Here is a 57,671-nt window from a genome sequence, read left to right as displayed (position 1 = left end):
CCTGGCCATGATCGCGGTGCGATGAACCGGGCCGTAGGGGTCCATGTTGCCGTTGGTGACAATGATCAATTCGGCACCCAATTGCGCCAGCGCCCGCGCCGTTTCCGGCAGCTCGATGTCGTAGCAGATCAGCAGGCCGACACGCACGCCGTTCCACAGCGTGGTGACAAAGCGATCGCCGGGTGTGATGTCTGCGCGTTCGGAAGGCCACAAATGAGTTTTGCGATACTGCAAGGCAATACCCTCGGGTGTGATCAATACCGAGGTGTTGTAATAGGCGCCCGCATCACGTTCGACCAAGCCAATCACAACCGACACATTGCGTTGGCGCACCGCCTGTTGCACGGCTCGCAGTGTCGGACCGTCCAGGGGTTCGGCGACCTTGGCCAGTTGTTCACCTCCGACGAAGCCCATCAAATGGGTTTCCGGGAATACCAGCAGGTCGGTGTCCGCGTTGCAGTTGGCGATGGCCTCCAAGGTGCGTCTCAGGTTATAAGCGGTATCACCGTCGCGGCCGGCTAACTGCAAGAGTTCGATGTTCATGGCAGGTCCTTGGGCAAAGTGGAAACCCGAATTTAGCCGGGCCTTCAAATGAGTATGGGGTGCAGCGCAATGGGAAAAAATCACTTCAATGGGGTACCCCGCAATGGGTAGTGGAACCAATCTGACCTTGCAGGACGTGGCCTGGCATGACGCGGTCGGGCGGCTGATCGAAAACCTCGACCAACCGCACTTCTGGGTATCCATGACGCGTTTGCTCGGGCGCTATGTGCCGGTGGACAGCTGGGTGGTACTGATCTTCAACCCTGGCAGGCCACTGGTACTGGCTGAGTCGCCTACGGAGGAAGGCGGCACCGACTCGCTGTTCCAGGACTACCTCAAGGGGCTTTACCTGCTCGATCCCTTTTACCTGGCTAATCGCGAATCACCGCGAAGTGGGCTGTTTCAACTGGACGACGTTGCCCCTGAGTGTTTTGAGCAGACCGATTATTACCAGCGCTACTTTCGCCTGAACGTGGTTGCCGATGAGATACATCTGAATGTGCAACTCGATCCCCAGCGCACCCTGAGCCTGTCGTTGGGCAGCCGTTGCCGCTTCAGCCAGGAGCAACTGGCACTGCTGCGATTGATCCAGCCCTGGGTGGCCGGCCTGATGCGTCAGCGTTGCGTGTTTGAACAGGCTTCGAACAGCGTACCGGCAGCTGAGCCGTCAACGGACTGGCAAGAGCGCCTGCTGTCGCCGACGCTGCAGATCAGCACGGCGTTGTCGACCCGTGAGGCCGAGGTGGCGCAAATGATGCTCAGTGGCTGCTCGAACAAAGAGATCGCCCGCAAGCTGGCGATCTCTGCCGAAACGGTCAAGGTGCACCGCAAGCACATGTACAACAAACTGGGGATCAAATCCCAGTCCGAACTGTTCCTGTTGTTCCTTCAGGCACAGGAGTGAACCGGGGCCGTCCAGCCCACTTTTGCCATCGCCGCCAGCAGTTGCTCAGGCTTGAGCGCCAGTGCTTGCCGGCCACGGCCCTGCAGGTCGTTGGCGGCCAACAAAGCATTAAGGATTGCCTCTTCGACGGCGTCCGCCGCGGCCACAAACAACGCGGAGATGTAGTCATTATTGACCATCTGCAAGGCCGTGGTCGGCGGGCCGGGTTGCCCGAGATTGGCAACCGGCAAGCCGGTATTGCCTACAGAGAACGCGATGAAGATGTCGCCGCTGTCGTCTTCGGTGCCGCCACCGACCCGCGCCAAACCGATACTCGCACGCTGTGCCAGGCGTGTGCATTGATGGGGCAGCAAGGGCGCGTCGGTGGCGATGGTGATCACGATAGACCCCATGCCAGGCACGCCGACATTAACCAGCCCGTCATAAGGTGAAGGCGTGTCCTGCAATACGCTGCCCACCGGGTAACCCGCCACGCGCAAGGCGCTGCGTACGCCGTAGTTGGCCTGCACCAATACGCCCACGGTCCAGCCGCCCTCTTCTACGCTCAGCACGCGAGACGACGTACCAATCCCACCTTTGAATTCATGGCAGATCATGCCGTTACCGCCGCCCACGCAGCCTTCCTGCACCGGGCTGCTGTGTGCATCCGCCAATGCGGCGTGCACATGCTCGGCAGTGACGTGCTGGTCCCAGATATCGCTCAAAATGCCATCGTAGGTTTCCAGTACCACCGGCATGCACCAATAGGTGTGTTGCTTACCCATCTCGCGCTCGGCGGCCACCAGTGCATCACGCACCACACCAACGCTATGGGTGTTGGTGTAGGCAATGGGCGTGGTCAGTAAACCGGCTTCGCGAATCCACTCCAGACCGGTGGCGTCACCGTTGCCGTTGAGTACGTGAACGCCAGCGAAACACGGGGCCAGATGGGCCGCGACCGGGCGCGGCTCGATGATGGTCACGCCGGTATGCGTTGAACCCTCCAAGCTTTCGGCATTGAGGGTGTGATGGCCGACGCGTACGCCAGGCACGTCGGTGATGGCGTTGAACGCCCCGGGTGTGCCCGTGCCAATGGTGATGCCCAGGTCTCGTAAGCGCATGTTTTTACTCTCGATAAGCCCGTGAAGAATTGGCTCAAGTCTAGGTAGTCGGCCAGCCGTTGACGATAACCCACAGTTGTTACCCCCGATGAGTTAGGTCGGCCCCGCTTTGGACGATGGCAAATGAAGCCTGGGGTTTCGGGCATGGTGCCAATCGCCCCGGCCCGTATCATTTGCCAATGGGCACAGCCCTCTAAACCGCATTCACATCCCGCTTGCAAACATTCACTCGGCAAAAGCCCTGAGCGCTGGGCTGGGAGACTCATGTCCGTCGATATCAATAAACACGGCTCAAAAGGCTTGATGTTTTTTCTCGCGCTGTCACTGACCGCAGCGCTCATGAACAGCAGCGCACCCACGCCGCTGTACCCTTTTTACCAAGAACACCTGCAGATCAACGCTGTGGACCTGACGTTTATATTCGGCGCCTACGGTGCCGGTGTTTTGCTGGCTTTGATGACCCTGGCGCGCATCGCCGGCCATGTCAAAGACCAGCGTTTTTTGCTGCTCCCAGCCATTGCACTGGTGCTGATCGGCGCCTGGTTGTGCGCCGAATGCGATTCGTTGTGGGCCCTATGTGCGGCCCGCGCCATCTCGGGGCTTGGCGCAGGGATCATGACCACCGCGGTGAACGTGACGCTGGTGCGGTTCGGTCCGCTCGACAACGGCAAGTTGGCGGCGACGCTGGCCACCTTGGCAATGATCCTGGGGTTGGCTTTCGGCCCAGTGCTCAGCGGCGTGGCACTGCAACTGAACCTGTACCCGGCCAGCCTGCCCTTCTGGTCGATCATGGCCCTGGTCGCTGTCGCCGCCCTCGGCGTACTGGCGCTCTGGCCCCGCCACGCCCTCCAGGCCCACACCGCCGCTCACACTGCACAAGCGTCGTTACGTGAAGGCCTGCGGGGTATTGGTCGGCCCTTCCACTTGTGCGCGTGGTCGGTGTTTTTCAGCTGGTCGTTCACGGCCTGCGTCTTCGTGATTGGCCCCGGCGCTGCCGAACAGCAACTGGGCTTGAGTGACCGTGGGATGTTTGGCTACAGCATGGCGGTGTACCTGTTGATCGCCGGGGCCAGCCAGCTGTATTGCAAACGCCTGGATGCAGCGCGTGCATTGCGTTCTGGATTGCTCGCCCAGTGTGCCGCCTTCCTGCTCCTGCTGACGGCCTTCTCGGTCCATTCGCTGACGCTCGCGGCGCTGGCCCTGGTAATCGGCGGCTACGCTTATGGCGCCATTTTTGTCGGCAGTGCGCGGCTGATCAATCAGCTGGCTCCCGCCAACTGCCACGCCAAGTTGGTGGCGTATTTCTATATGACCATCTACCTGTTCAACGCTGTGCCCATTCCACTTGGGCTGCTGGTGGACGCGATGGGGCTTGCCCCCAGCGTGCTCGCCGCCTTGGTCTTTTTTCTGGGGCTCGGTGCCGTGCTGGCGATTCTCGCTGCACGGGTCCGACTCCCTCATGCGCATCAACAGTCCAGTTGAGCGCTCGTCACCGTTGAGCCATCAGGGCTCTTAATTTTTTGCCTTACGTCAGTACCGGAATCATGCATAAAAAACTTAAAGTGTGCGTCACGATTGCTGCGGTGCTCGCCATTGGCGGCGCCGTCGGCTTGTACCGGCAGTCCACCTCTGCGCAACCTACCCAAACGACGGCCGGAACGGCTGCGCCGGCCATCCAGGTAGCCGTCGCCACCGCCACGCAAGCCGATATGCCTAACACGTTGGCGGGTATCGGTGAACTGGAAGCCACCCACCAAGTCATGGTCACCGCCGAAAGCGGTGGCCTGGTACGTGCCATTGCATTCCAACCCGGCGAGCGGGTGAAAGCCGGGCAAACTCTGGTGCGACTCAACGATGCGCCGGAGCAAGGCGAACTGGCCAGGCTTCAGGCCCAGGCCGCCAACGCCAAGGCCAAGTTGCAACGAACCCAACGCTTGCTGCCCCAACAGGCGGCGACGCAAGAGGAACTGGATCAGGTGCAGTCCGCCTACTCCCAGGCGCTGGCCGATATCGTGCGGATCAAGGCGCTGATCGATCAGAAACGCATCAAGGCCCCTTTCACCGGCGTGCTGGGTGTACGCAAGGTCAACCTGGGCCAGTTCGTGCAAGCCGGCGATGCCATGGTGTCGCTGACCGACGCACAGACGCTGTACGCCAACATCACCCTGCCCGAACGTGCCCTGGCACAGCTCAAAACGGGCCAGGCGATGAGCATCAGCGTAGACACGTACCCCCAGCGCTTGTTCAAGGGCCACGTCAGTACCCTCGAACCGCGTATCGACCCGGGCACCCGCACGGTGCTGGTCCAGGCCACGGTTCCGAATCCGGACAACCTGCTGTCACCCGGCATGTACGCCAATGGCGAAGTCCATCTGCCAGCCAAAAAAGACGTGATCAGCGTGCCTGAAACAGCCGTGAGCTACAGCGCCTACGGTGACTTTGTCTACGTCGTCGAGGGCGCTGATACCCAACTGACCAACACGGTACGCCAAGTCTACGTGAAGACCGGCGAACGCTCGGATGGCCGGGTCGTGCTGCTTGACGGCGTAAAGGCCGGTGATCGCGTGGTCACCTCCGGTCAGTTGCGCTTGAGCAGCGGCGCCCTGGTACGCATTGCGCTCAAGGACACCGTAGGGCTCGACCAAGCCGCAAGCCGCTGATACACCAAGGATCTGAAAATGAAATTCACCGACTTGTTCGTGCGGCGCCCGGTGTTGGCGCTGGTGGTCAGCACCCTGATTTTATTGATGGGGCTGCTGGCCATAAACAACCTGCCGATTCGTCAGTACCCCCTAACGGAAGCCTCCACGCTGACAATCACCACCCAGTACCCCGGTGCTTCGCCGCAACTGATGCAGGGCTTCGTCACCCAGGCCATCGCGCAATCGGTCGCCACCGTGGAAGACGTCGACTACATGAGCTCGACGTCGACCCAGGGCAAAAGCGTGATCACCGTGCGCATGAAGCTCAACGCCGACTCCAACAAGGCCATGACCCAGGTGATGGCCAAGGTCAATGAGGTCAAATACCGCTTGCCGGAGCAGGCTTACGATCCGGTGATTGTGAAGTCCTCCGGTGAGGCCACAGCCGTGGCCTATGTGGGTTTTTCCAGCCCGACCCTGTCCACCGCCGCACTCTCGGACTACTTGCAGCGCGTGGTGCAACCGCAACTGTCTTCCATCGAAGGGGTCGGCAGCATCAACCTCAGCGGCGGGCAGACAATGGCCATGCGTATCTGGCTGGATGCCAATCGCATGGCCGCCCATGGCATTTCCGGCAGCGATGTGGCCCAGGCCCTGTTGAATAACAACGTGCAGGCTGCGCCCGGCCAGGCCAAGGGTTTGTATGTGGTGTCGGATATCCAGATCAACACCGACCTGGTCGATGTCGCCGAGTTTCGACAGTTGGTGGTCAAGTCCAGCGCTGCCGGTGTGGTGCACCTGAATGATATCGCTACCGTGGAACTGGGCGCCGCGTCCACCGACACCAGCGCCACCATGGACGGAGTTCAAGCAGTGTTTTTCGGCCTGAATGCCGCGCCCAATGCCAACCCGCTGGTGATCGTCAAGAAGGTAAATGAATTGCTGCCGGGGATCCGCGCCAACCTGCCGCCGGACGTGAAAGTCGCTGTGCCGTTTGAGCTGGCACGTTTTATCAGCGCATCGATTGATGAAGTACTCGGTACGCTGGGCGAAGCCATTGCCATCGTGGTACTGGTGATTTTCTTAAGCCTCGGCTCGGCGCGGGCAGTGATCATCCCGGTGGTCACCATTCCCTTGTCGATGTTGGGTGCGGCCGCATTCATGTCGATGTTCGGGTTCAGCATTAACTTGCTGACCTTGCTGGCGATGGTATTGGCCATCGGCCTGGTGGTGGATGACGCGATCATTGTGGTGGAGAACGTTCACCGTCATATCGAAGAAGGCAAGTCTCCCACATATGCAGCCCTGCTGGGCGCACGTGAGGTGGCAGCGCCGGTGATTGCGATGACCCTGACGCTGGCGGCCGTGTATGCGCCCATAGGCCTCATGGGCGGGCTGACCGGCTCGCTGTTCAAGGAGTTCGCCTTCACCTTGGCCGGCTCGGTGGTGGTCTCAGGCATTATCGCGCTTACGCTGTCGCCGGTCATGAGCTCACTGCTGCTCAACAGCCAGATGAACGAAGGCTGGATGGCGCGCAAGGCCGAGAGATTCTTTCACCGTCTCGGCAGCGCGTATGGCCGGGTGCTGGATCTGTCGCTACACCACCGTTGGGTCACGTTTACGATTGCGGTCATCGTGCTGATCAGCGTGCCCTGGCTATACAGCCGTGCCCAGACCGAACTGGCGCCCACCGAGGACCAGTCGACGGTGCTGACGGCAATCAAGTCTCCACAAAACGCCAACATCGACTACGTCGAGAAGTTCGGCAAACAGTGGAACGAAGCCATGGTGACTTTGCCGGAGCAGAGCAACCTGTGGCTGGTCAACGGCAGCAACGGCGTATCCAACAGCATCGGCGGGGTCAACTTCGTCGATTGGGAAAAACGCGAGCGCAACGCCGACCAGATTCAGGGCGATATGCAGAACCGCGCCAACACCATCGAGGGCAGCAACGTCTTTGCCTTCCAGTTGCCTTCACTGCCGGGCTCGACCGGTGGCCTGCCGGTACAGATGGTGATCAAGAGCGCCGGTGACTACAGCGTGGTCTATGAGGCGATGGAAGGACTCAAGTACGCTGCACGTGAAAGCGGCTTGTTCATGGTGGTCGACAGCGACCTGGACTACAACAACTCGGTGATCAAGATCAAAGTCGACCGCACCAAGGCCAACAGCCTGGGCGTAACCATGAAGGACCTGGGTGACACCCTGGCGGTGCTGGTGGGCGAAAACTACGTCAACCGCTTCGCCATGGACGGTCGCTCCTATGATGTGATCCCGCAGAGCCTGCGTGGTGAACGGCTTACGCCCGAAGCACTGTCGCGCTTTTATGTGACCAGCGCCAGCGGTGGCCAAGTACCGCTGTCCAACCTGGTCAGCGTCTCGACCGGCGTCGAGCCCAATCAACTGACCCAGTTCGACCAGCTCAATTCCGCGATCTTCCAGGCGATCCCCAACCCGGGCGTGGCCATGGGCGACGCGGTGAAGTTCCTCGAGGCGCGAGCCAAACTGCTGCCGCCGGGTTTCACCTACGACTGGCTTTCGGATGCACGCCAATACCATCAGGAAAGCGGCGCGCTGGTCATGGCGTTCCTGTTCGCAATCATCGTGATCTACCTGGTACTCGCTGCGCAGTATGAAAGCCTGCGTGACCCGTTGATCATTCTGATCAGCGTGCCGATGTCGATATGCGGTGCATTGATTCCACTGGCCTTGGGCATGGCGACCATCAATATCTACACACAGATCGGCCTGGTGACCCTGATCGGCCTGATCAGCAAACACGGCATCCTGATGGTGGAGTTCGCCAATGAGATGCAGGTCAAGCAGGGCCTGGATCGTCGTGAGGCGATTCTGCACTCGGCGAAGATGCGCCTGCGGCCGATCCTGATGACCACGGCGGCGATGGTGGCGGGCTTGATTCCCCTGCTGTTCGCCTCCGGTGCCGGTGCCCATAGCCGTTATGACCTTGGCCTGGTGATCGTGGTGGGCATGTTGGTGGGTACGCTGTTCACTTTGCTGGTTTTGCCGACCATGTATTCGTTCATTGCCGTCGACCATCGTATCGCGGCCACCACACCCCGCGCCCGTGCGCTGGCCGCTGCCGATGCAGCCGACGCCGCCACGACCCAGACGGTGTAAGGAGACATATATGCACCCCTTTAATACCTTCGTGATTCGCCCGCTCGCGCTGCTGGTCTGCTCGGCCTGGATGACGGGCTGTACCGTCGGCCCGGACTACCGGGCCAGTAACGAGCCCGCAGTAGAGCTGACTCAAAGCCCCGATACCGCGCTGTATAGCAGCACCCGCGTGCAACAGGATTGGTGGCGACAATTCCAGGACCCACAACTGGATGCGCTGATCGATCAAGCGCTGGCGCGTAACCATGACCTGCGCATCGCCCAGGCCCGGCTGCTGGAGGCACGTGCGGTGCTGGATCAGCGTCAGTTGGACCAACTGCCAACGGTGACCGCCAGCGGGGCTTATTCCCGTAGCCTGTCCCAGGCCAACCCCGGCCCGAGCGGTGAGCGCAACCTGGCCAAGACCTATCAGGCCGGCTTGGATGCGCAGTGGGAGCTGGACCTGTTCGGCCGGCTGCAGCGCCTGTCGCAGGCGTCTTCGGCACGCGCTGAGGCCGTCGCGGCGGACCTTGCGCAAACCCGTATCGTAGTGACCGCCGACGTGGCGCGTCACTACTTTGAACTGCGCGGCGCGCAACGGCAGTTAGCGGTGGCCCAGGCCAACCTGAGTAATCAGGAAAAAACCGTGGCGCTGGTCCAGGGCCGCGTGGATGCCGGGCGCGGCACCGCCGACGAACTGGCCAGCGCCCTGGCCGAGCGCGCACGGGTGCAAGCCACACTGCCGAGTTTGGAAACCCGTCAAGCGCTCAGCCGTTATCGGCTCGCCGTACTCACGGGCTCGCGGCCCAATGAGCTGCAAGCGCTGACCGACCTGAAAGCGCTTCCGGCATTGGTCACGCGCTTGCCGATTGGCCAGGTCAGCGATTTGCTGCGCCAGCGTCCCGATGTCGCCAGCGCCGAACGCGCTTTGGCGGCCTCGAATGCGGACATTGGTGCCGTGACAGCCGAGCTTTACCCAAGGATTGACCTGGGCGGCTTCCTCGGCTTCGTGGCCTTGCGCGGTGGGGATTTGGGCGACAGCGGCAGCCGCGCGTTCAGCGTGATGCCCTCGGTCAGTTGGCCGGCGCTGCACCTGGCCAGTGTCAAGGCAAGGCAGCGCGAGGCGCAGGCGCGAGAGGTGGGCACCCGAGCGCGTTACGAGCAAGTGGTGCTGAATGCGATTGAGGAAACCGAGAGCGCGCTGACGACCTATAGCTTGTCGCAGCAACGGGTACGTAGCCTGGCTGAAGCAGCAGCGCAAAGTGAGCGTGCGGCTCGACTGGCACATGCGCGTTATGAAGCAGGTAGTGCGGCGTATCTGGTAGAGCTGGACGCGCAGCGTACGCAACTGAATGCTCAGGACGCGCTGACGCAGGCAGAGACCGCGTCGTATCTCAATGTGGTGCAACTCTATAAAGCGTTGGGTGGTGGCTGGCGTGCGCCGGAGCCGCTCAGTTCGTATGCGGTTACCGGACAAGGCCCTCGCGGGTAAGCCTAACTCCCAAGGTAATCGGCCACGCCCGTGGCCGATCCTGAGCCGGCCAGCACGGCATTGATGCGCAATGAATAGGTGCCTGGACGCAGCAAGGAACTGGAACATGGCTGCCGAGGCGGCGCCGAGTACATGCCAGTGCAGGTCGGACAAGTGAAGGGGTAGTTTGCGGCGAATTTAACCACGTACAATCGTTGAAATCATGAAGGGGCAAGTCATGCGCGCACCCTACGGCTGCGCGCAGATCCCCGTTGAATTACACGCCTGCAAACCAGGGCAGTGGTGCACGCGCCTGCATTGTGATCGTCTTTATCTGTGTATAAGCATTGAGCGTCTCCCGACAAAACTCACGCCCAATCCCACTGTTCTTATACCCTCCAAACGCAGTGCCATCGGTAATGTTCGAGTAACGATTGATCCACACCGAACCTGCCTCCAGCCGTGCTGCAGTCTCCATAGCGTGCTGCAAATTGCTGGTGTAGATCCCGGAGGCCAACCCATATTCAGTGTCATTGGCTTGGGCGATCATCGTTTCATAGTCGTCCCACACGATCAGCGATAGCACCGGGCCAAAAATCTCTTCCTGGCAGATGCTCATGTCGTTACGTGCAAGTAACAACGTTGGCTGAATGAAGTAGCCATTTTCACAACCTGGGACTGCAGCCCGGCCGCCACCTGCGAGCAACTCGGCGCCCTCTTCCAGGCCCATGGTGATGTAACTCAACACGCGCTCACCTTGTTGGGCGTTGACCACACAACTGACCCGTGAATCCTCTGCCAAGGGTGCTCCTACTCTCACACGCTTGAACGCGGCTATCAGCTTTTCCTGAAACGCCTCTGCGATCGAGGCATGCACAAACAAACGAGTGCCAGCCAGGCACGACTGCCCATTGTTATGAATGGCCGCAAAAGTGGCGTTGTCGACCACCGCATCGATGTCGTCGATGTCAGGGAATACGATATTGGCACTCTTGCCGCCCAGCTCCAGTGTTGAAGGCACGAGGCGCCGGGCTGCAACACCGGCTACTGTGCGGCCGACTTCGGTACTGCCGGTAAATGACAGTTTCCTGACCAGAGGATGCTCGCTCAATGCTGCACCGACTATCTCTCCCAACCCAGTGACCATGTTCACCACCCCGGCGGGAAAGATCTTGTTGATCAACTTGCCCAGTTCCAGCGTCGACACCGAAGCATTTTCATCAGGTTTGAGCACGACGGTATTGCCGGCTACCAGCGCGGGGGCGAGCTTGAACGCGGCCATGATCGCCGGCGCGTTCCAGGGAATGATCTGCCCGCAAACGCCAAGTGGTTCACGCTTGGCAATGGCATAACCGCCTTCAATTTCACGGCCGGTGTCTTCATGGGCCATGATCACCGAGGCGAAATAGCGGTAGTGCCGGACAGCAGTCAGGTAGTCCTTGCGTACTTCGCTGATGCAGCGCCCCACGTCATGGGCATCGATCATGGCCAGACGTTCGCTGTGCTCTTCGATCTCGTCCGCCAAGAGGTTCACCAGGCGTGCGCGCATCTGCTGACCCAGGGTACGCCAGGCTGGAAACGCTGCATGCGCGGCCTTCACAGCGCGATCAACATCTTTGGCGTCACAATAATGAATGTAAGCTAGGTGTCTGCCCGTGGCAGGGTCGACCGCAGCAAACGAGCGCGACTTATCCTCAGTTTCAAACACGCCATCGATCAGCGGGCCATAAGACTTATCGAAATTGATTTGCATGGAGAACCTCACATTTAAAGATGAAATCTGGATTAGCTCTGATATAAAATCGCGATTACTTTATTATTCGTCCAACCAGGTGATGCATGGATCCTCTGTCCGACGTTCTTTCACTGTTGAGAATCCGTAATTACCACTCCGCCACGCTTTCCCTGGGCGGTGATTGGGCTTTCACCTTTCCCGAGCGCGAAGGCATCAAGTTCACGGCGGTGATCAAGGGCAGTTGCTGGCTGCACGTAGAGGGCGAACAGCAGCCGCAGCGCCTGCACCAAGGCGATTGCTTTCTGATGACTCGGGGCATGCCTTTTTCGCTCTACAGCGATATGTCCCAGCCGCTGATGAATTCCGATGGTCACTTTCAAACCCTCGCAACGGACGAACTGGCCCTGCATTACGGCGGCAACGACACGCAATTGGTCGGTGGCCGGTTTGACTTCAGCGGTGTTCCTACCCAGTTATTACTCAGCAGCCTGCCCTCAATGGTTCACGTGCAGGCCAATGAACCGCAGGCATCGCTCCTGCGCTGGGCGCTGGAACGGTTCACGTCGGAGCTACAGCAGAAGCGCCCCGGCCGCTCGCTGATGAATGAGCACTTGGCGCACCTGATGCTGGTCGAAGTACTACGCACCCACCTGGCAACGCTGGAGAACAACGGCACTGGTTGGTTTTACGGCTTGGCTGACCGTCACCTCAGTGTCGCTCTGAGTGCCATGCACGCTGACCCTTCCCATCGCTGGAGCGTCCAGGAGTTGGCGCAACGGGCTACCATGTCGCGCTCGGCGTTCGCGTTGCGCTTCAAGCAAGTGGTGGGCGCAGCACCGATGGAATACCTGACGTACTGGCGGATGTTGCTGGCAAGCGACCGACTGAAAAACTCCGATGACTCGGTCTCCACCATCGCGTTCTCATTGGGTTATGAGTCCGAAAGCGCATTCAGTACCGCATTCAAGCGCGTGATGTCACAGTCGCCCCGCCACTATGTGCGCGAGCACGCCACCCAGGCTTAGTGCAGGCCACCGCCGATTATCAGGGTTTCACCGGTGATCCAGCTTGCATCGGACGACGCCAGGAAGGCGACGGCGGGTGCGATGTCTTCGGGCTGACCGATGCGGCCCAGCGGCGTGATCGCTTCGATTTTCTGACGGAACGCATCTTCGAAGAAGCCACTGGCGTGCACGCCCTCGGTGACGACCAACCCTGGGTTGACCGAGTTGACCCGGATATTTCTCGGCCCCAGTTCATTGGCCAGCGTGCGGGTGATCGCGTCAACCGCAGCCTTGGACGCGGTGTACACCGTTGAGTTGGCCGGCGTGAACGAAGTCACGCTTGAGCTGACATTGACGATGCTGCCCCCCAGCACGTTGAACACTTCAACGGCAGCTTGTGTGCATTGGATCAGCCCTAGAACGTTGAGGTTGAATTGACGGTGAAACTCCTGTTCGGTGATATCGGCCAGGGGACTGGTCGAATAGACACCGGCATTGTTGACCAGAATGTCGAGATGGCCATGCTCATGCACGATGGTCTTGAACAACGCCTTGAGGTCAGTGCTGTTGGACACGTCCGCCTGCACCGCGTAGGCCCTGGCGCCGGTTTGCAAAATCTGCTCAACCACTCGCTCGGCGTCTAAGCGACTGCTGGCATAGTTGACGATCACAGTGGCGCCATCCTGGGCCAATTGCTTGGCAATCGCTGCGCCGATGCCCTTGGAGGCACCAGTCACCAGCGCGACTTTCTTATGCAACCTTTTCATGTTCACTTCCTACTTGTTGCTGGCTGAAAATCAGTCAAGCCAGCTTAAGAGGATGGCGGGAACCGGTTAATAGCCAGTGCTCCAGAAAAGCTTTGTGATCGTCCAGATGGCAGACGGTCATAGTGATCAGTCAAGGAGAAGTTGAAACTGACCATGAGGAGGCAGACGTATCGCCGACGTTATAGCTATCTGCAGCATCGTTCTCCAAGAAACGACTCGGGGTCGGCTTTGTAGCCTTATGCGGTGGGGATCTGCCTGAACGGGGCGGCATTCCAAGCTTATAAATCTCAATAGCGCATTCGACGCGCTGGATAAACGCTGCAACATCTGCATGGGTGTGGGCCAGCCCATCCCGTGCGACAGCGATCTCCAGCTCGCGACACAACTGGATCAGGCTCTTGGCTTTGCCGACCGCCAGCGCGCCCCGAATCCGATGCAGTAAACGGACCACCTCATCACTGCTCTGCCCCACGCTCAGCGCTTTAAGCTCACCCAAATCCTGGGCGATGGTTCTGAAGAAGAGTTCAAGCTGCGCTCCGTTCGGCCCTGCCCTTCAAATAGAAATGGTACCTGTCCATAACCCTGACAACGAAGATTTCACAACGATTCAGGAGCACGCTCATAAAACAAATGATCACGACTTTACGGCTGTAGAAACATCATCTGACTACACAGAACTGGATCAACTATCGGGGTTGGCAGAGGGTTCAGAAAATTGAGTCACCGAATTTTACTCACCCCGGACACATCGAATTTTAATTGATTTCAGTGTCATTTAAGGCCAGACCGAACCAATGATGGGGTGAACAGCTCGTCTCACGACCTGAGAGTATCCAGCAACAATGCGGGTTCGAGCCTGGCCATGAGACAGCACCTGGAACGGTACCTAGATTTACCGATCACCCTGGATTTCAGTGGTTTTCTCAAGAAACGAAAAACGACGCCAAAGCGTCTATTCCACAAATCGCAGGCAAAAAAAAGCCACTCGTTAGAGTGGCTTTTTCATTAATGCTTGGAGCGGGAAACGAGACTCGAACTCGCGACCCCGACCTTGGCAAGGTCGTGCTCTACCAACTGAGCTATTCCCGCTTGGTGATGCGCATTCTATAGAATCCTCAGCACCCGTCAACCCCTTGATTCAAAAAAGTTTTATTTCTTTTCAACGGTGGTTCGCAGATGAGGCCAGGCCGCACGCAGATATTGCAGCATGGACCACAGGGTCAGGCCAGCGGCAACCAGCAGCAAGGCGTAGCCGGTAAGCACCCAGAATGAGAAGTCCGACGGGTTGGCCAGCAGGATGACCAGCGCGAGCATCTGCGCGGCGGTTTTCCATTTGCCCATGTTCGATACGGCGACGTGGGCGCGGGCGCCGATTTCGGCCATCCATTCGCGTAGGGCCGAGACGACGATCTCGCGGCCGATGATGACGGCGGCCGGCAGGGTCAGCCACAGGTTGCCGTGTTCCTGCACCAGCAGGACCAGGGCGACGGCGACCATGAGTTTGTCGGCCACGGGGTCGAGGAACGCGCCGAACGGCGTGCTCTGTTCCAGGCGGCGGGCCAGGTAGCCGTCGAGCCAGTCGGTGGCGGCTGCGAAGGCAAATACCGAACTGGACGCGACGTAGCTCCATTCATACGGCAAATAGAACAACAAAATGAAAATCGGGATAAGCAGGACGCGTAGTACGGTGATCAGATTAGGGATATTCATCGGCACAACTGGCTACGAGGTGAGAAGGCATTCTATTCGCTGTGCAGATTGGCATAAATCAATTCAGCGAGTTTTTTACTGATACCGGGTGCTTTGGCTATTTCGTCAATGCTGGCACGGGAGAGCTCCTGCAAGCCACCAAAATGTTTAAGCAAGTCGCGACGCCGCGTCGGGCCAACCCCTGCCACCCCTTCCAGGGTTGAGGTTCGCCGGGTTTTGCCACGGCGCGCGCGGTGGCCGGTAATGGCGAAACGGTGGGCTTCGTCACGGATTTGTTGAATCAGGTGCAGCGCAGGCGAGTCGCCCTTCAACGTGAACTCATGGGCGGCATCATTCAAGTACAACGTCTCGAAACCGGCCTTGCGCGTGGTGCCCTTGGCGACGCCGAGCAGGATCAGGTCGGGCACCGCCAGTTCGTTGAGCACGTCTCGCGCCATGGACAACTGGCCCTTGCCGCCGTCTACCAGCAGGATATCGGGCAACTTGCCCTCCCCGTCCTTCAACTTGCTGAAACGCCGCGTGAGCGCCTGGTGCATCGCGGCGTAGTCATCGCCGGCGGTAACGCCTTCGATGTTGTAGCGCCGGTAGTCGGACTTGATCGGCCCTTCCGGCCCGAATACCACGCAGGAAGCAACCGTGGCCTCACCGCTGGAGTGGCTGATGTCGTAGCACTCCAGGCGCTGGGGCGGCTCGTCCAGGTTGAGGACCTCGGCCAGGGCGTCGAAGCGTGCAGCGACGTGCTGTCGGTTCGCCAGCCGCGCGCCCAGGGCCTGTTCGGCGTTGGTCACGGCCAGTTGCTGCCAGCGGGCACGGGTGCCGCGTACGCGGTGGCTGATGTCCAACTCGCGACCGCGCAGCTCGTGGATCGCTTCGATCAAGGTGGGGAAGTCTTCGTGTACCACATTAACGATCAGCTCCGAGGGCAGGTCACGCTCTGGGCTGCTCACGTAGTACTGACCAAGGAATGCGGCCATCACCTCGGCAACGTCTTCGTCGATACCGGTCTGCGGGAAGAAGTTCTTGCTGCCCAGCACCCGCCCGCCACGCACGCTGATCAGGTGCACACAGGCGCCGCCCGGATTGACGAACGCGGCGATCACGTCGACGTCACCGGTGCCGCCTTCCATGCTTTGCTGGTCCTGGACGCGACGCAGCAGGGAGATCTGGTCACGTAGCTCGGCAGCCTTTTCGAAATCCAGGGTGCTGGCCGCCTGCTCCATGGCCCCGGACAGCTCATCGGTGAGCGCATTGCTGCGCCCTTCGAGGAACATCACCGAGTGGCGCACATCCTCAGCGTACTCTGCCGGCTCAACCAGGCCCACACAGGGCGCCTTGCAGCGCTTGATCTGGTATTGCAGGCACGGCCGCGTGCGGTTCTTGTAAAAGCTGTCTTCGCACTGGCGCACAAAAAAGGTTTTTTGCAGCAAGCTCAGGCTTTCACGGATCGCACCTGCGCTGGGATAAGGCCCGAAGTACTTGCCCTTGAGCTTTTTAGCCCCGCGATGAATGCTCAGGCGCGGGAAGTTGCCATCCGATAAAAACACGTAAGGGTAGGATTTATCGTCACGCAGCAGGATGTTGTAGGGCGGCCGCCATTCCTTGATCAGCGTCTGCTCAAGCAGCAGCGCCTCGGTTTCATTGGCGGTGATGGTGGTTTCGACCTGGGCGATACGCGCCACCAGGGCGGCGGTTTTCGGCGCAAGGCCGGACTTGCGAAAATAACTCGCCAGCCGGTTCTTGAGGTTCTTGGCTTTGCCCACATACAGCAGGCGTGCCTCGCTGTCGAACATGCGGTACACGCCGGGGCGGCCACTGCAGGTCGAGAGAAAGGCACTTGGATCAAACGGCGTAGTCATGTCAGGCGCTGGCGTCCACCATGCCGTGGCGCACCGCGAGCAGGGTCAATTCAACATCACTGCTGATGGCGAGCTTCTCGAAGATGCGATAGCGGTAGGTATTGACGGTCTTGGGCGACAGGCACAGCTTGTCGGAGATCGACTGCACTTTCTGGCAACCGACGATCATCAAGGCGATCTGGATTTCCCGCTCCGACAGCGTATCAAACGGCGAATCGCTGGTGGGCTGGAAGGATTTGATCGCCAACTGTTGGGCGATCTGCGGGCTGATGTAACGCTGGCCGGCAAAGACCAGGCGAATGGCCTGCACCATCTCCGCCAGGCCCGCGCCTTTGGTCAGGTAGCCCGCAGCACCGGCCTGCAGGAGCCGCGTCGGAAACGGGTCTTCCTCGCACACCGTCACTACCACGACCTTGATGTCCGGGTGGCTGCGCAACAGCTTGGTCGTGGCACCAAGACCGCCGATCCCGGGCATCTTGACGTCCATCAACACCACATCGGGTTTCAATTCCCGAGCCTTGATCAGAGACTCCTCCCCTGACTCAGCCTGGCCGACTACTTGCAGGCCGTCGATGTCAGCCAGCATTCGTGTAATGCCTGTACGAACGAGATCATGATCATCGACTACTAGCACCCTAATCAAGCAGACACCTCGCGATATGGTCTTATAGATTGCTGAACACCTTAGCAAAAAAGCTGGGCGCAGACCTAGCCGCAAGCGTCATATATATGGAGTTTGCCTGCTCGGTAGTCGTCCACCGGCTGGCGGACGACCGGATTTATTGGGCAAAAGGTCAGGAATCCTGGGGCGCACGCCCGCCGTTTTCATATTTGCCTTGCGCGTTGGCTTCAACGCCTCCGATTTCACCAAAAACTTTTTGCGGCAGGCCGAGTCTGCTCTCTTTCTTGCCTTAAACGCGAACCGATTCCACTCATTTGGATGCATGATCCCATTTTGCACACATCAAGAGGTGACACACTCATCTCTTCGTTGAACGAACTTGAGCGGTTTTGAACCATGCCCGGAATCCGCACCGCTGCACAAGCCAAGGCCTGGCTGGAACATCAAGGGAAGTCGGCCCCTGAATCAGTATGCGCTTATTAGGATTTTGTACAGGGTTTAGCGTACGCGACAGACACGCTCCATCCGCCAGAAACCATCCTCCTCGCCAACAATGCTGAACCCCATGCGTTGATAGAGCCTTCTGGCCAGATTGGTCTTGAACACGGTCAACCGCAACAGCCCAAGCGCCTGCGCCTTCAGCGCTATTTGCTCCAGCACCCAGGTGCCTGCGCCCTGCCCGCGATACGCCTGGAGCAAATGCAACTCGCGGATGTATAGAGCGCCACCGTCACGGCTCAGGCTGATAAACCCCAACGTGTGGTCATCTCGGCAAATCAGCCAGTTTTCCCGACCGGCCCAGGCCGTGTCGAAGCCGGCATTGGACCAAATCAGCTGGTTTTGCACGTAGTAGCGGTTCATCGCCTCGTGGGTCAGGGCTCGCGCAAACGACAGGTCCTGTTCTGTGGCAGCACGCAGGTGAAAAGCCATTTACACGGCCACCACTTGGCCCACCCAATGCTCGTCGTCGCGGTGGGCAATCACCAGCGCTTCGCCGACACCGGGCACCGCTGCAAGCAAACGGCCATCCGCGGCCCAGATCGCACTGCGACCTGCACAGGCCCAGCCACCCGAGGGGCCACCGTGGTTAGCCATCAGCACCAGCAGACGATGCTCCGCGGCATAGCCCTGCAGCAGCGCGCTGTCTTTTGCGTAGCCGCCTTCGCTGATCAGTACGCCTGCTGCGTAGACATTGGCGCCCGCTTGCGCCGCATGACGTGGATGACTGGCGTGGGAGAAGTCGGCGCAAACCGCCAGGGCAATACGGTCATTGCCCCATTCGAGTGCCTCACCACCCTGCCCGGCCGCAAACGCCACGTCTTCGCCTGGATGCAGATGCTGCTTGGTGTACACCGCCAGTGAGCCGTCGGCCCCCAGCACCAGGGCGCCAATCAAAACATCCGCTTGCGGGGCCAGTCGGATCGGCATACCCACCACTGCCGTCAGCTGCAACTCGCGCGCCATCTCGCGCAGGGGCGCCAACACTGGCGCATCGGGAGCGATGGCCAAGTCAGCGGCCAGCGTGGGTTCATAACCGGTCAAAGACAGCTCCGGAAACACCAGCAATTGCACACCCTGCTCTGCCGCAGCCTGCATGAACACCCGGTGCCGTGCGATATTGGCTTCAACGTCGCCGGCAATGGAAAGGGTTTGCGCCGCAGCAAGGGTCAAGGCAGTCATGGTCGCGTCCTGGCAATCATCGTTTATGAGCCACCAGCATAGCGACACTCACCCCATAGCCGTAAGTACCCTCAAGCAATAGAAATTACTGATTGAATCCACCCGTACGCCTCTAGTAAGCTCCCCCCATCATTTGGAGAGCCACCATGTTGCAACTCACCCACACTCAGGTTTGCCCTGCTGCCAGCGCCTTGCGCTTGGTATCGGCTACCCGCGTGAACGGTTCGAGCGCACTGGCCGGCTTTTATTTTGGGTATTGGTTTAGCCACTGGCGCGCCTGATACCTGAAATCGGCGCCCACTACTCAAGGGGTCGCCTACCAGAGAAATCTAAACCCCCGGTCGGCTCCCCGACCGGGGGTTTTGTTTTTCCAGCCGCTAACCATTTTGTTTGTTCAAGAACACTTAAAGGAATCACACCATGAACTACGCCACTTATTACCGCTTCGACACTTGCACTGCATGGCGATTTAGCCAGCTCCGTTCGGGACAGCCTGCCGCCTCCGATCGGTCACCTATTGGTGGCAAACCAACACACGTCGCCAGTACGGCCAATTGTCGAACACCCCAGTAGGCCAAGCGCGCGGGAACAACCCGCCGCTTGCCCAGGAAGCCTTGAATATGAACTCCTCCGTCGCCGCTTTGCCCGTCTGCACCCTCAACAGCGCCAATGAAGCCCTGACCCAGCGCCTGCCCAGCTCCCTTGAGCTGAAACACCAGCTGCCCCTCAGCCCGTTCCTCCATGAACAGATCCACGCCCATCGCCAGGCCGTGCGTGCCATCCTCAATGGCGAAGACTCGCGCTTACTGGTGATTGTCGGCCCGTGCTCGATCCACGATCCGCAATCGGCCATGGAATACGCACGCAACCTGAAGAAACTCGCGCTTGAAGTCAGCGACCAGATGCTGCTGGTGATCCGCGCCTACGTCGAAAAACCGCGTACCACCATTGGCTGGAAAGGCCTGGCCTACGACCCGCACCTGGACGGCAGCGATGACATGGCCGCCGGCTTGACCCTGTCCCGCGAACTGATGCGTGAAATGCTGCGCCTGGGCCTGCCGGTCGCCACCGAGCTGTTGCAACCCATGGCTGCCGGCTACTTCGATGACCTGCTCAGTTGGGTCGCCATCGGCGCACGCACCACCGAGTCGCAGATCCACCGCGAGATGGCCAGCGGCCTGGGCATGCCCGTAGGTTTCAAGAACGGCACCGACGGCGGCGTCGCGGTTGCCTGTGATGCAATGCGCTCAGCGTCCCACCCGCATCGCCATTTCGGTGTCGACAGCCAAGGCCATCCCGCCATCATCCAGACGCCAGGCAACCCCGACACACACCTGGTACTGCGCGGCGGTCACCGTGGGCCAAACTACGATGCACAGAGCGTGGCCCAGGTGAAACATGACCTGGCCAAGGCCAAAGTGGCGGCGCGGATCATGGTCGATTGCAGCCACGCCAACAGTGGCAAGGACCCACTGCGCCAACCGGCAGTGTTCAATGACGTACTGGAGCAGCGCTTGCAGGGTGATACGTCGCTGATCGGCATGATGCTTGAGAGCCACTTGTTCGAAGGCTGCCAGCCGCTGAGCGCGTCAATGCAATACGGCGTGTCGGTAACCGATGGTTGCCTGGGTTGGGACGGAACCGAGCAGTTGTTGCGCAGTGCGGCCGAACGCCTGCGCGAATCTCACAAAACCAACTGACGGGTGCGGATCAACATGCGGCAGCAGCGTTGAAGCGAAGCTAGGCCCGGGCCACCCGCGCCCGGGACAACTCCCGTAGCCACGGCAGTACCCGCAGGCCATGGGCAGCCTCGGATGGGTCGACGATGTCCATGAAGTGTTCGAGGCTGACGTTGTCCGGCACGCCCGGCAGACGCACCCGCACCGCTGACGTCGCACCGGCAGGCTCGCCCAGGTCGATGTGCTCGTATACCAACACGTGGTGCACTGACTGCTGGAGCCCAATGGCATGGTCCAGCAACCCGGCATTGATGATGAGCGCATCGAAGGGTTCGGCTGGAATGGAGGTCAGAATCTGGACTTCTTCGAGCGTTTGCACCGGCACGATCCGGTAATACCCCAACTGGTTGAGCATTTTCTCGATGTACAGGCGTCGCAGATGCTGTTCATCGGCAATCAGGACAGTCAGTGCTTTGTTTGGCATGGCAAACCCCTGGGGCAGGCAGTGCTCGGCAGTGAGCGTCGCCCATTTTCCAGACATATGCCGACGACAAAATCAGGCATTTTCCCCGTTCACGTAAGAGTTTTCCCAAATCGCCTGAATGGTGATCAACCGCGGTCAAGGCCGATTGCAATACGCGTTCAAGCCTTGCTGCAAAATACCAATCGCTTCACTGACGCCATCAACCGCAGGGCCCAATGCCAGGCGGTCCCGCTGTTCACACACCGCCTCCAATGTTTCACAACACGCGACCAACCCCTGCGCCTTGACCATCCGTGCGCCACCCTTGGCGCGATGGGCCAGGTCGTGCAGCTTGGCAAAGTCGGCCTGGCTTGACAGCTGTGAGAGCAAGGCACGGTCCGTTTCCAGGCTGTCGAGCAACGGCACCAGCAACTCGATAAGCGCGGGGCGATCGTCCCCCGTCAATGCGACCAGGGTGCTCAAGTCAAACGCCTGCATTTGTGGCGGGCCCAACTCGGCTGAACGCGAAGCCAATGCCGAGCGCAAGTCGTCCAGCCCGGTGGGTTTGAACAGGCAGCCGTCCATGCCGGCTTGCCGACAGCGCTCGGTTTCCTCCGGCTGGGCGTTGGCGGTGAACCCTAACAGCAGGCAAGGTGCCTGACCCCGTTCACGTTCTTGCGCACGAATCTCGCGCGCCAACTGGTAGCCATTCTTGAACGGCATATTGCAATCGGTGATCACACCGTCGAATTGTCCCGCCCGCCACTGCTCAAACCCTTGGACGCCATCTTCGGCCGTAGTGATCTGGTGGCCCAGGAAGGTCAACTGGCGCGCCAGCAGCAAGCGGTTGGCCGGGTAGTCATCCACCACCAGGATGCGCAGTGCGCGGCCATCTGGCACGGCATCAGCAGTGTGTGCGGCGTGGGTCGGCAAGCTGTCCGTCAGGGCCAGCGCCAGTGTCACATCCACCCGGGTGCCCTGCCCCAACACGCTGCTCAAGTGCAACTGGCCGCCCATCATTTCGCACAAGCTGCGGCTGATCACCAACCCCAGGCCAGAACCGCTGCGGGCCGACTGCTGGTTATTGCTGCCCTGGATAAACAGGCTGAACAATCGCTGCTGATCTTTGACGCTGATCCCAATGCCGGTGTCTTGCACCCATAGCTGCACATTCAACCGGTCGCCCTCGACTACCGCCCGCGCCCCGAGGCTTACCTGGCCGCTGGCGGTAAACTTGATGGCATTGCTCAACAGGTTCGACACCACCTGTTTGAAGCGTAGCGGGTCGACCAGCACCGTCCGCTCAACCAAGGACTCCAGCTGGACTTGCAGCGCCACCCCCTTGGCTCGCGCCAATCCCTCGAACACGCGCGCCACCGATGCCAGCAGCTCACGCAGATTGGCCGGCTCCAGGGTCAGCGACAAATGCCCGGACTCGATCCGCGCGATATCGAGAATGTCGCCAATCAACTCCAGCATGCCGCGCGATGCCACGGATGCCACTTCCAAGGCATCACGGTCGGCCCGCCCCTGTTCGGCATTTTTCAAGGCCAACTCGATCATGCCGATCACGGCGTTCATAGGCGTGCGGATTTCGTGGCTCATGGTCGCCAGGAAGGTAGTCTTGGCGCGGTTAGCGGCGTCGGCATCGTCCTTGGCTTCCTGCAATTGGCCCAGCAAGCGATGACGCTCGCTGACATCCACCCAACCGGCAATCATGCCCACCACCTTCTCGTCGCCGTCGCGATACGGCAGCATCCATTGGTAAATGGTCAGCACGTCGCCGTTGGGCACCTTGAGTATCCGGTCATGAATCTGCGGTTCACCGGCGGCCATCAAGCGCAGGTAATCCTCATGAAACGACTGGGCCTGTGGAGGATTGTTGACGTCGGTTTCCATCACCGTCTTGCCGATCACGTCTTCAAGCTTGTAACCAAACACATCGAGGTACGCATTGTTACAGGCCATCAACCGACCCTGGCGGTCGCGTACATAAATCGGATGCGGGGTGCCGTCGATCAATACGCTCATGAACCGCATCTGATCGCTGAGCGCCCGCTCGGCCTGCACGCGCTTACGAATCAGGCTGCGCAAGTAGATGATCCAACCCAGCGTGACCACCAACAACAGTGCGGCCAACCCGAAGCCCTGAATGATCACGTTGCGATAACGCAGCCAGTAGCTGTCCTCGATGATGACTTCGCTGCGCCATTGGCCAATCAATTCATCCATTTCCTGCGGTGTGATGCTCAGCAGTGCCTTGTCCAGGATCGAATACAGCTCCAACTGACTGCGGTTGACCCCGAAGGTCACGCGCGCCGGTTCAGTGCCGACCGTACTGGTGATACGCAAGCGGTCACGGTAATGCCGGGTGATCAGATAGCGCGCACTGATCAGCGAGTTCACGGCGCCCTCGGCGTCGCCATTGGCCACCAGCGCCATGGCTTGCAGCGGGTTTTCAACATCGATAAACGCAACCCCTGGAAAGTTTTGCGCTATCTCATCATGCAGGCCATTGCCGGTCACCATGGCCAGGCGTTTGCCAACCATATCCTCCAGCGTGAGCGGGCTATCAGGGCTGTCGCGGGTCACCAGCACAAACGGGCTGGTCAGGTAGGGCCGGGTAAAGCGCACTTTGTCGGCACGTTCCGTACTGGGGGTAACCACCGCCAGCATATCCGCCGTGCCCGCACTGACAATATTGACCTGGCGCGGCAACGAACTGCCCGGGACCACATCGAACTTCAAACCGGTGCGCAAGCTGATGCGCGACAGCACCTCCGCACTCAGCCCTTCGAATTGCCCCTTGTCACCGATAAAAGACAATGGCAGAAAGTCGTTTAGCACCGCGACTCTGACCCGTGGATTTTTCTGCACCCAGCGTTGTTCATTGGCACTCAAGTGCAGCCGGTCGATGCCCACAATGCCCAGGTTGCCACCGCTCCAGCGGCGCAGGATTTCCATGTGCTCACTGGCGGGAATGGCCTCCAGCGCCGCATTGATGATCTGCAGCAGCCGCGTATTGTCCCGGGTGACGGCAAACGCAAACGGGTTGACCTCCAGGGTGGAAAAATCAGCCATGCGTACATTGTTCAGGTGGTTGCGATTGATCAGGTAATTGCTGCTGATGGCATCGCCCAGGTATACATCGGCGCGACCAAACGCCACGGCGCCAATGGCCTCGAAGGTCGAGGCAAAAAGCTCCAACTGTGCACGGGGGTAAAATGCCCGGACAGCGTCGGGCTGCATATAGTGATACAGCATTGCCACCCGCTTGCCTGCCAGGTCGTCACTCAACGCTTGGCTGTCACCGCTGCGAGTCACCAGGGTCGGTTGATCGTTGGCGTAGGAACGAGACAACTGCAATTGCTTGTCGGCAGCCTCATAGCCATTGGCGGAACCGAGAAAATCCACGTCACCCTGCTTCAGGGCCTGGACCACATCATCACGGGTTTCGTAACGCCGAACCTCGATGGAGATATGCAGGGCCTGGCCAATCAGCGCGGCAAAGTCGGCCGTGATACCTTCGAGTTCGTCGTTGTTATTGGTCAGGTCAAAAGGCACGTAATCGGGGGCAGAAATCCCCATGACCAATGTGCGCCGCTCGCGTAGCCAGCGCCAATCAGCCTCGGTCATCTCTACTTTGGGGATTTCGAGGTGGGAGTGCCCCAACAGTTGCAAAGCCTGGGGCTCTTCAAAGGCCACCGCGATCAGAGGTAATAGGCTCATCCAAAGGATCGCGACGAACCTGGTCAACGCGGTGGTGATCATTTGCAGCTCAGATCAGATGGTTGCGCTGGGCAAACTTGGACAAATGCACCACCGAGGACATACGTAACTTCTCCTTGAGTCGAGTCTTGTAGGTGCTGATGGTCTTGTGGCTCAGCAGCATTTTCGCGGCCACTTCCTTATTGCCCAGCCCCAGGGCCAGCATCTGCAATACGGTCAATTCACGGTCCGACAATGACTCGATCATTTGTCGTTCCGTTTCCTGCAGGTCATCACGGCGTACCGAACTGGTCGGCAAACTGGGGAAGCAGCTGTAGCCCGACCTGATCGCCCTGATGGCTTTGATCAACTCGTCCAACTCCCCGGTCTTGGCCACGAACCCCATCGCTCCGGCACGCATACAGCGGGTAGAAAAGAACACCGCCATGTAGGAGGTGAGCACCAGAATCTTGCACGGCAGGGCCAGTGCCTTGACCCGGCTGATAACCTCCAACCCACCCAGTTTTGGCAGCGCAAGGTCGAGAATAATCAGCTCGGGACGTTGCTCCCTGGCCAACTGCATTGCATCTGCCCCATCCCCTGCTTGGTAGATTTCAGTAAACCCTTCCGATTTCAGAAGGTGTTTGACCGTCGCGCAGATAAATGGATGGTCATCCACAATTAATGCTTTGCTCATAAAACTTCCCTATGTGGACAAAATACCCTTACACATAACACCGGGACTGGATACCTGTGAGAAATGACAGTTCCGACGAGCGGCACTGCATACCCTCATGGCGATAACCAGGCGATGTCTGGCCCCTTCAATTAACTCAGCATAACCACGGACGCCGGACCACAACGACCCAACAGCCGCAAGTGCCCAACCTTACCAACGCCAAGATGTTTCAATTGAAGGGATATTCCTGACTATATGTAGGATTTTTCCACAACTAAGCTTAGCCAATCCTGGCGTGCCCAGAGGGATCAGTCGGTGGTACTCGGGCTCCAGAAGGCCTGTACCACCAGGGTTGACGTGGAGATGCGCGTCACCAGTGCATCCAGCTCATCGCCATCGACCGACGTTGCGGCCAGAGTGGCCTCGATTTCCACTTCTTCACTGCCGAATGGTCGCACGTCGACATCGCTGGCCGGGTAGTTACAGCGCGCCAGCTCGGCTTCCAACAGGACCATCACTGCCTGTTGCTGGCTGCGCCGCGCAATCACGTAAAGGATGTTGGTGACCTCTGCCGATACCACGTCCAGTGGCTGACGGTTGATGTTGTTGACGATCGGTCGCAGCAAGGTATTGGCCGCCAGCACAAACAGCGTGCCCAGCAATGCCTCAAGGATCAGGTCGGCACCGGCACAGGCGCCCACCGCCGCCGAAGCCCACAGGGTGGCCGCCGTATTGAGGCCGCGCACGTTGCCTTCTTCACGCATGATTACACCGGCCCCCAGGAAGCCGATGCCCGACACCACGTAAGCGACTACACGCACAGCGCCTTCCGCACCACCGAGGCGGTTGGCCATGTCGACAAAAATCGCCGCGCCCACCGCCACCAGCACATTGGTACGCAAGCCCGCGGTGCGCTGGCGGTACTGGCGCTCGAAGCCGATCAAACCACCCAGAATAAACGCCGCGCTGAGGCTGACCACGGTATCGATCAGGGAGTTGAGGTTGATGTTGTTGATTGCCTGCATAAAAAAATCTCCATGAATGCAGCGGCAAATTGGAAGCACCGCAGGTCCCTGTGGGAGCTGGCTTGCCTGCGATAGCGGCGCGTCAGCCAATGAATCAGGCGACTGATACACCGTCATCGCGGGCAAGCCCGGCTCCCACAGGTTTTTGCGGTGTTGCATAAAACGTATTACTGCCAGCCAAACTTGCGGATGTAGCCCTTCACCGCTTGGGTCAGCGCCATGTACGCCAGCAAAATCGCGGGCAAAAATACGAAGTACAGCGACGCCAGCGCCTGCAATTTGAAGTAGTGTGCCAGCGGCCCCATGTGCGCCAGGCTGGGCGGTACTTCGCGGCTGACACTGGCGTCAGTCACAGTCTCAAGCATCTCCAGGCGGAGAAAATGGCCCGCCGGCCGTAAAAGGCAGGCGCGTCCGTAGCATCCAGGCGTTACCCCGGTGCTGGTCAGCGTCGATGAGAGGGATTCAGGCAGGCGCCAGGACGGGCCACTGCCGGGATACCGCTTCTCGCTTTGTGAGGCGAGACAACGGCATCTGGAAAATGCGCGTTACCTTGCCAAGTAGATGCCGGTTACCGAAACCGGCCGACGACTGTCACTCGAACAAGTACCCACTGAGGGTCTCCGCTATTAATGAAAACGCGCGAAGCTTACGCCCCGATGGTGGCCGAGTAAACCGTAGGAAGGTGCCCACATGGAGAACACGAAAATTCTTCAGGATGGGTTCAGGAATGCCTTTCTCAACCCCATCTGCCAGCAAATGTGGGAGGGGGCTTGCTCCCGAAGAGGTGTGTCAGCTACGCATTCACTGCCTGACACACTGAATTCGCAGATACGCCCCAGCTATGGGCCAGGTGCTGTGCTTTCATTCATGAGCTTGCCTGCTATCGGCCGGCGCTTGGACACGATCTTCGAGACTGTAATCGCGCACTACCTGAGCAATACGCAGGTGGTAGTCAGCAAAAACCTGCCGACGGCCTGCTGATTGAGCTGCTCGATGTAGCTCAAGGCTGCGCCACTGCTGGATTGCTTCCTCGTCACGCCAGAATGATAGCGACAGCAGTTTTCCAGGTTCACTCAGGCTCTGGAAACGCTCAACTGAAATGAAACCATCGATTTGAGCCAGCAGGGGCTTGAGTTCGGCAGCGAGGTCGAGATAACGCTGGTAGTGCTCCTCGTGCGGCCAGGCTTCAAAAATAACAGCGATCATTGTTGAGTCTCCTCATCACGGCAGAACTGTGGGATACGGCCATTCAGGGAAGGCAAATAACGCCAGCGATAATCACGGGCAGAAGGGTTGGGCTGTCGATGCAAGAATGCCGAAATCACTTCTGAGGCAATAGCCAATGCCAAGGGTTGGCCTGGACATTGATGTCTGCCTGAGCCGAAGCTGAAGGTTCGTCGTCGCGCCCGCTTGAGCAAGAAGCTGTCGGGGTCTGGGTTGGCGCAGGGGTCTCGGTTGGCAGCAGCGAGCAATAATAAAATGGTATCGCCCGCCTCTAAAACGCTGTCGCCAATCTTGCATCGCCTGGCAACAAACCGCCGAGTGTTTTGTACCGGTGAATCGTGGCGCGCGACCTCTGCCACCCACTCAGCGACAAGCGTCGGTGTGGCTTGCATGCCTTCAAACAGCTCAGGCTTACGTTGGAGCGCTATAAGGGTGTTGCCGATCAGCCCGGCGGTGGCTTCGCAGGTCTGTGACAATAGCCCGATCAGATTCGCGATCAATGCATCATCGTCTTCCCAGGCTGAAGCGTCGTAATCGCTATAAAGACGGCCCAACACACCACTACCTTTATCATCGTTACTCAGCAGCGTTTGGAACATTTGGCTCAGCCGTGCCGCCGCGCAATGGGCTTTACCGAGTTGAGCCTCGTCACTTAACGGCGACAGACAGGCAACAAAATCCCGTGTCAGCTGCACGACTTCCTTTAGCTGGCTGGATGTGAAACCTATCAAGGATGCAATGACCGAAACCGGCAACGTGAACATCCACTCATTCGGGTTATCGCCCGAGATATCAAATGTCTCGACGACCTGCGCCACGAGGCCTGCGATGTTTTGCGTGCCCATCGAGGCCAGGATGGGCTCGATAACCCTGCGCGGGCACTGATGTTGCGTCCCCTCGTTCATGCGCATCAAACGACCGAAAACATGGCCTGCGGCGCCTTGCGCAAGGGCAGTTGGAATCGGCTCGTGCAGTGGACGTACAAGGCAGTCGGGATGTTCCAGAATGGCCTCGACAACGCCGGCGCCACTGGCAATCCATACACCAAGATCTGCATCGAACAACAGTTCCCTTTGCTGCCTGAGGCATGAGTAATAAACGTAGGGATCGACATGAGTAGCGGCTTCAAACGGCGTCATTTTGGCAGTCCTTTTCACAAAGAACGGCTACTATCGAGCAATCGTCCCCCCCACAATTCGCTCAGGAACGAAATATGGATTCCCAAAGCAATGACACTGCTATTTCCCGTGTCGCAGGCGCCATTGCGGAGCCCGCGAGGACGAAAATGCTTTGTTCGCTGATGGACGGTCACGCCCGTACCAGCACCGAATTGGCAGTCATCGCCGATGTCAGTGCATCCACGGCGAGCGCGCACTTGGCAAGGCTCAAAGAGGACGGTTTGATAAAACTGCACACGCAGGGCAGGCACCGCTACTTCAGCCTGGCAGACGCGCACGTGGCCCAAGCTATTGAAGCTCTCATGGTGATCAGCCGAAACGCGCAGACCCAGTTCGTTTCGACGGCCCCCGGTCGATTGCAGTTGGCGCGGACCTGTTATGACCACATGGCAGGATCCCTGGCTGTACAACTGCACGACTATTTCATCGACGCCGGCTGGTTGAGCATGCCAGTCGCTGGTGACGGTACGTATCAGCTCAGCGTGGAGGGCGAAAAAGCGATGACAGGGCTCGGTGTCGAGATAGAAACCGTAAGGGCACAGCGACGTCGTTTCGCTTGCTCATGCCTGGATTGGAGCATGCGCCGCCCTCACCTCGCCGGCGCACTGGGGGCCGCTGTTCTACAAGCCGTTATAAGCCGCAAATGGGTGATCCAGGACCTTGATAGTCGAGCATTGGCCTTGACGCCCAAGGGGCGAAAGGAGCTGTACGGCAGATTTGGGATCACGGTTGAAAGCAAGGAGCTGGAGAAATCAGGCGCCGCGCGCCCATGAGACCGGTACGTGCTACAGGGTGATGGGTCGGTCCCGTTCAACCAGCGCCAGATAGCCCGCAATGGTCTCGTTGCCGAGAGGTTTGATCTGGATGGACACCCTGTTCACCTGACGCCCCATCCTGATGCCCTCGCGAGTTCGCACCTGGACATACCCAAGCCTGGGCCAAAAGCGCTCCGCCCTGATATTGCCTACCACCACCGTCAACCGTAGCCACTGCGCGCCCTTAGCCACCGCCCATGCCTCAAGGTCCGAGTGCAAGCGCTGCGCCAGCCCGCTGCCGTGCCAGCGCGAATGCACCAGCAGCAAGCCGATATGCCACACCCCCGCGGCGAGCAAATCTGCGGCGATATTCACCACGGCGACCAGTTGGTCCTGCGTATCGCGGTAGCCCAGCCAGTACATGCGGCTGCACTGCCAGCCAGCGGGTAACTGACCGTGTAATTCTTCCCGTGCTTCGCTCGGGGTAGCCGGCTCGCCATTCACCGCGATGAAGTAATCCGGTGCCTGTTCAAAAAACTGCTGCAGCTCAGCCTCATCGCAGCCAAGCAGCTCAACCACCCGAATGTCTTTGAGGGAGCAGCCAGGCAACACCTGGGGGTCAACGTCCATGTTCAATCTCTTCAATCATCCCGGGTCAGTACTTCCAACAGTTCAATTTTGAAACGCAGGTTACTGTTGGGTTTGATATGCGCGCCCATGGAACGCTCGCCATAGGCCAGGTGCGCCGGTACGTACAAGGTGCGCAGGCCGCCAACCTGCATGCCCATCAAGCCCTGGTCCCAACCCTTGATCACGCGGCCAGTGCCGATTACGCACTGGAACGGTTTGCCCCGTTCCCAGGAGGAATCGAACACCGTGCCATCTTCCAGGGTGCCGGTGTATTGGGTGGTGATCAGCGCGCCCTTGACCACGGTTTTGCCGGTGCCCAGGCGGATGTCAGTGACTTGCAGTTCGTCGTTGCTCATGGGGGTCTCATTGAAGGGTGAAAGGCTGGGGTTCTCCCAGATTCGGCTGGGTTTGGCAAGCGTAGGAACAGTTGGAACAATGACATTTCCCTTTAACTTGCAGGACGTTTCCGAGAGAATCCCAACCGCTTGCGCCGTTCGAATCACGTGGCTAGTCTTCGTTGGTCACTGCCAATTAGATTGCCGTCCGCTGTCAGGCTGCCAACAGCCTCGCCACAGAACCAGCGCCGTACCGCAATCTACTGTGGGAGGGGGCTTGCTCCCGATGGCGGGGCATCAGCCCCTGCATCATTGACTGACACCCTGCTATCGGGAGCAAGCCCCCTCCCACATATTGATTTGCGTGCAGCCCCGGTTTCTACAACCAATGCCAGAACCGGCTCCAGAAGCCTCGCCCCAACTCATCCTTGCACCCGGCATATTGCCGCGCATACATCTGCGAACGCGCCTGCACCTTGCTCGCTACCGGCGGCAGCCAGGCTTTGCTGGCGTAGGTGCGCTGGCGGTAGCCGCCCCAACCTTCGTGGTAGTTCAGGTATTGACCATAGGCGTCGTATTTGTAGACGCCATTGATGGTGTAAGTCTTGTCCATGTACCAGCCGATAAAATCGATGGCGTCGTCGAAGTCTTCGCGATCAGCGCCACTGCGGCCGGTGGCTTTGCGGTAGTCGTTCCACACTTCATCCTTGGCCTGGGCGTAGCCCGCTGCCGTGGACACTCGGCCCCATGGGATGATCCATAACAGGTATTTACGCGGGGTCTTGGCGTCGTAGCGAAAGCCCGACTCCTGATACATGATCGCAAACGGCACCTGGATCGGCACGCCCCAACGCTTTTGCGTGACCTTGGCGGCGTCGTACCAGTCATCTTTTTCGCGAAAGATGCCGCACAGGTCATTGGGCGTGCGTGGCGGCGAGGTGCCACACGCCGCCAACAGAGAAGTGAGTAATAACAGTCCAACGGCTTTGCCTGCGCTCAAGGGGCACCTTTGCGGGATACGGGTAAAAGGCCAGCATTTTACCCGTTCCCACAGGCGGCGTCCTTGCCGCAGACAGTTTTACGCCAAAGGCACGCGACGGGTAGTCAACGCGATACGACCAATAAAGAAGCTCAAAGCCGCGCCCAACAGCAGCATGGCCAAGGTGCTCCATGCAGCGCGGGACAATTGCTTGGCCGCCACTTCACCGGCTTCACGGGCTTTTTGTTCAGCCTGTTTTTTCAGCTCATCGACCTTCTGCATGGCTTGCTGATAAGCCTGGGCATAGTTGTCGACAATCTGGGTGGCTTCTTCTTTGCTCTTGCCGGTACGGGCCGCGACGATGTTGACCAGGGCTTCTTTATCCGCTGCATTCAAGGCTGGCTCGCCGGACGCTTTTACGCGCTCGAACCACTGCTTGAGCTCGTCACCGGCCTGGGCGGGGTTGGTCGCTGCATCGGTGGCCGATTGTTTGCCATCGGCAGCCGCCTGGTCGGCTTTTTGCTCAACGTTGGCCGGGTCCAATTCCGCCTTGCCGCTTTGCTTGAGCAAGGTATCGAGTTGGCCTTGCAGGCTGTTCCAGTCCAGCTCGATCCCCTGCTCGTTCAACTGCTGCTTGATGCTGTTGCCGATCCCCGGCGCTGCGGCCGCGATACCACTGCCGGCAGCAGACAAGCCTTTACCCACGACGTTGCCGGCAGTGCCGACGACGCTGGAAGCCAAGCCTGCCAACAGCCAGGTGGTGAGCAAGGTGGTCAGGGTCCAGGTCAGCACCCCGTGCAGGCCGCCGCGATCCGGCGCCGTGCGTCCAGCCACAAACGCACCCAACGCAATGGCGACCAAGGTCGAGACAAACAACCAGATACCCGCACCCGTGCCGAAGCCGCTCAACGGGTTACCTGCTTCCATCGGGTCAACGGCGCTGGCGCCGATAGCCGTACCCAACACACTCAACACCAGGTAGGTCACCAGTGCGATTGCACTACCGGCCAATACCGAGCTCCATGACACACGAAATAGCGATCGATTGGTTTCATAGACAGTGGTCATACAAAGGTCCTTTTCAAATTTAGAAGCAAGGCAATGCGCCTTGTTGAGTGTGAGTGTGGCGAAACGACATACGTTCAGTCCTGGCTCATATGCACCAGGCCGGGTGGTGCATTCGCACTCCTCCCAAGGCAAATTCTCTGCACTATCCTGAAGCCGGGATGTCGTACTCGAATGCACTCAAGCCTCGCCCCTTCGGAGACGTTATGACCCAGGATGTTCTCGCCAAAGAAACCAATCGCCGCCAGTTGCAGCAGATCATTTCCGAGTTGTCCGACGGTGTGATTCTGGCCGAGGTCGACCAGACCATCCTCTGGGCCAATGACGCTGCCTTGACCATGCACGGGGTCAGCGCCGTCGAGGACCTGGGTGCCAATACCGAGGCCTACGCCGAGCGTTTCGCCTTGCGCTATCGCAATAACCATCCTTTACAGCTGGACAGCTACCCGTTAAGCCGCGTGGCCGCTGGTGAAGAGTTCAGCGATGTGGTGGTGGAAGTCACCCCTGCCGCCGACGAGAGTCGCTACTGGGTGCACCGCTTGCGCAGCCTGATACTGTCCGACGCGCAGGGTGAGCCGGAGTTGCTGGTGCTGATCCTCAGCGACGCCACCGAATGGGCGAGCGCCGAGCAACGCTTTGAAAAAACCTTCAACGCCAACCCCGCACCCGCCGTGATCTGCCGCCTCAGCGACCTGCGCTACATCAAGGTCAACCAGGGTTTTCTGGAGATGACCGGCTACAACCGTGACCAGGTCATCGGCAAATCCGTGTATGAACTGGACGTGCTGGAACAGGCCGAGCGCAAGGACCTGGCGATCCAGCGCCTGGGCGAAGGCGCAACTATTCCGCAGATGCAGGCCGAACTGAGATTGCCCGAAGGTGGCAGCAAACTGGTGATCGTCGCCGGCCAACCGTTGGACATGAACGAGGAAGACTGCATGTTGTTTTCCTTCACTGACCTTGAGCCGCGACGCAAAGCGGAAATTGCCCTGCGCCAGAGTGAAGAGCGCTTCGCCAAATCCTTCCGCCTGACGCCGGTGCCGACCCTGGTGTGCAGCGCCGACAACCGCCAGGTGGTGGATGTCAACGAAGCCTTCATGACCATCACCGGCTACATCAGCGAGGAGTTGATCGGCAAATCCATCGAAGACATCAACTTTATCGACAGCCCCCAGGCCGGCGCGCAGTTGTTCGCCACCCTGGAAAAAGCCGGCAACCTGGACGGCCAGGACCTCAAGGTGCGCAAGAAAGGCAACGAGGTGATCGACTGCGTGGTGTCAGCCGACACGGTGATCATCCAGGACGTGCCCTGCTACCTGATGGTGCTGATGAACATCACCGAACGCAAACGTTCGGAGCTGGAACTGGTGGCGGCCATCGAGGAAGTCATGCAGGACGCGTCCTGGTTCAGCCAGACCCTGATCGAGAAACTGGCCAACGCCAAGAGCGTCAACAGCCCCAACCTGCCGAATGTCTCATTCACCGACCTGACCGCCCGTGAGCGTGATGTGCTGGGCCTGATCTGCGAGGGCCTGGCAGACAAGGAAATCGCCTCGCGCCTGAAACTGGCGCCCAATACCGTACGCAACCACGTGGCCACGGTGTATTCCAAGCTGGGGGTGCACAGCCGCAGCGCGGCCATCGTATGGGCCCGTGAACGCGGGCTGTTCGCCGGTGAATTGCGCCTTAAAAACAAACCCTGACCCTTGCAAATGCACTAGTCCACCTAGTGCGAATTCGCCTTATGGCGCGAGGGTGCACGCCATAACCTTCAAGGGATCGTATTTATGCCTTGAAGGAATCTGCATGTTTACCCTCTCTCAACTGCGCAACTGCATCGAAGAAGGCCTGTCACCGCTGACGTGCGAATTCACCCTGTGCCGGGATGCGTCCTTGACCCTCAAGGTCTACGACGCAGAAACCGGCCGTGTCGACCTGGTGGTTACCGGCATCAGCACCAATCGCCTGCAAACCCCGCAGGAAGTGGCGAAGATGGTGGATGAGTTGCGCTACGAACTGCAAAGCAACAACGTCGGCAAGCTCACGCTGGATGATTTGCCTTCATCGCCGCCCCCATGAAATAGAACACCCCGCCGCCAATGATAAACGCCCCCAGCATATAGAACATGTAGTGGGCCGGCAGGCTGGCCAGCACCAGCCCACACAGCACCGGCCCCAGCGCGGCACCGAGATTGGACAGGTTCTGCGCCCCGTAATACATGCCCCGCAGGTGGTCCGGGGCGATTCGGTCGATAAACATGTACTCGGCCGGGAACACGATGATTTCCCCTACGGTAAACACCGCCATTGCCAATACCCACCACAACACGCTGGTGGACAGCGCGAAACCGATCAACCCCAGCATGAACATGCTCAAGCCCGCGATCAGCCATTGGCTGAGATAGCGATGCGAAATGCGCCGACCAATCAGGTACTGCAAGGCAATCACCAGCACGGCGTTGGTGGTCAGCACTGCGCTGATCACGGTGTAGGTGTATTCGGCGGTGGTGGTGGTTACCAGGTATTGAGACAGGTAGGCCGTGAACTGGCCGAACACCACCGCACTGAGCAAACCGCCGAGGGTGAAACACACCAGGCGACGATCTTGCAGCAGCACACGGGCGACGGCCAGAAACGGCACCGGTTTTTGCGTGGCATCCACAGTGGCCAAGGTACGGTCGCCCCACCGCCAATACAGCAGGAAAAAACCGAGCCCCAGCAGCGCCGACAGGATAAACGGCAGGCTGATATCCAGCTTGGCCACCATCGCCCCGAAGGCCGGCCCCACGGCATAACCGATATTGGTGAGGGTATATTTGATGGAAAACACTTCACTGCGTGCGTCTTCGGGCAGCAGGCTGGCGAAGCCGGCTTTCACCGCAATATCGATGACCGCGTAGGCCAGGTTGATCAGGATCAGGCAGCCATAGAACGCCCAGATATCCTGCGCCAACAGCGTGCCGATAAACCCCAGTACAAACACCAGGCTCAATGCGAGCAACAGCCGATAGCTGTTGATGCGGTCGACCAGGAAGCCGCCGTATACGCTGAGCAGCGAGCCGACGATCAGCGAGCTGCCGATCACCAGGCCAACCTGGGTAATGTCCAGGGCGAAGTGGCTGGTGAGGTAGATCACCAGGTAGGGAAAGGTGATGGCCTTGGCCAACGTCAGCAGCAAGGTGGCGCACAGCAGCAGGTTCACCGTGCGGGGGTAGGTTCTTATTGTGGCAAGCATCCTGCTTCTTTCCTGTGAAGGTAACGCGACCATTGCGGTCGGTTACCTTAACGCATGAACCACGAAACGAGCAGGTGGCCCGGCAGAATTATTTCTTGACCGGCGTAATCTCAAGGATGGTGCCGTTGGTGGTCTTGAGCAGGACGTACTTGTCGCCTACACGCGCCCATTGGCTCTCATCCTCAGGCTGTTTGAGGCCGCGCTTTTTCCAGTCTTTAATCGCTGATTCCTCGCGCATCAACATGTCCGGGGCGCGATCACCCTCTTTCAAATCACGGGCGTTGATGTTTGAAGGTTGCACGGTTTCCTGAGGGGTATCGCCGGCTTGCACTACAGCGCTGGCGGTGGAAAAGCTGGCAGCGACCAGCAGGCAAGCGGCTAAGGTTTTCGACTTCATGGGTGCTCCTTCAATTAATGGTGCGTACCCAGGTTCCGACCGCGGCGGCGCAGAATCATTCAGCCCGCTCAGTTTCCCCTGTGGTCACCTCATACTGCAACCCAGCGATCAGCTCGGCCTTGCTGACCCATAAAGTCCGGCCAACAATTGTCCCACCCGATCCGCATCCGATCGCGTGCTACACCCCAGCAGCTCCTGTTCCAGCAAGAATAAATACGCTTCAAACTCCCTCCCGATTGCCTCCATGAAATTAATCATGTAATTTTTCATGAAATTATTCGAACTAAATTTCATGAACAAGCAACAAGAACTCGCCACTCTCGCGACCCTGATCCACGACCTGCGCAAGCACAAGAAACTCACCCTGGCGCAATTGGCACAAAAGATCGAGCGCTCGGTGGGGTTTGTGTCCCAAGTGGAACGCGGGTTGTCGCAACCCACCGTCGCCGACCTGACCGCCATCAGCCACGCCCTCGATGTGCCCACCACCTATTTCTACAGCCTGCCCAAACCCAAGGCGGTGGACTGGGTGACACGCCCCAACGAGCGGCGCACGGTGTATTACGCCAATGGCATCACCGACATCCTGGTGTCGCCGAGCATGAACGGTGCTTTCTCGATGCTCGACAGCTTGTTGGCCCCCGGTGCCAACAGCGGCGAGCAAAGCATGAGCGATCGCGCCGAGCAGGCTGGCTTTGTGCTGGAGGGCGAGCTGACCCTGTGGGTTGAGGGTGAGCCCGATGCAGTCACCCTCTACGAAGGCGACAGTTTCCACCTGGCCAGTTTCGCCCACTGCCGCTACGCCAACCTGACCGACCTGCCCGCCCGCGTCCTGTGGGTTTACAACTAGGAGCTGCACCCGTGAAAAGCCCATCTGCAACGTTGCTGGCCGAAGTACGGACCTTTCGCCAGAACCACCCCGACGTGCGTTATGTCGACCTGATCGCCCTGGACATTCCCGGGCATTTCTACGGCAAGCGCTACCCGGTGGAGATGCTTGAAAAAGTCGCCGCCGGCAGCCCGTTGAAGTTGCCGCAGAACGCGGTATTGCTAGGGGCTCAGGGCGGGTTGTTCAAGATTGGCGACTACTGCTTCAACGACGGTGACCCGGATGCCAATCGCCGCCTGGTGCCGGGCACATTGAAGCCGGTTAGCTGGGAATCGCAGCCCTTGGGGCAAATGCTCATCACCTCGGACGGCACCGCAGCGCCGATCGAATTCGAGCCCCGCGAAGTATTGGCCAAGGTGCTGGAACGCTTGCAGCACAAGGGCATCCACCCGGTGGTAGCGTTTGAGCTGGAGTTCTACCTGTTCGATAAAAAGCTCGACAACGGCCTGCCGCAATTTGCCCGAGACCCGCTCAGTGGTGACGCCGACGACCAGCCCAACCTGCATATCGAGCGGCTCTCGCGCTTCAGCGAAGTGCTCGACGACATGGCGCAAACCGCCCAGGAACAGGGTATCGACATCACCGTGATCACGGCCGAGATTGGTCCCGGCCAGTTCGAGATCAACTTTGGCCACTGCGACGACGGCTTGCGCGCCGCCGACTGGGCCGCACTGTTCTGCCGCAGCACCCGGGGCGTGGCACTCAAGCACGGTTACCGCGCCAGTTTCATGGCCAAGCCCTACCTGCAATTTCCCGGCAGCGGCATGCATGTGCATGTCAGCCTCTACGACGCGGCGGGCAATAACCTGCTTGCCGCCCATCAACAGCAACCGCTGCGCCACGCGGTGGCCGGCTGCCTGGAGTTGCTGCCGCACTGCATGCCGATCTTCGCGCCCAACCACAATGCCTTGCGCCGCCTGGGTGGCACCGTCAACGCCGCCACCCGCGCCAGCTGGGGCTTTGAAGACCGGGACGCGTGCGTGCGCATCCCCGAGTCCGACCCGCGCAACCTGCGGATCGAGCACCGTCTGGCCAGCGCCGACGCCAACCCCTACCTGGTGCTGGCGGCGATCCTGATGGGCCTGGAGCATGGGCTTGAGGCCAAGCGCGAGCCGATCACATCGCTGAACGAAGACCGTAACAGCGGCACCGATTTCCCGGTGGAGATGCTCGACGCCGTGCGCGCCATGCAGCAGCAACCGGTAGTGCGCGACAAGCTGGGCGCGGAATTTGTCGATGTGTATTGCGAGAACAAGCGCCAGGATCACTTGGCTTTCCAGCAAGAGATTCATGCGCGGGAATATCGCTGGTTTCTTTAAAAACTGCCGAAACCGACTTGCCAAAAACCTGACTTGAATCAAAGAAAGGCTCTAGCACGGGCCTTTCAGAGGGATAAATTGTCGAACAATCCTGGCTTTTGCCGTTGAGACCCATTATCATCCGGCGCCTTCTCGCTACCCGCCGGGTAGCTGTTTCAATGTGTCACCCGAGGCGCCCATGTACCGTTTTTCGTTTCACCGCCCTTTGATTGCCATCAGTCTGGGGCTTGTTTCCCATTCCGTCAGCGCTGCCCTGCAACCTATAGCCGAAGCGCCGCTGGCCAACGACACCGAATTGCACTGCCACTTCAACCGCGACGCCAGTACCGACTGCACCACCACTTACCGCTACACGATCCTCAAGCCCAACGGCCGCGAAATGCTTTCGCGCATCGACTTCGATTACTCCGAAGGCGATACCTTTGAGGTGATCAGCGCACAGTCCACCCAGCCTGGCGCCAAGCCGGTCCCCCTGGCGGCCACTCAAATCGACACGCGCAGCGCGCCCAACCCGGACCAGGGCTTCAGCCGCGACAAACAAACCTCCCTGGCCTTCCCCAACTTGCGCGTGGGCACAAAGATCCGCTACACCGTACGCCAGCACTACCCGGCCAAACCGCTGATGACCCAGTTCCATTACGTGCTCAAGTTCGGCCCCGGCGCGGCCCGCCGTGATCACTTCAAGGCGCGCTTTACCGCCGAACGCCCGATCCAGTGGCGCAGTGAAATGTTCGACGCGTTCAACGTGACCCCTTCGAGCAACGGCAAGACCCTGGACGTGGCGCTTAAAGCCCCGATCTACCTCAACTACATCAATGAATCCTCCGCTGCCGCCCTGCTGCGCATCCCACGCCTGGAAGTCGGTAGCGCCGTGGAACGCCAGGCTTACTTCGGTGATTTCGCCCAGCGTTACAACCAGATTCTCGGCGCCAACCTGCCGGCGCAAGCCGCCGCCGCCGTGGCCGCCGCACGCAGCCTGGCACCGGCCGAGCAAGTGGCTGCGCTGATGCAGCACATCAATGATCACTACCGCTACCTGGGTGACTGGCGGGCCAGCGAGCGTGGTTATGTGCCATTCAGCCTGGCGGAAATCGAGCAGCATGGCTACGGCGACTGCAAGGACCTGGCGACGCTGCTGACGGCCATGCTCAAGGCCAGTGGCATCAAGGCCGAGACCGCGTGGGTGAGCCGTGGCGATGTGGTCGACTCCTTGCTGATTCCGGGTACCCAGGCGCCTAACCACGCCATCGTGCGTGCCGAAGTGAATGACCAGGTGTGGTGGCTTGACCCGACCAATCCGGTCTTCGCCCCGGGCCAGATCATGCCCGACATTCAGGACCGCTGGGTGCTGGTCAACGACGCCCAGGGCCACGTGCGCGAAGAACACATTCCATTGGAACGGCCCGAAGTCTCGATCCGCCTGGACAAACAGGTGCAGTACGGCAAAGAGGGAGATGGCGCGGTAAAGGCGACGATCACCTTCAGCCGCCTGCCGCTGATGCAAATGAGCGTCGCCGACCGCCAGCAAGGCACCACCGCCACCGACCAGAATATCTGCGCCAACTTCGGCAACGACATCAGCGACTGCCAGATCACCCGTGAACCTACCGGTTTTGTGGTGCATGACGGTTATAGCGTCACCGCGCGCATGAATGATCAGCGCGCCCTGGAAAAACTGGCCAATGACTATGTCTACACCGACCCGTCGTTGAAAGACCGGTGGGAGGGCTACATCAACTATCGCCGCCAGGGGCAGCAGGCCGACCTTTACCTGGGCAACCCGGAAACCTACGACTACACCTACACCCTGACAGGCGGGAAGATGGAAAAAGCCATCCCCGGCTGCACAGTGCGCTCGCCCTGGTACGACCTGGACCTGGACGGAAAACTGCAGGATGGCTCGCTGCGCTACCACTATCGCCTGAGCCAGAAGAAACGCTGGCTGACCCATGCTGAAGTGGCCAGTGATGCGTTCGGCAAGATGATTGACGAGGCTCGGGCGTGTGCCGAGCAGGTGCATCAGGTAGTCAAGCTCTAAAATCAAACTCAGATCAAATGTGGGAGCTGGCTTGCCTGCGATGGCGGCGGGTCAGCTTGCACATGAGTGACTGATACACCGCCATCGCAGGCAAGCCAGCTCCCACCTTTTAGTCCGTGTGTGTCAGCGGGATTCGCCGAGTAGCAAACTCTGCTCGCGCGCGCACAACTCCACCACATAATCCCACAACACCCGCAACCGCACCGACTTGTGCAACTCCCGACGCGAGCTGATCCAGTAGCTGCGCTGGATGCTCTCTGCCGGCAGCAACGGCACCAAATCCTTGTCGCCCGCCGCCATAAAGCATGGCAACACGGCAATGCCCAACCCCGAACGCGCCGCCTGGTGCTGGGCGATCACGCTGGTGCTGTGGAACACCACCTTGGGGTTGCGACAGAAGCTGTTGAGGAACTTCAGTTCCTGGCTGAACAGCAGGTCATCGACGTAATCGATCCAGGCATGGGCGGCGAGGTCTTCGCGCTTTTCGATCGGCGGGTTGCGCGCAAGATAAGCGCGGCTGGCATACAGCGCCAGGCGGTAGTCGGTGAGTTTGCGTGTCACCAATTGATCGACGCTGGGGCGTTCCAGGTGGATGCTGATCTCCGCTTCGCGATTGAGGATGCTGACAAAACGCGGTACGGCCACCAGCTCCACTTCCAAACCTGGGTAACGCTCGAACAACCCGCCCATGCGCCCGGCGAGGAACATCACGCCCAGACCTTCGGCCACCCCCAGACGTATCTTGCCCAAGGGCGCGGCTGAGTGGGTGAGTTCGTCTTCGGCCAGCAGCGCCACGTTCTCCATGACTTCGGCATGTTTGAGCAGCGCCTCGCCCGCGGGTGTCAGTTCGTAGCCTTGGGCGTGTTGCACAAACAGCGCGGTGCCGAGGCTTTTCTCGATGGCCTCGATATGCCGGGCCACGGTGGCATGCGTGGTTTTCAAGCGTTGCGCGGCGGTGAGCAGGCGGCCACTGCGCTGCAACTCGAGAAAAAACCGCAGGTCATTCCAGTCGAACATATCGCCTCCATTGCCTGAGCCCGGACCGCGCTGTTTAAAAACGCACAGCAGCTGGGTAAAAACTAACATTTTTAAGACGAAAACTAACAACTAGGATGGGGCCAACAAGAAAAACAAGCGAGCCCCCAGATGCCCATTGCAACTGCTGAATACGATTACATCGTGGTCGGCGCCGGCCCCGCCGGTTGCCTGCTGGCCAATCGTTTGTCCGCCAACCCGGCCCACCGCGTCCTGCTGCTCGAAGCCGGTGGCCGCGACAATTATCCCTGGATCCATATCCCCGTCGGCTACCTGTTCTGCATCGGCAACCCGCGCACCGACTGGTGCTTCAAAACCGAGGCGCAAGCCGGCCTGCAAGGTCGCGCCCTGAGCTACCCACGGGGCAAAGTGCTCGGCGGCTGCTCGTCCATCAACGGCATGATCTACATGCGCGGCCAAGCCCAGGACTACGACGGCTGGGCGGCAGCAGGCAACCCGGGCTGGGCCTGGAAGGATGTGTTGCCGCTGTTCAAACACAGCGAAAACCACTTTGCCGGTGGATCGGAATTCCACAGCGATGGTGGCGAGTGGCGCGTCGAGCGGCAGCGCCTGTCGTGGCCAATCCTCGATGCGTTTCGTGAGGCGGCAGCCCAGAGCGGCATCGCCAACATCAATGATTTCAACCAGGGCGACAACGAAGGCTGCGGCTACTTCCAGGTCAACCAGAAGGCCGGGGTGCGCTGGAATGCGGCGAAGGCGTTCCTCAAGCCGATCCGCCAACGCCCCAACCTGACTGTGTTGACGGAGGTGGAGGTCGACCGTGTGCTGCTGGAAAACGGCCGAGCCTCCCAGGTTGTCGGGCGCCAACACGGCCGACAGCTCAGCTGGAAAGCGCGCAAGGAGATCATATTGTGCGCCGGTGCCGTGGGCTCGCCGGGCATTCTGCAGCGTTCCGGGATCGGCCCCACCAACGTGCTCAAACCGTTGGGCATTGATGTGGTGCATGAACTGCCGGGCGTGGGCGGCAACCTGCAAGATCACCTGCAACTGCGCCTGATCTACAAACTGGAAAATGCGCGCACCCTGAATCAGATCGCCGGCACGCTGTGGGGCAAGATGAGCATGGGCCTGCGCTACCTGTACGACCGCAGCGGTCCGCTGTCGATGGCGCCCAGCCAGCTTGGCGCATTTGCCCGCTCCGGGCCGGAGCAGACGTCGGCCAACCTTGAATACCATGTGCAGCCGCTGTCCCTGGAGCGCTTTGGCGAACCGTTGCACGGCTTCCCGGCGTTTACCGCATCGGTCTGCGACCTGCGCCCGCAAAGTCGCGGCCGCGTGGATATTCGCTCGGCCAACCCGGCGGATGCCCCACTGATACAACCCAACTACCTCAGCCACCCCGAGGACTTGCGCGTGGCCGCCGACGCCATCCGCCTGACCCGGCGCATCGTCGCCGCGCCCGCCTTGAGCCAGTTCAAGCCGGTGGAATACCTGCCTGGCGATGCGCTGCAAACAGAAGCACAACTGCACGAAGCCGCGGCACGCATTGGCACCACCATTTTCCACCCGGTGGGCACCTGCCGCATGGGCGATGACAAGGACGCCGTGGTCGACAGCCAACTGCGTGTGCATGGCATCCCCGGGCTGCGCATTGCCGATGCGTCGATCATGCCGCGCATCACCTCCGGCAATACCTGCTCACCGACGCTGATGATCGCCGAGAAGGCCGCGCAGTTGATCCTTTCACCGAACACTGTAGGCGCGAGCTTGCTCGCGAAAAACCCACCCGCACCGCGCACCGCAGGGCACCCCGCGTAATCGTTGACGATATATGAAGAAAAACAGCGGCGCCGAAGTTGGCGCCGACAGTGGGACAACAATAAATAATCACTGTGAGGGACACCCAATGTCAGAACATGCTCAACCCCTGGGCTCGGCGGCCAGTGCAAGCACTGCCAGCGAATCAAGAAAAGTCATCTTCGCCTCGTCCTTGGGGACGGTGTTCGAGTGGTATGACTTTTTCCTCTACGGCGCCCTGGCGGCGGTGATCAGCAAGCAGTTCTTTGCCGGGGTCAACGACACCACTGCGTTTATCTTTGCCTTGATGGCCTTCGCCGCAGGCTTCGTGGTGCGCCCGTTCGGAGCATTGGTGTTCGGCCGCCTGGGCGACATGATCGGGCGCAAGTACACCTTCCTGGTCACCATCATTTTGATGGGCGTGGCAACCTTCTGCGTCGGGCTGCTGCCGACCTACGCCAGCATCGGCATCGCCGCACCGATCATCCTGATCGTACTGCGTATGTTGCAGGGCCTGGCGCTGGGCGGCGAGTACGGCGGCGCGGCCACCTATGTGGCCGAACATGCGCCACCCGGCAAGCGCGGCCTGCATACCAGCTGGATTCAATCCACCGCCACCCTCGGCCTGTTGCTGTCGTTGCTGGTGGTGCTGGCCTGCCGTTACTTCACGGGCGATCAGTTCGAAGTGTGGGGCTGGCGCATTCCGTTCCTGTTTTCCATCGTGCTGCTGGGCATCTCGACCTGGATCCGCATGAGCCTGCACGAGTCGCCGGCCTTCCTGAAAATGAAAGAAGAAGGCAAGGCCAGCAAGGCGCCGATCCGCGAATCGTTCGGTAAATGGGAAAACCTCAAGGTCGTATTGATCGCGCTGTTCAGTATCAACGGCGGGCAGGCCGTGACCTTTTACGCGGCGCAGTTCTATGTGCTGTTCTTCCTGACCCAGTTCCTGCGCATGGACCCGGCCCTGGCCAATATGTTGCTGATCATCAGCGTGGTGATTGGCGCGCCGTTCTTTATCCTGTTTGGCTGGCTGTCGGACAAGGTCGGGCGCAAGCCGGTGCTGATGCTCGGCCTGCTGCTGGCGACCGCGCTGTACTTCCCGATCTTCAAGGGCCTGGCGCACTACACCAACCCAGCGATGGACCAGGCCAGCCGACAGGCGCCGATTACCGTGCTGGCCGACCCGGCCACCTGTACTTTCCAGTTCGACCCGGTGGGCAAGGCGCGTTTTGACAGCCCATGCGACAAGGTCAAGACCTTCCTGGTCAAGCAGGGCCTGCCCTACAGCAGCGCAGCCGCTCCGGCAGGCAGCCCGGTGCAGGTGAGCGTGGGTGATGTGCGCATCGACGGCTTTGACGAGGCGGCACTGCGTGGCGCCGTGACCCTGGCCGGCTACCCGTCTTCGGCGGACGTGGCCCAGGTCAACAAGGTGATGGTGGTGGTGCTGATCGTCGTGCTGATCCTGATCGCGGCCATGTGCTACGGGCCATTGGCGGCGCTGATGGTGGAGCTGTTTCCGACGCGTATCCGCTACACCTCGATGTCCCTGCCCTACCATATCGGCAACGGCTGGTTTGGCGGGTTCCTGCCGACCGTATCCTTTGCCCTGGTGGTGTACACCGGCGATATCTTCTATGGCCTGTGGTACCCGGTGGTGGTGACTGGGGTGAGCTTGATCGTCGGTTTGTTCTGCCTCAAAGAAACCCGGCATGTGGATATCGATAACAACTGAGTTCGTTTGAACACCGAAGATCCCTTGTGGGAGGGAGCAAGCCCCCTCCCACATTTTGGTTGTTGTTGCTCACACAAATTGCTGTACATCCATACAGATAATGGTTGCTCAAATCCTTCTGACTAAGCATCCTGCAAGGCATCAACCCGATCTGATGTGATGACCATGCGGCTGTACCTCTGTGAAAAACCCTCCCAGGCCAAGGATATCGCGGCCGTGCTCGGCGCCACACGCCGCGGCGACGGCTGCTGGCTGGGCAATGGGGTTACTGTCACCTGGTGCATCGGGCACCTGTTGGAAACCGCCCCGCCCGACGCCTACGACGCCAAATACAAACGCTGGGTGCTGGCCGACCTGCCGATCGTTCCGGAAAAATGGAAGATGCTGGTCAAGCCCAAGACCGCCAGCCAGTACAAGGCGGTCAAGCGCTTGCTGGGGGAAGCCCAGGAGCTGGTGATCGCCACCGATGCTGACCGTGAGGGCGAGATGATTGCCCGTGAACTGGTGGAGCATTGCCGCTACCGTGGGCCGATCCAGCGGCTGTGGCTGTCGGCACTGGACGAGGCCTCCATTCGCAAGGCCCTGGCGGCGCTCAAGCCGGGCGCCGAAACCTTCAGCCTGTATCACTCGGCCCTGGGCCGCTCCCGCGCCGACTGGCTGATCGGCATGAACATGAGCCGCCTGTTTACCCTACTGGGGCGCCAATCCGGCTATCAGGGCGTATTGCCGGTAGGCCGGGTGCAAACCCCGACCCTGCGCCTGGTGGTGGACCGTGATCGCAGCATCGCCGATTTCGTACCGGTGGCGTATTGGGCCATTGATGTCGACCTGCGTCACGAAAGCATGACCTTCACCACCCAGTGGCGCGCCAATGAAGATGCCTGCGATGATCAGGGCCGTTGCCTCAACCCGCAACTGGCGCGGGACGCTGCCGACGCCATGGGCAACGCGAACACGGCGCGGCTGGTAAAGCTGCGCACCGAACGCATGCGCGAAGTCGCCCCCCTGCCCTTTGACCTCGGCACACTGCAGGAAATCTGTTCCAAGAAGCTCGGCCTGGGCGCCCAGGAAACCCTGGATATCGCCCAATCCCTTTACGAAACCCACAAGGCCATCACCTACCCGCGCAGCGATTGCGGCTACCTGCCGTTGAGCCAGCACAGTGAGGCGCCAAAGATCCTCGCGGCACTGGGCCGTGCGGATGCCGCGGTCAACGAGCTGATGCCGCACATTGACCCCCAACGCCGCTCGCGGGCCTGGAATGACGCCAAGGTCAGCGCCCACCACGGCATCATCCCCACGGGCGCCGGCAAGGATGTCAGCCAACTGACCGGCAAGCACCGTGCGGTCTACACCTTGATACGCGCGCGTTACCTGGCGCAGTTCCTGCCCAACCATGAATACGACCGCACCCAGGCAGATTTCGACTGTGCCGGCCAGGCGTTGCGTGCGGTGGGCAAGGTCATCATCGAAGCGGGCTGGAAACGCGCCTTGCCCGAGGCACTGGCGCCCGCCAAAGGCCGTGAAGCACCCGCCCCCCAGGCCTTGCCGACGCTGGTACAGGGCCAGGACTACGCCGTGGCCAAGGTCAACCTCAAGGACCTGTGGACCCAACCGCCCAAGCCCTTTACCGAAGGCGACCTGATCAAGGCGATGAAAAACGTCGCCAAACTGGTGCAAGACCCGCTACTCAAGCAAAAGCTCAAGGACACCACCGGCATCGGCACCGAAGCCACTCGCGCCGGGATCATCCAGGGCTTGCTGGACCGCGGTTACCTGGTGAAAAACGGCAAAGCCCTGTCGGCAACCCCAGCCGCGTTCAGCCTGATTGACGCGGTACCCCGCGCCATTGCCGACCCAGGCACCACCGCCATCTGGGAGCAAGCGCTGGACATGGTGCAAAGCGGCGAAATGAGCCTGGAAGAATTCGTTGCCAAGCAGGCGGCGTGGATGAGCAAGCAGGTGGCGCGCTGTAACGGTATGCGCATGACCATCACCGGCCCCGCCAGCCCGGCAGGTCGAGGTGCCACGCCCTGGAAGAAGAAACGCAAGAGCGCTCCACGCAAGGCTGCGGCCAGTCCAAAGCGCACCAAGAAACCGACAACGGCGGGCTAGAACGCGTAAAAATCCGGCAAATGACGTTTTTCGACAGGTTTAACGCCGCTTTGGGTCTTGCCCTGCCGCAGGCCGTCTAGGATTCTTTAGGGGACCCTGACTACCTAAGAACAACACCGGAGTGGCCGCCATGAAAACCGTCGCACAATTGCTCAAAGCCAAGGATCAGAAAAACCAGGACGTCCACACCATTCAATGGGACCACACGGTGTTCGAAGCGCTGGTGCGGATGTCGGAGAAAAACGTCGGAGCCTTGCCAGTCGTCAAGGAAGGTGTAGTCGTAGGGATCATCAGCGAGCGTGATTACGCACGTAAACTCATTCTCAAAGGCCTGTCGTCGGTGACCACTCGGGTCGACGATGTTATGAGCTCTCCCGTCATCACCGTCGACACCCATAAAAGTGTCGAGGAATGCATGAACATCATGACCGACAGTCACCTGCGCCACCTACCGGTGGTCGAAGACGGCGAACTGTTGGGCCTGCTGTCCATCGGTGACTTGGTGAAGGAAGCCATCGCCGAACAGGCTGATCTGATCAAACAGCTGGAGCAATACATCCGCGGCGAATAGGAGACACCATGCTCGACACGCTTGAACATCAGGCAGACCACCTCGAAATCCTGCACCGGGCTATGGCTGAACGACGCTTTTTAGCCTTGACCGGCGCAGGCATCAGCACCTCGTCGGGCATCCCGGATTACCGCGACAGTGAAGGTGTACGCCGGGGCAAAGCACCGATGATGTACCAGGAATTTCTTGCCACCCCGGATGCGCGACGCCGTTACTGGGCACGGGCGATGCTGGGTTGGCCGCGTGTGCGCATTGCGCAGCCGAACAAGGCGCACCTGGCACTGGCGACACTGCAACACCGTGGCCATATCAGCGGGCTGATCACACAGAACGTCGACACCCTGCATGACCAGGCCGGCAGCCATGACGTGATCGAGTTGCACGGCAGCTTGCATCGGGTGCTGTGCCTGGATTGCCAACTGCGCAGCGAGCGCGATGTGATCCAGCGGCAAATGGAAGTTGATAACCCGCATATGGCGCAGGTTCACGCCGTGCAAGCGCCGGATGGCGACACCTTGCTCGATCCGGCGTTTGTACAACACTTCCAGGTGCCCCACTGCCCCCATTGCAACGGCGAGCGGCTCAAACCTGACGTGGTGTTCTTTGGCGAGAATGTCGCACCGGCGACGGCGCTGAAGGCGATGGCGGCGGTAGAACACGCTGAGGGCCTGCTGGTGGTGGGGTCGTCACTGATGGCCTATTCGGCGTTCCGATTGTGCAAGGCCATGGTCGAGCAGGGTAAGCCGGTAATTGCGATCAATCTGGGCAAGACACGCGGGGATGAGCTGCTGCAGGTTAAAATCCAGGCCTCCTGCGAGCAGCTACTGCCGTTGCTCGTCGACCGGCTCCTACAGGAGGGTTGAAACGCCCGACCTGCACCTCCAAAAAATGACGCCCAAGTCACGTTTTCCCGCATTCCCCCGCCCCCACAACAAATTATGTAGTGATCAAAAATAATCACTACATAATCGTTGACGTAACCTTTTTGTCCTTGCATGATCTAGACGTCTCCCGGATCGGGAGCGTTGGTAACAAGCGTTTTGAACAGGCTCGTCTGACCGCCGAGCTGTTTTTCCGGATGTGCACTGCCCACAAGGCAGATTGATGAAGCTGACCAGCCCCGAAAGGGTCCGGTACAAGGAGCTAAAACGCTGCTTGTCTTCGTTATGAAAGCGTTGCGTAGCAGTTCATCAGCAAGACTACATGCATCAGGTTCAAGACCCTGCCCGTATTCGGCAGACCGTCACTGACGCCCGGTTTTCGGAACCGGAGACAACTACGCAGTTTTAACGAATCAATTGATAGATCGCCAACTGGTCAAGGGGCTTACACATGAATCTGAACAACCAACCAACTATCGATGAATTGGCTGAGATGTTCGCAGCGCAGAAAGACACACTCGACGACCATATCCTGTGGATTGGCAAATCGGGCGAAGTGCAAATTGACTGCCTGGCGCCCCATACCGAAGAAGCCGAGTTCGACCGCAATAACCGTGAACTGGCGGCGCGCCTGAAGATGTACCGCCGTGGCCAGGGCTATGTCGGAAAGAAGGCTGCGGCTGATCGAAACTTTATCGAGCAGGTGTTCGATACACTCAACAATGCCTGGGCATCTTTCAAAGACAGCTCGCAAGTTAAAGTGATCGACCGCTACTACTAAGTATTACTCAATCAATGCGGGAGCTGGCTTGCCAGCTCCCGCATTTTTTATAACGTTAGAAAGTTGGAAACCTGCCCTTCCCCGCCTCATCCCGAAAAATATCGAACAACACTTGCGCCGCCGCCGACAACTCATGGCCCGGTTTGGTCAACACGCCAATTGGCCGCTCGATCACCGGGCCGGTCAAGGTAATGCAATGAGCACCCGCCTCCTCCATCTGCCGGGCACATAACGCTGGCACGGCGCTGACGCCCAGCCCGCTGGCGACCATCTTCCCCACGGTCGCCAGTTGATGGCTTTCCAACGCTACGGGCAATTTCATCTGCAAGGCACCAAGGTGTTCTTCCAACATCACACGTACCGTGGAGGGGCGTTGCAACGTGATAAACGGTTGCTCCAGCAAGGTTTTCCAATCGATCTCGGCACGCTGAGCCAACGGCGAATCCCCTGGCACCACGGCGATAAAGCGATCCAGATATAACGGTGTAAATGCCAACGATGACCCTTCGGACGGCTCGAATGCCACGCCCAACTCCACCTGGCGGTCGCGCACCATCTCCAGCACTTGCTCGTTGATCAGGTCATGCACCGTCACGTTCACCTGAGGGTAACGTGCGCGGAATATCTTCAGGATCGGAGGCAACAGGTTACCGGCAAACGAAGGCATGGCCGCCACCGTCACGCGCCCGCGTTGCAGGGTAAAACGCTGGCGCAGTTCGTCCTCGGCGTTGTCCCAGTCGGCAATCAACCGGCGCGCCAACGGCAACAGCGATTCACCTTCAGGGGTCAGTGCGACGTTACGGGTATTGCGGCTGAACAGGCGCCCACCCAACCCTTCTTCCAACCCCTTGATGGTCAAGCTCAGTGCCGACTGAGAAAGGTGCAGGCGCTCGCAGGCAGCAGCAAAACTCAGACTCTGAGCAACGGCGAGAAAGGCACGCATCTGTTTGACGGTCATGAGGCAGCTCCAGACAGCAGTTGGACTATGCTGTTTTCTAAATCAATCAACCTTAAAAAACAACTTAACAAATCAATCCACTGGCGCAACACTCAACGCACTGGCTGGACCACAAACAATAAAAGAGGTGCATATGGCAGGTTTCGATAAACGCGTGGCGTCCTATGAAGAAGCACTGGCAGGCCTGGAAGACGGCATGACCGTGCTCTCCGGCGGTTTTGGCCTGTGTGGCATTCCGGAAAACCTCATTGCCGAGATCAAGCGCAAAGGCACCCGCGACCTGACGGTGGTTTCCAACAACTGCGGCGTCGATGGCTTCGGCCTGGGCGTGCTGCTCGAAGAAAAACAGATCAGCAAGGTGATCGCCTCTTATGTGGGTGAAAACGCCTTGTTCGAGAAGCAGCTGCTCAGCGGCGAAATCGAAGTAGTCCTCACCCCCCAGGGCACCCTGGCGGAAAAAATGCGCGCAGGCGGCGCCGGCATCCCGGCCTTCTTCACCGCAACCGGCGTCGGCACCCCAGTTGCCGAAGGCAAGGAGACCCGCGAATTCAACGGCCGCCCGTATTTGATGGAAGAGTCCATCACCGGCGATTTCGCCATCGTCAAAGGCTGGAAAGCCGACCACTTCGGCAACGTCATCTACCGCCACACCGCCCAGAACTTCAACCCGCTGGCGGCCACTGCGGGCAAGATCACCGTGGTCGAAGTCGAGGAAATCGTCGAACCGGGCGAGCTGGACCCGGCGCAGATCCACACCCCTGGCATCTACGTCGACCGGATCATCTGCGGCACCTTCGAGAAGCGCATCGAACAGCGCACCGTCCGCAAATAATCCCCGTCCAGAACAATAAGAGGAAACAACCATGGCTCTTACCCGCGAACAAATGGCTCAACGCGTCGCCCGCGAAATGCAGGACGGTTACTACGTGAACCTGGGCATCGGCATTCCGACCCTGGTGGCCAATTACATCCCCGACGGCATGGAAGTGATGCTGCAATCGGAAAACGGCCTGCTCGGCATGGGACCGTTTCCGACTGAAGAGACCATTGATGCCGACATGATCAACGCCGGTAAACAGACTGTGACCGCGCGCATCGGTGCTTCGATCTTCTCCTCCGCCGAATCCTTCGCGATGATTCGCGGCGGGCATGTCGACCTCACCGTGCTCGGCGCGTTTGAAGTGGACGTACAAGGCAACATTGCCTCGTGGATGATCCCCGGCAAGCTGGTCAAGGGCATGGGCGGTGCGATGGACCTGGTGGCCGGTGCGGAAAATATCATCGTGATCATGACCCACGCGTCCAAAGACGGTGAGTCCAAATTGCTCAGCCAATGCAGCCTGCCGCTGACCGGCGCCAACTGCATCAAGCGCGTGCTCACGGACCTGGCGTACCTGGAAATCGAAAATGGCGCTTTTGTCCTCAAGGAACGCGCACCTGGCGTCAGTGTTGAAGAGATTGTAAGCAAGACCGCCGGTAAACTGATCGTCCCGGACCACGTTCCAGAAATGCACTTCCAGTGAGGACAGATTCCATGCAAGACGTCGTGATTGTTGCTGCCACCCGCACCGCCGTGGGCAGCTTTCAAGGTTCGCTGGCGAGTATTCCGGCCCCGGAACTGGGTGCCGCCGTGATCCGTCGCCTGCTGGAGCAGACCGGCCTGGACCCGGCCCAAGTCGATGAAGTGATCCTCGGCCAGGTGCTCACTGCAGGCAGCGGCCAGAACCCGGCGCGCCAGGCTTCGATCCTCGCCGGCCTGCCCCACGCCGTGCCGAGCCTGACCCTGAACAAGGTTTGCGGCTCGGGCCTCAAGGCCCTGCACCTGGGCGCACAGGCCATTCGTTGCGGCGACGCCGAGGTGATCATTGCCGGCGGCATGGAAAACATGAGCCTGGCACCCTACGTACTACCCGCCGCGCGCACCGGCTTGCGCATGGGCCACGCGAAGATGATCGACAGCATGATCACCGACGGCCTGTGGGACGCATTCAACGACTACCACATGGGCATCACCGCCGAGAACCTGGTAGACAAGTACGGCATCAGCCGCGAAGCCCAGGATGCGTTCGCCGCCGCCTCCCAGCAAAAAGCCGCCGCTGCCATTGAGGCCGGACGTTTTGCCGACGAGATCACCCCGATCCTGATTCCCCAGCGCAAAGGCGACCCAGTGGCTTTCGCGGTGGACGAACAACCCCGCGCCGGTACCACGGCCGAGTCCCTGGCCAAGCTCAAGCCGGCGTTCAAGAAAGACGGCAGCGTCACCGCCGGCAACGCCTCCAGCCTCAACGACGGCGCCGCCGCCGTGCTGCTGATGAGCGCCGACAAAGCCCGCGCCCTCGGCTTGCCTGTACTTGCGCGTATCGCCAGCTACGCCAATGCGGGCGTGGACCCGGCCATCATGGGCATCGGTCCGGTATCGGCCACCCGCCGCTGCCTGGACAAGGCCGGCTGGCAGTTGGCAGATCTGGACCTGATCGAAGCCAACGAAGCCTTCGCTGCGCAATCTTTGGCAGTGGGCAAAGAGCTGGAATGGGACGCCGATAAAGTCAACGTCAACGGCGGCGCGATCGCCATCGGCCACCCGATTGGCGCCTCAGGCTGCCGCGTGCTGGTGACCCTGCTGCATGAAATGATCAAGCGCGACGCCAAAAAAGGTTTGGCGACGCTGTGCATCGGCGGCGGCCAAGGCGTGGCCCTGGCGCTCGAACGCAGCTGACCTGTAGGAGCGAGCTTGCTCGCGAAAAACGTTAACGATCACGCGTGCTTCCTGAATGAATGCGGCGCCTGTGAGTTTTTCGCGAGCAAGCTCGCTCCTACAGGTGATGTAACGAGCAATACTGAAAAGGCTTGGCTCCACGAAAAGCCAGGCCTTTTTTTTATCAATACCCCTGAATCAACTCGGTCAAAATGTGGGAGCTGGCTTGCCTGCGATAGCAGTGGATCAGTCAAATCATTGCTGACTGACACATGGCTATCGCAGGCAAGCCAGCTCCCACATTCGATCTCATTGCCTGTCACCCTGCGGCACCGCGAACACCGCGCTCGCCCGCAGCACCACGCGCTCCTCCACCTGCAAACTCAACGTGGCGAACACCATCTGCCGTCCGCGCTTGTGGCTTTCCAAACGCACCACCATCCACTCCCCTACCTGCACGGCGCCCAGGTAATCCAAGGTCATGCTGGCGGTAATCAACGGCAACGGCGGCTCACTGGAAAACGCCATGGCGTACCCCATGCCGATATCCGCCAGCGTAGCCAGGACCCCGCCGTGCACCGTGCCGCGCCCATTGGCGTGACGATTATCGGCGCGCAGGCCAACTTCCAATTGCAAACCTTCGCCACGGCAATACGCCGGGCCGAGCAGTTCCAGCAACGGGCTGCTGCGCGGCAATGGGACAAAGCCTTGGGGAACAGTCTGAGCGTTCATGACGGAGCTTCCCTGGTGTGAGGCTTGAGGTGTACGCCAGCCCCGACCCGGCAGCCACCACCATCAGCCGGACAAATCCCGGGCAATGCTTTGCGTTAATGGGCCAGACCGGCTTTAATCGCGATCAATTTCTCCTGCACATTTCAAGGAAACGTAATGCGCCACCTGGACGGCAATTCCCACCCGCTTCGCGCGCCGCTGTTGATTTTGCTCGCTGGCCTGGCCTTGGCCGGTTGCTCACCCAAGGACCACTCTCGCGCCACGGTCATCAATGGCGAACAGGGCAAGGCCGGGGCGCAACTGGCCTATGAGCATGAACTGACCCTGGCCCTGCCCGGCGCCCTGCTCGCGCCGCGTATGCAGGCCACCCGCGAGGCGTGTGAAACGGCACGCTTTGGTGCCTGCAATATCCTTGGCATTACCGAAGACAGCAACGGCGGCCAGATCATCCTGCGCATCTCACCCACGGGTGTGGAACCGATGGTCGCCCTCGCGGCTGAAGGCGGCAAACTCGGCCAGCGCATCACTACCGCCGAAGACCTGGCCGATGCGGTCGACGATGTGCGCCGCCGCCAACAGCGCCTGCAAGCCCAGCAGCAACGCCTCGACGAACTGGCCAAGCGCAAGGACATCAACGTCAGTGACTTGATCGTTCTGAGCAAGGAGCAAGCAGTTATTGAAAATGAGTTGCAGGCATTGGCCCAGGTGGCCGCCGGCCAGCAACGCCGCCTCGATACCAATCGCGTGACCCTGAGTTTCCGCTCTTCTGACGGTGCGAACCAAGCGTCACGTTTCAGCCGGATGTTCAGCCACCTGGGAGACAACCTGGTGAACGGCACGGCAGACGCCCTGGAGCGTGCCAGCTATGTGCTGCCGTTTGTGATCCTGGCGTTCCCGGTGGTGTGGCTGTGGGTTGGGTTGTGGCGCCGCTTCGTCAAGCGTCGCAGCTGATCAGCGCTTGATACAGCGCTGATAGCGCTCATCCACACGCTTGGCAAACCAGGCCGTGGTCAGGTTGCGGGTGATCTTCGGGCTCTTGAGCACAATGCCCGGCAGGATCGCCCGTGGCAGCGGTTTGCCGGCCGCCTGGTCGGCCAGGCTGAAGACGCGCTTGTACAGCGTGGTGTCCTCGAAGTCCAACTGGTCGCCCTGCTCCAACTGGCTGCGGATGCTCGGGTTGCGCATGTCCAGCTTCGCCCCCAGTGAGCGCACTGCCAGTTCGGTGGTGCCGGGCAGCAGGGAGCCATAGCGGATCAAGTCCCCATCCAGCGCCAGCTCTTTGCCCGTCACGCGGCTGACCGCGGCCTGGAACGCAGCATTGCGGCTGGCGTACCAACCGGCATTGAAATCGGCAAAGCGGTACAGCGGCTGGTCGTAGCTGACCGGGTAGCCGAGCAAATGGGCGATGCCGAAGTACATACCGCCGCGACGGGTGAACACTTCGCGGCGAATCGTACCGTCCACCGTGTAGGGATAACCCCGCGCCTGTTTTTGTGCAAAGTCGATACTGACCTGCATCGGGCCTGCGGTGTGCACCGGGTTGAAGCCGCCAAACAAGGTATTACCCAGGGGCACCATGCTGATGAAGTCATCGAAGATCGCGCTCAAGTCCTTCTCCGTGCGTGCGGCATTCAAGCGGTCGGCGTAGGTTTTGCCGGTGGGCGAACGCAATTGCAGGGCGCTGCGTACCACGAACGCGGGCACATGCACCTTGCCGGCGCGACGCAGGATTTCATCCTGGGCGATCTTGCCCATGCCCGGCACAGGCGGGTCGACCTGATAGGTAGACTCCTGCTCGGTCACCGCCAGCACGGCGCAGATGTTTTCGGTGCTGGGGTAGATTTTCTGGGTGTCGAAGGCGGTGTAGATGTCCTGCGCCCAACCGTTGCGGTCCGACACCTTGGCCGGCAGCAGGCGCACGATCTGCGCCTTCACCTCGGCCTCACTGCGCTCGGGTTGCTGCGGGCCACGGGAGGTGGAACAACCGGCCAACACCAGTAAAGGCATAAGGCAAAAGAGCAGACGACTTGGATACATGAGGCTTCCTTGGTTAACGACAGACCGGGCAGTGCTGATATCGACAGGTAAGTCTAACCGGGGTTCGTCGGTGAGCCGAAGCGGATGCCTAGCCTTAGCTGAAACATCCCACATAACTGCCGGATAAGCGCTACTCCCCTGCCCTGTGAACCGCTGCAAAGTCCCTCGCCTGATTGAACAGTGCGAGGGATTGCAGATGGTTGTTTTCGTTACGCCCCCGGTTGATGGGGTTGGCGCTTGAACCCGGTCATTGGCAGGCTGGCCCTGACCCCAATGAACGTGAAAACGGTCGACGTTGAAGGCGTCTTCCGTGACTTTCGCGATTGCTTGAACACCTTTGACGATTGGGCCAATAGCTTCTGGAGCTTCTCGGCGCTGGAGCTTGAGCAGGTGTTCAAGGTCGGCGATGAGGTAACGCTCGTTGCCCCGATCAATCGCTCCCTGTTTCCCAGCAGCACCGTCGCCACCTGCCGGGCCAACGGTACGTTGACCCTGGTGCATATGTTCCAGAGCACGCGGTTCGTGCCTATCGGCGACACGGCGGTGATGCTGCAACGCGTTGATCCAAACGGCGGTCAGCTGGGCGAGCCCATCCACAAGACCATCGGCCCGAGCGGCATCCTTGAGATCACCGGGTGTGATCGCAACCAGCAATATCGGGTGAGCTTTTACCCCAACGTTTCCCAGGATCACCTCAAGGCGCTGTATGCCTCCTACCAGTCGGTGATCGCAGCGCTGGAAGCCCGGCTGCGCAAAGAGTGGACCGACACTTTCCAAGCCCAGTGGAAAAGTTACGCAGACGCTCGCCCGCTTGAGCGGCGCCGCCTGCTGGAGGCGGCCTTTGCCAGCGGCATGGTCAAGGCGCTTTACAGCCTGTGGGACAACATTGGCGAGCTGTCGGCGCTGCTGGCGGACCTCAAGCCCAACAGCGAAAAACTGCTGCAATACCTTTCTCAAACTGAGCTCGATGAACTGCTGACACTGAGCAGTGACGCGATCGCCCAGGGCTTGCTGGTGCTCAGTGATGAGCCGCTGTTGTTTATCTATCTATCGGCGCTGGTCAGCTGGATGCGCATGCTCCCGCCGCCGGAGATGGCTGAACTGTGGGGCGAAATTACCGGTGAGGTCCTGATCAATCTGCTGCTGATTCGCGTCTTGGGTGCGATGGGCGTAGTGGTGCGATTGGGGGCTGGTGTGCTCAGTCACGTCAAATCCGGGCGCGCACGAGCGTTGTTGGAATTGCTGGCCAAGCAAGTAGTGGGGCCAGGGTTGGGGCCGCATGTCGAGGTCGCCAAGCCGGTGTTACTGAGCAGTGCCGCGACACCGATCAGGGTGGTGCCGGCTGTACCGTTGAAGGCTGGGGATCAACTGGTTTCGAACCCGGTGCCCGCAGTGCGAAGCAAGGCCCGGCAGACCATATTGGTCCGACAGGAGCACGTCGATGATGCGCCTGCCGTGGCTTCCAATCCGAAGGGAGATGCGGCGGCGCCAGCGGACAAGACGGTCACCAACGGCTGCCCGGTGTCGATGGTCACCGGGGAGGAATTGCTTACCCTCACCGACGGCGCGCTGGACGGGATTTTGCCGTTTGAGTGGACACGGCTGTATCGCACCAGTGCGGTGGATG

At 59.8% G+C, this 57,671-nt stretch carries 50 protein-coding genes, 1 tRNA gene and 2 pseudogenes (1 of these 53 running past the window's edge); 24 read left to right on the top strand and 29 right to left on the bottom strand.

The annotated features are described in order from the left end of the window. Positions 1-543, bottom strand: the 5' portion of a protein-coding gene (locus FW800_RS18320) for a carbon-nitrogen hydrolase family protein (RefSeq protein ID WP_446438181.1). Its footprint begins 273 nt before the window's first position; only the first 543 of its 816 coding nucleotides appear in the window; its start codon is at positions 541-543; its stop codon lies beyond the left edge, outside the window. A gap of 103 nt (positions 544-646) precedes the next feature. On the opposite strand from FW800_RS18320, the gene FW800_RS18315 reads away from it, so the two are divergent. Continuing rightward, positions 647-1,447 carry a response regulator transcription factor gene (locus FW800_RS18315; protein ID WP_446438180.1) on the top strand — a complete coding sequence of 267 codons (801 nt, stop codon included), beginning with the start codon at positions 647-649 and terminating at the stop codon, positions 1,445-1,447. Here FW800_RS18315 and FW800_RS18310 read toward each other — a convergent pair. Further along, positions 1,432-2,547, bottom strand: a complete 1,116-nt coding sequence (locus tag FW800_RS18310) for a DmpA family aminopeptidase (protein WP_446438179.1) — start codon at positions 2,545-2,547, stop codon at positions 1,432-1,434. The genes FW800_RS18315 and FW800_RS18310 overlap by 16 nt on opposite strands. 264 nt (positions 2,548-2,811) lie before the next feature. Here FW800_RS18310 and FW800_RS18305 point away from each other — a divergent pair, with 264 nt between their 5' ends. The 4 genes from FW800_RS18305 to FW800_RS18290 all read left to right on the top strand — a co-directional run bounded on the left by FW800_RS18305 (position 2,812) and on the right by FW800_RS18290 (position 9,798). Then, a complete protein-coding gene (locus FW800_RS18305; RefSeq protein WP_446438178.1) occupies positions 2,812-4,029 on the top strand; it encodes an MFS transporter in 1,218 nt (405 codons plus the stop codon). A 62-nt stretch (positions 4,030-4,091) separates the two neighbouring features. Then, positions 4,092-5,207: an efflux RND transporter periplasmic adaptor subunit gene (locus FW800_RS18300; RefSeq protein ID WP_446438177.1), complete on the top strand. Its 1,116-nt coding sequence runs from the start codon at positions 4,092-4,094 to the stop codon at positions 5,205-5,207. 18 nt (positions 5,208-5,225) lie between these two features. Continuing rightward, positions 5,226-8,327, top strand: a complete 3,102-nt coding sequence (locus FW800_RS18295; protein WP_446438176.1) for a MexW/MexI family multidrug efflux RND transporter permease subunit — start codon at positions 5,226-5,228, stop codon at positions 8,325-8,327. 10 nt (positions 8,328-8,337) lie between these two features. Next, positions 8,338-9,798, top strand: coding sequence for an efflux transporter outer membrane subunit (locus FW800_RS18290; RefSeq protein WP_103735332.1), 1,461 nt, complete (start codon positions 8,338-8,340; stop codon positions 9,796-9,798). A gap of 256 nt (positions 9,799-10,054) precedes the next feature. On the opposite strand, the gene FW800_RS18285 is transcribed toward FW800_RS18290, so the two are convergent. Further along, positions 10,055-11,530, bottom strand: coding sequence for an aldehyde dehydrogenase family protein (locus tag FW800_RS18285; protein ID WP_103735333.1), 1,476 nt, complete (start codon positions 11,528-11,530; stop codon positions 10,055-10,057). 86 nt (positions 11,531-11,616) lie between these two features. Here FW800_RS18285 and FW800_RS18280 point away from each other — a divergent pair, with 86 nt between their 5' ends. Further along, complete coding sequence (locus FW800_RS18280) at positions 11,617-12,537, top strand: AraC family transcriptional regulator (RefSeq protein WP_103735334.1); 921 nt, start codon at positions 11,617-11,619, stop codon at positions 12,535-12,537. On the opposite strand, the gene FW800_RS18275 is transcribed toward FW800_RS18280, so the two are convergent. The 9 genes and pseudogenes from FW800_RS18275 to FW800_RS18235 form a co-directional block, all read right to left on the bottom strand. Beyond that, the gene (locus tag FW800_RS18275; protein WP_103735335.1) at positions 12,534-13,283 is read right to left on the bottom strand and encodes an SDR family NAD(P)-dependent oxidoreductase; all 750 of its coding nucleotides are present in this window, start codon (positions 13,281-13,283) and stop codon (positions 12,534-12,536) included. The two genes, FW800_RS18280 and FW800_RS18275, sit on opposite strands and share 4 nt — an antisense overlap. A gap of 130 nt (positions 13,284-13,413) precedes the next feature. Further along, positions 13,414-13,800 (bottom strand): annotated as a pseudogene (locus FW800_RS18270) (Hpt domain-containing protein); the annotation flags it as partial. A 496-nt stretch (positions 13,801-14,296) separates the two neighbouring features. Further along, positions 14,297-14,372, bottom strand: a tRNA-Gly gene (locus FW800_RS18265). Between the two features lie 60 nt (positions 14,373-14,432). Then, positions 14,433-14,993: a CDP-diacylglycerol--glycerol-3-phosphate 3-phosphatidyltransferase gene (gene pgsA / locus FW800_RS18260; RefSeq protein WP_003190391.1), complete on the bottom strand. Its 561-nt coding sequence runs from the start codon at positions 14,991-14,993 to the stop codon at positions 14,433-14,435. Between the two features lie 32 nt (positions 14,994-15,025). Further along, positions 15,026-16,849 (bottom strand): excinuclease ABC subunit UvrC, encoded by a 1,824-nt coding sequence (gene uvrC / locus FW800_RS18255; RefSeq protein WP_078820877.1) that lies wholly within the window; start codon positions 16,847-16,849, stop codon positions 15,026-15,028. 1 nt (position 16,850) lies between these two features. Then, positions 16,851-17,492, bottom strand: a complete 642-nt coding sequence (gene gacA / locus FW800_RS18250; protein ID WP_005786991.1) for a response regulator transcription factor GacA — start codon at positions 17,490-17,492, stop codon at positions 16,851-16,853. Between the two features lie 160 nt (positions 17,493-17,652). Next, a pseudogene (locus FW800_RS18245) lies at positions 17,653-17,785 on the bottom strand (helix-turn-helix domain-containing protein); the annotation flags it as partial. Positions 17,786-17,969: 184 nt separating this feature from the next. After that, positions 17,970-18,401 carry a GNAT family N-acetyltransferase gene (locus FW800_RS18240; protein WP_446438175.1) on the bottom strand — a complete coding sequence of 144 codons (432 nt, stop codon included), beginning with the start codon at positions 18,399-18,401 and terminating at the stop codon, positions 17,970-17,972. Further along, positions 18,402-19,151, bottom strand: a complete 750-nt coding sequence (locus tag FW800_RS18235) for a carbon-nitrogen hydrolase family protein (protein WP_446438174.1) — start codon at positions 19,149-19,151, stop codon at positions 18,402-18,404. It lies immediately after the preceding gene. Positions 19,152-19,771: 620 nt separating this feature from the next. On the opposite strand from FW800_RS18235, the gene FW800_RS18230 reads away from it, so the two are divergent. Next, on the top strand, positions 19,772-20,851 hold the full coding sequence (locus FW800_RS18230) for a 3-deoxy-7-phosphoheptulonate synthase (RefSeq protein ID WP_446438173.1): 1,080 nt from the start codon (positions 19,772-19,774) through the stop codon (positions 20,849-20,851). A 40-nt stretch (positions 20,852-20,891) separates the two neighbouring features. Here the strand turns inward: FW800_RS18230 and FW800_RS18225 are convergent, their stop codons facing one another. From FW800_RS18225 to FW800_RS18195, 7 genes are all read right to left on the bottom strand, one after another. Beyond that, complete coding sequence (locus tag FW800_RS18225) at positions 20,892-21,314, bottom strand: chemotaxis protein CheY (protein ID WP_446438172.1); 423 nt, start codon at positions 21,312-21,314, stop codon at positions 20,892-20,894. 135 nt (positions 21,315-21,449) lie between these two features. After that, positions 21,450-25,064: a transporter substrate-binding domain-containing protein gene (locus tag FW800_RS18220; protein WP_446438171.1), complete on the bottom strand. Its 3,615-nt coding sequence runs from the start codon at positions 25,062-25,064 to the stop codon at positions 21,450-21,452. 7 nt (positions 25,065-25,071) lie between these two features. Next, positions 25,072-25,698, bottom strand: coding sequence for a response regulator transcription factor (locus tag FW800_RS18215; protein WP_032876719.1), 627 nt, complete (start codon positions 25,696-25,698; stop codon positions 25,072-25,074). Positions 25,699-25,988: 290 nt separating this feature from the next. Beyond that, positions 25,989-26,705 carry an MgtC/SapB family protein gene (locus FW800_RS18210; RefSeq protein WP_005786976.1) on the bottom strand — a complete coding sequence of 239 codons (717 nt, stop codon included), beginning with the start codon at positions 26,703-26,705 and terminating at the stop codon, positions 25,989-25,991. A gap of 167 nt (positions 26,706-26,872) precedes the next feature. Next, the gene (locus tag FW800_RS18205; RefSeq protein WP_446438218.1) at positions 26,873-27,058 is read right to left on the bottom strand and encodes a hypothetical protein; all 186 of its coding nucleotides are present in this window, start codon (positions 27,056-27,058) and stop codon (positions 26,873-26,875) included. Between the two features lie 508 nt (positions 27,059-27,566). Then, the gene (locus FW800_RS18200; protein WP_032876723.1) at positions 27,567-27,911 is read right to left on the bottom strand and encodes an antibiotic biosynthesis monooxygenase family protein; all 345 of its coding nucleotides are present in this window, start codon (positions 27,909-27,911) and stop codon (positions 27,567-27,569) included. Continuing rightward, positions 27,908-29,068, bottom strand: a complete 1,161-nt coding sequence (locus FW800_RS18195) for a cytochrome P450 (protein ID WP_223018800.1) — start codon at positions 29,066-29,068, stop codon at positions 27,908-27,910. The genes FW800_RS18200 and FW800_RS18195 overlap by 4 nt, the downstream gene beginning before the upstream one ends. Before the next feature lie 74 nt (positions 29,069-29,142). Here FW800_RS18195 and FW800_RS18190 point away from each other — a divergent pair, with 74 nt between their 5' ends. Further along, positions 29,143-29,880, top strand: a complete 738-nt coding sequence (locus FW800_RS18190; RefSeq protein ID WP_446438170.1) for an ArsR/SmtB family transcription factor — start codon at positions 29,143-29,145, stop codon at positions 29,878-29,880. Positions 29,881-29,892: 12 nt separating this feature from the next. Here the strand turns inward: FW800_RS18190 and FW800_RS18185 are convergent, their stop codons facing one another. The 4 genes from FW800_RS18185 to FW800_RS18170 all read right to left on the bottom strand — a co-directional run bounded on the left by FW800_RS18185 (position 29,893) and on the right by FW800_RS18170 (position 32,874). Beyond that, positions 29,893-30,492: a GNAT family N-acetyltransferase gene (locus tag FW800_RS18185; RefSeq protein ID WP_446438169.1), complete on the bottom strand. Its 600-nt coding sequence runs from the start codon at positions 30,490-30,492 to the stop codon at positions 29,893-29,895. A gap of 11 nt (positions 30,493-30,503) precedes the next feature. Next, positions 30,504-30,848 carry an FKBP-type peptidyl-prolyl cis-trans isomerase gene (locus tag FW800_RS18180; protein ID WP_446438168.1) on the bottom strand — a complete coding sequence of 115 codons (345 nt, stop codon included), beginning with the start codon at positions 30,846-30,848 and terminating at the stop codon, positions 30,504-30,506. 358 nt (positions 30,849-31,206) lie between these two features. Beyond that, positions 31,207-31,827, bottom strand: a complete 621-nt coding sequence (locus tag FW800_RS18175; RefSeq protein WP_005786964.1) for a transglycosylase SLT domain-containing protein — start codon at positions 31,825-31,827, stop codon at positions 31,207-31,209. Positions 31,828-31,905: 78 nt separating this feature from the next. Then, positions 31,906-32,874: a hypothetical protein gene (locus FW800_RS18170; protein ID WP_019821429.1), complete on the bottom strand. Its 969-nt coding sequence runs from the start codon at positions 32,872-32,874 to the stop codon at positions 31,906-31,908. A 203-nt stretch (positions 32,875-33,077) separates the two neighbouring features. Here FW800_RS18170 and FW800_RS18165 point away from each other — a divergent pair, with 203 nt between their 5' ends. Both FW800_RS18165 and FW800_RS18160 read left to right on the top strand, forming a co-directional pair. Further along, positions 33,078-34,574, top strand: coding sequence for a PAS domain S-box protein (locus FW800_RS18165; protein ID WP_446438167.1), 1,497 nt, complete (start codon positions 33,078-33,080; stop codon positions 34,572-34,574). Between the two features lie 103 nt (positions 34,575-34,677). Then, positions 34,678-34,950 (top strand): DUF1652 domain-containing protein, encoded by a 273-nt coding sequence (locus FW800_RS18160; protein ID WP_032876742.1) that lies wholly within the window; start codon positions 34,678-34,680, stop codon positions 34,948-34,950. Here FW800_RS18160 and FW800_RS18155 read toward each other — a convergent pair. Both FW800_RS18155 and FW800_RS18150 read right to left on the bottom strand, forming a co-directional pair. Continuing rightward, positions 34,913-36,106: an MFS transporter gene (locus tag FW800_RS18155; RefSeq protein WP_032876744.1), complete on the bottom strand. Its 1,194-nt coding sequence runs from the start codon at positions 36,104-36,106 to the stop codon at positions 34,913-34,915. The two genes, FW800_RS18160 and FW800_RS18155, sit on opposite strands and share 38 nt — an antisense overlap. 88 nt (positions 36,107-36,194) lie before the next feature. Then, a complete protein-coding gene (locus FW800_RS18150) occupies positions 36,195-36,503 on the bottom strand; it encodes an RcnB family protein (RefSeq protein ID WP_005786954.1) in 309 nt (102 codons plus the stop codon). A 292-nt stretch (positions 36,504-36,795) separates the two neighbouring features. Here FW800_RS18150 and FW800_RS18145 point away from each other — a divergent pair, with 292 nt between their 5' ends. The 3 genes from FW800_RS18145 to FW800_RS18135 all read left to right on the top strand — a co-directional run bounded on the left by FW800_RS18145 (position 36,796) and on the right by FW800_RS18135 (position 40,749). Next, on the top strand, positions 36,796-37,353 hold the full coding sequence (locus tag FW800_RS18145; protein ID WP_446438166.1) for a helix-turn-helix domain-containing protein: 558 nt from the start codon (positions 36,796-36,798) through the stop codon (positions 37,351-37,353). 11 nt (positions 37,354-37,364) lie between these two features. Continuing rightward, entirely contained in the window at positions 37,365-38,711 is a 1,347-nt protein-coding gene (locus FW800_RS18140) for a glutamine synthetase family protein (RefSeq protein ID WP_032876747.1), read from the top strand. A gap of 178 nt (positions 38,712-38,889) precedes the next feature. After that, the gene (locus FW800_RS18135; protein WP_446438165.1) at positions 38,890-40,749 is read left to right on the top strand and encodes a DUF3857 domain-containing transglutaminase family protein; all 1,860 of its coding nucleotides are present in this window, start codon (positions 38,890-38,892) and stop codon (positions 40,747-40,749) included. A 123-nt stretch (positions 40,750-40,872) separates the two neighbouring features. Here the strand turns inward: FW800_RS18135 and FW800_RS18130 are convergent, their stop codons facing one another. Further along, the gene (locus tag FW800_RS18130; protein ID WP_148854144.1) at positions 40,873-41,766 is read right to left on the bottom strand and encodes a LysR family transcriptional regulator; all 894 of its coding nucleotides are present in this window, start codon (positions 41,764-41,766) and stop codon (positions 40,873-40,875) included. A 129-nt stretch (positions 41,767-41,895) separates the two neighbouring features. On the opposite strand from FW800_RS18130, the gene FW800_RS18125 reads away from it, so the two are divergent. From FW800_RS18125 to FW800_RS18100, 6 genes are all read left to right on the top strand, one after another. Further along, on the top strand, positions 41,896-43,563 hold the full coding sequence (locus FW800_RS18125) for a GMC family oxidoreductase (protein WP_446438164.1): 1,668 nt from the start codon (positions 41,896-41,898) through the stop codon (positions 43,561-43,563). Between the two features lie 88 nt (positions 43,564-43,651). Continuing rightward, on the top strand, positions 43,652-45,274 hold the full coding sequence (locus FW800_RS18120; RefSeq protein WP_032876758.1) for an MFS transporter: 1,623 nt from the start codon (positions 43,652-43,654) through the stop codon (positions 45,272-45,274). 165 nt (positions 45,275-45,439) lie between these two features. Beyond that, the gene (locus FW800_RS18115; RefSeq protein ID WP_446438163.1) at positions 45,440-47,389 is read left to right on the top strand and encodes a DNA topoisomerase III; all 1,950 of its coding nucleotides are present in this window, start codon (positions 45,440-45,442) and stop codon (positions 47,387-47,389) included. 130 nt (positions 47,390-47,519) lie between these two features. Continuing rightward, a complete protein-coding gene (locus FW800_RS18110; RefSeq protein ID WP_005786938.1) occupies positions 47,520-47,960 on the top strand; it encodes a CBS domain-containing protein in 441 nt (146 codons plus the stop codon). An 8-nt stretch (positions 47,961-47,968) separates the two neighbouring features. Continuing rightward, on the top strand, positions 47,969-48,823 hold the full coding sequence (locus FW800_RS18105; protein WP_446438162.1) for an NAD-dependent protein deacetylase: 855 nt from the start codon (positions 47,969-47,971) through the stop codon (positions 48,821-48,823). A 469-nt stretch (positions 48,824-49,292) separates the two neighbouring features. Then, complete coding sequence (locus FW800_RS18100; RefSeq protein WP_003190335.1) at positions 49,293-49,622, top strand: hypothetical protein; 330 nt, start codon at positions 49,293-49,295, stop codon at positions 49,620-49,622. Positions 49,623-49,677: 55 nt separating this feature from the next. Here the strand turns inward: FW800_RS18100 and FW800_RS18095 are convergent, their stop codons facing one another. After that, positions 49,678-50,580, bottom strand: a complete 903-nt coding sequence (locus tag FW800_RS18095; RefSeq protein WP_032876764.1) for a LysR family transcriptional regulator — start codon at positions 50,578-50,580, stop codon at positions 49,678-49,680. A gap of 133 nt (positions 50,581-50,713) precedes the next feature. On the opposite strand from FW800_RS18095, the gene FW800_RS18090 reads away from it, so the two are divergent. The 3 genes from FW800_RS18090 to FW800_RS18080 are packed head-to-tail and all read left to right on the top strand — an operon-like array spanning position 50,714 to position 53,296. Beyond that, the gene (locus FW800_RS18090; protein WP_010211319.1) at positions 50,714-51,412 is read left to right on the top strand and encodes a CoA transferase subunit A; all 699 of its coding nucleotides are present in this window, start codon (positions 50,714-50,716) and stop codon (positions 51,410-51,412) included. A 31-nt stretch (positions 51,413-51,443) separates the two neighbouring features. Continuing rightward, positions 51,444-52,103 carry a CoA transferase subunit B gene (locus FW800_RS18085; protein WP_005786928.1) on the top strand — a complete coding sequence of 220 codons (660 nt, stop codon included), beginning with the start codon at positions 51,444-51,446 and terminating at the stop codon, positions 52,101-52,103. A gap of 11 nt (positions 52,104-52,114) precedes the next feature. Then, positions 52,115-53,296, top strand: coding sequence for an acetyl-CoA C-acetyltransferase (locus tag FW800_RS18080; protein WP_248136569.1), 1,182 nt, complete (start codon positions 52,115-52,117; stop codon positions 53,294-53,296). 288 nt (positions 53,297-53,584) lie between these two features. On the opposite strand, the gene FW800_RS18075 is transcribed toward FW800_RS18080, so the two are convergent. After that, the gene (locus tag FW800_RS18075) at positions 53,585-54,007 is read right to left on the bottom strand and encodes a PaaI family thioesterase (RefSeq protein ID WP_446438161.1); all 423 of its coding nucleotides are present in this window, start codon (positions 54,005-54,007) and stop codon (positions 53,585-53,587) included. Between the two features lie 156 nt (positions 54,008-54,163). Here FW800_RS18075 and FW800_RS18070 point away from each other — a divergent pair, with 156 nt between their 5' ends. Continuing rightward, positions 54,164-54,958, top strand: a complete 795-nt coding sequence (locus tag FW800_RS18070; protein WP_446438160.1) for a DUF4349 domain-containing protein — start codon at positions 54,164-54,166, stop codon at positions 54,956-54,958. Here FW800_RS18070 and FW800_RS18065 read toward each other — a convergent pair whose 3' ends face one another. Then, the gene (locus tag FW800_RS18065) at positions 54,959-56,044 is read right to left on the bottom strand and encodes a DUF1615 domain-containing protein (RefSeq protein ID WP_248162695.1); all 1,086 of its coding nucleotides are present in this window, start codon (positions 56,042-56,044) and stop codon (positions 54,959-54,961) included. 273 nt (positions 56,045-56,317) lie between these two features. Here FW800_RS18065 and FW800_RS18060 point away from each other — a divergent pair. Continuing rightward, positions 56,318-57,671: DUF6531 domain-containing protein (locus FW800_RS18060; RefSeq protein ID WP_446438159.1), on the top strand; the 1,354-nt coding region annotated here is incomplete at its 3' end.

Source organism: Pseudomonas sp. 910_23 (assembly GCF_052850795.1).
The sequence above is the reverse complement of the archived record's forward strand: the minus strand, read 5'-3'. Positions and strand labels throughout refer to the sequence as shown.

Bases quoted from the DNA above. Each gene is read 5' to 3' on its own strand.
- FW800_RS18315 (WP_446438180.1), top strand. From the start codon at position 647: ATGGGTAGTGGAACCAATCTGACCTTGCAGGACGTGGCCTGGCATGAC.
- FW800_RS18310 (WP_446438179.1), bottom strand. From the start codon at position 2,547: ATGCGCTTACGAGACCTGGGCATCACCATTGGCACGGGCACACCCGGG.
- FW800_RS18305 (WP_446438178.1), top strand. From the start codon at position 2,812: ATGTCCGTCGATATCAATAAACACGGCTCAAAAGGCTTGATGTTTTTT.
- FW800_RS18300 (WP_446438177.1), top strand. From the start codon at position 4,092: ATGCATAAAAAACTTAAAGTGTGCGTCACGATTGCTGCGGTGCTCGCC.
- FW800_RS18295 (WP_446438176.1), top strand. From the start codon at position 5,226: ATGAAATTCACCGACTTGTTCGTGCGGCGCCCGGTGTTGGCGCTGGTG.
- FW800_RS18290 (WP_103735332.1), top strand. From the start codon at position 8,338: ATGCACCCCTTTAATACCTTCGTGATTCGCCCGCTCGCGCTGCTGGTC.
- FW800_RS18285 (WP_103735333.1), bottom strand. From the start codon at position 11,530: ATGCAAATCAATTTCGATAAGTCTTATGGCCCGCTGATCGATGGCGTG.
- FW800_RS18280 (WP_103735334.1), top strand. From the start codon at position 11,617: ATGGATCCTCTGTCCGACGTTCTTTCACTGTTGAGAATCCGTAATTAC.
- FW800_RS18275 (WP_103735335.1), bottom strand. From the start codon at position 13,283: ATGAAAAGGTTGCATAAGAAAGTCGCGCTGGTGACTGGTGCCTCCAAG.
- pgsA (WP_003190391.1), bottom strand. From the start codon at position 14,993: ATGAATATCCCTAATCTGATCACCGTACTACGCGTCCTGCTTATCCCG.
- uvrC (WP_078820877.1), bottom strand. From the start codon at position 16,849: ATGACTACGCCGTTTGATCCAAGTGCCTTTCTCTCGACCTGCAGTGGC.
- FW800_RS18240 (WP_446438175.1), bottom strand. From the start codon at position 18,401: ATGGCTTTTCACCTGCGTGCTGCCACAGAACAGGACCTGTCGTTTGCG.
- FW800_RS18235 (WP_446438174.1), bottom strand. From the start codon at position 19,151: ATGACTGCCTTGACCCTTGCTGCGGCGCAAACCCTTTCCATTGCCGGC.
- FW800_RS18230 (WP_446438173.1), top strand. From the start codon at position 19,772: ATGAACTCCTCCGTCGCCGCTTTGCCCGTCTGCACCCTCAACAGCGCC.
- FW800_RS18225 (WP_446438172.1), bottom strand. From the start codon at position 21,314: ATGCCAAACAAAGCACTGACTGTCCTGATTGCCGATGAACAGCATCTG.
- FW800_RS18220 (WP_446438171.1), bottom strand. From the start codon at position 25,064: ATGATCACCACCGCGTTGACCAGGTTCGTCGCGATCCTTTGGATGAGC.
- FW800_RS18215 (WP_032876719.1), bottom strand. From the start codon at position 25,698: ATGAGCAAAGCATTAATTGTGGATGACCATCCATTTATCTGCGCGACG.
- FW800_RS18210 (WP_005786976.1), bottom strand. From the start codon at position 26,705: ATGCAGGCAATCAACAACATCAACCTCAACTCCCTGATCGATACCGTG.
- FW800_RS18200 (WP_032876723.1), bottom strand. From the start codon at position 27,911: ATGATCGCTGTTATTTTTGAAGCCTGGCCGCACGAGGAGCACTACCAG.
- FW800_RS18195 (WP_223018800.1), bottom strand. From the start codon at position 29,068: ATGACGCCGTTTGAAGCCGCTACTCATGTCGATCCCTACGTTTATTAC.
- FW800_RS18190 (WP_446438170.1), top strand. From the start codon at position 29,143: ATGGATTCCCAAAGCAATGACACTGCTATTTCCCGTGTCGCAGGCGCC.
- FW800_RS18185 (WP_446438169.1), bottom strand. From the start codon at position 30,492: ATGGACGTTGACCCCCAGGTGTTGCCTGGCTGCTCCCTCAAAGACATT.
- FW800_RS18180 (WP_446438168.1), bottom strand. From the start codon at position 30,848: ATGAGCAACGACGAACTGCAAGTCACTGACATCCGCCTGGGCACCGGC.
- FW800_RS18170 (WP_019821429.1), bottom strand. From the start codon at position 32,874: ATGACCACTGTCTATGAAACCAATCGATCGCTATTTCGTGTGTCATGG.
- FW800_RS18165 (WP_446438167.1), top strand. From the start codon at position 33,078: ATGACCCAGGATGTTCTCGCCAAAGAAACCAATCGCCGCCAGTTGCAG.
- FW800_RS18160 (WP_032876742.1), top strand. From the start codon at position 34,678: ATGTTTACCCTCTCTCAACTGCGCAACTGCATCGAAGAAGGCCTGTCA.
- FW800_RS18155 (WP_032876744.1), bottom strand. From the start codon at position 36,106: ATGCTTGCCACAATAAGAACCTACCCCCGCACGGTGAACCTGCTGCTG.
- FW800_RS18150 (WP_005786954.1), bottom strand. From the start codon at position 36,503: ATGAAGTCGAAAACCTTAGCCGCTTGCCTGCTGGTCGCTGCCAGCTTT.
- FW800_RS18145 (WP_446438166.1), top strand. From the start codon at position 36,796: ATGAACAAGCAACAAGAACTCGCCACTCTCGCGACCCTGATCCACGAC.
- FW800_RS18135 (WP_446438165.1), top strand. From the start codon at position 38,890: ATGTACCGTTTTTCGTTTCACCGCCCTTTGATTGCCATCAGTCTGGGG.
- FW800_RS18130 (WP_148854144.1), bottom strand. From the start codon at position 41,766: ATGTTCGACTGGAATGACCTGCGGTTTTTTCTCGAGTTGCAGCGCAGT.
- FW800_RS18125 (WP_446438164.1), top strand. From the start codon at position 41,896: ATGCCCATTGCAACTGCTGAATACGATTACATCGTGGTCGGCGCCGGC.
- FW800_RS18120 (WP_032876758.1), top strand. From the start codon at position 43,652: ATGTCAGAACATGCTCAACCCCTGGGCTCGGCGGCCAGTGCAAGCACT.
- FW800_RS18115 (WP_446438163.1), top strand. From the start codon at position 45,440: ATGCGGCTGTACCTCTGTGAAAAACCCTCCCAGGCCAAGGATATCGCG.
- FW800_RS18110 (WP_005786938.1), top strand. From the start codon at position 47,520: ATGAAAACCGTCGCACAATTGCTCAAAGCCAAGGATCAGAAAAACCAG.
- FW800_RS18105 (WP_446438162.1), top strand. From the start codon at position 47,969: ATGCTCGACACGCTTGAACATCAGGCAGACCACCTCGAAATCCTGCAC.
- FW800_RS18100 (WP_003190335.1), top strand. From the start codon at position 49,293: ATGAATCTGAACAACCAACCAACTATCGATGAATTGGCTGAGATGTTC.
- FW800_RS18095 (WP_032876764.1), bottom strand. From the start codon at position 50,580: ATGACCGTCAAACAGATGCGTGCCTTTCTCGCCGTTGCTCAGAGTCTG.
- FW800_RS18090 (WP_010211319.1), top strand. From the start codon at position 50,714: ATGGCAGGTTTCGATAAACGCGTGGCGTCCTATGAAGAAGCACTGGCA.
- FW800_RS18085 (WP_005786928.1), top strand. From the start codon at position 51,444: ATGGCTCTTACCCGCGAACAAATGGCTCAACGCGTCGCCCGCGAAATG.
- FW800_RS18080 (WP_248136569.1), top strand. From the start codon at position 52,115: ATGCAAGACGTCGTGATTGTTGCTGCCACCCGCACCGCCGTGGGCAGC.
- FW800_RS18075 (WP_446438161.1), bottom strand. From the start codon at position 54,007: ATGAACGCTCAGACTGTTCCCCAAGGCTTTGTCCCATTGCCGCGCAGC.
- FW800_RS18070 (WP_446438160.1), top strand. From the start codon at position 54,164: ATGCGCCACCTGGACGGCAATTCCCACCCGCTTCGCGCGCCGCTGTTG.
- FW800_RS18065 (WP_248162695.1), bottom strand. From the start codon at position 56,044: ATGTATCCAAGTCGTCTGCTCTTTTGCCTTATGCCTTTACTGGTGTTG.